53 protein-coding genes are annotated in these 57,550 nt (G+C 73.9%); 24 read left to right on the forward strand and 29 right to left on the reverse strand.

All coding sequences use genetic code 11. The features are described from left to right. The 3 genes from VGP36_11000 to VGP36_11010 all read right to left on the reverse strand — a co-directional run. On the reverse strand, positions 1–637 hold a 637-nt coding region (locus tag VGP36_11000), incomplete at its 3' end, for a hypothetical protein (protein ID HEV7655238.1). A 149-nt stretch (positions 638–786) separates the two neighbouring features. Continuing rightward, positions 787–2,541, reverse strand: coding sequence for a discoidin domain-containing protein (locus VGP36_11005; protein HEV7655239.1), 1,755 nt, complete (start codon positions 2,539–2,541; stop codon positions 787–789). A gap of 113 nt (positions 2,542–2,654) precedes the next feature. After that, positions 2,655–3,146 carry a GNAT family protein gene (locus tag VGP36_11010; GenBank protein HEV7655240.1) on the reverse strand — a complete coding sequence of 164 codons (492 nt, stop codon included), beginning with the start codon at positions 3,144–3,146 and terminating at the stop codon, positions 2,655–2,657. A 125-nt stretch (positions 3,147–3,271) separates the two neighbouring features. Here VGP36_11010 and VGP36_11015 point away from each other — a divergent pair, with 125 nt between their 5' ends. Both VGP36_11015 and VGP36_11020 read left to right on the forward strand, forming a co-directional pair. Beyond that, positions 3,272–3,841 (forward strand): hypothetical protein, encoded by a 570-nt coding sequence (locus tag VGP36_11015; protein HEV7655241.1) that lies wholly within the window; start codon positions 3,272–3,274, stop codon positions 3,839–3,841. A gap of 165 nt (positions 3,842–4,006) precedes the next feature. Then, the gene (locus VGP36_11020) at positions 4,007–4,495 is read left to right on the forward strand and encodes a hypothetical protein (protein ID HEV7655242.1); all 489 of its coding nucleotides are present in this window, start codon (positions 4,007–4,009) and stop codon (positions 4,493–4,495) included. Here the strand turns inward: VGP36_11020 and VGP36_11025 are convergent, their stop codons facing one another. The 5 genes from VGP36_11025 to VGP36_11045 all read right to left on the reverse strand — a co-directional run bounded on the left by VGP36_11025 (position 4,496) and on the right by VGP36_11045 (position 8,669). Then, entirely contained in the window at positions 4,496–5,101 is a 606-nt protein-coding gene (locus VGP36_11025) for a nucleoside/nucleotide kinase family protein (GenBank protein HEV7655243.1), read from the reverse strand. It lies immediately after the preceding gene. Positions 5,102–5,122: 21 nt separating this feature from the next. Then, on the reverse strand, positions 5,123–5,593 hold the full coding sequence (locus tag VGP36_11030) for a DUF1707 domain-containing protein (GenBank protein ID HEV7655244.1): 471 nt from the start codon (positions 5,591–5,593) through the stop codon (positions 5,123–5,125). A gap of 122 nt (positions 5,594–5,715) precedes the next feature. Next, positions 5,716–6,348 (reverse strand): class I SAM-dependent methyltransferase, encoded by a 633-nt coding sequence (locus tag VGP36_11035; protein ID HEV7655245.1) that lies wholly within the window; start codon positions 6,346–6,348, stop codon positions 5,716–5,718. A 43-nt stretch (positions 6,349–6,391) separates the two neighbouring features. Further along, on the reverse strand, positions 6,392–8,329 hold the full coding sequence (locus VGP36_11040) for a S9 family peptidase (GenBank protein ID HEV7655246.1): 1,938 nt from the start codon (positions 8,327–8,329) through the stop codon (positions 6,392–6,394). Positions 8,330–8,366: 37 nt separating this feature from the next. Further along, complete coding sequence (locus VGP36_11045) at positions 8,367–8,669, reverse strand: antibiotic biosynthesis monooxygenase family protein (protein HEV7655247.1); 303 nt, start codon at positions 8,667–8,669, stop codon at positions 8,367–8,369. Between the two features lie 19 nt (positions 8,670–8,688). On the opposite strand from VGP36_11045, the gene VGP36_11050 reads away from it, so the two are divergent. Then, a complete protein-coding gene (locus VGP36_11050; GenBank protein HEV7655248.1) occupies positions 8,689–9,897 on the forward strand; it encodes an amidohydrolase family protein in 1,209 nt (402 codons plus the stop codon). 304 nt (positions 9,898–10,201) lie between these two features. Here the strand turns inward: VGP36_11050 and VGP36_11055 are convergent, their stop codons facing one another. Beyond that, positions 10,202–11,455 carry a TerC family protein gene (locus tag VGP36_11055; protein HEV7655249.1) on the reverse strand — a complete coding sequence of 418 codons (1,254 nt, stop codon included), beginning with the start codon at positions 11,453–11,455 and terminating at the stop codon, positions 10,202–10,204. 231 nt (positions 11,456–11,686) lie between these two features. Between VGP36_11055 and VGP36_11060 the strand changes: the two genes are divergently transcribed. Further along, on the forward strand, positions 11,687–12,112 hold the full coding sequence (locus tag VGP36_11060) for a VOC family protein (protein HEV7655250.1): 426 nt from the start codon (positions 11,687–11,689) through the stop codon (positions 12,110–12,112). Here the strand turns inward: VGP36_11060 and uvrB are convergent, their stop codons facing one another. Together uvrB and VGP36_11070 are read right to left on the reverse strand one after the other, a co-directional pair. Then, positions 12,113–14,239 (reverse strand): excinuclease ABC subunit UvrB, encoded by a 2,127-nt coding sequence (uvrB, locus tag VGP36_11065; GenBank protein ID HEV7655251.1) that lies wholly within the window; start codon positions 14,237–14,239, stop codon positions 12,113–12,115. A gap of 44 nt (positions 14,240–14,283) precedes the next feature. Continuing rightward, on the reverse strand, positions 14,284–14,805 hold the full coding sequence (locus VGP36_11070) for a hypothetical protein (GenBank protein HEV7655252.1): 522 nt from the start codon (positions 14,803–14,805) through the stop codon (positions 14,284–14,286). 68 nt (positions 14,806–14,873) lie between these two features. On the opposite strand from VGP36_11070, the gene VGP36_11075 reads away from it, so the two are divergent. Further along, positions 14,874–15,476, forward strand: a complete 603-nt coding sequence (locus VGP36_11075) for a hypothetical protein (GenBank protein HEV7655253.1) — start codon at positions 14,874–14,876, stop codon at positions 15,474–15,476. A gap of 221 nt (positions 15,477–15,697) precedes the next feature. On the opposite strand, the gene VGP36_11080 is transcribed toward VGP36_11075, so the two are convergent. Genes VGP36_11080 through VGP36_11095 form a run of 4 tightly spaced genes read right to left on the reverse strand, consistent with a single transcriptional unit; the run spans position 15,698 to position 19,172 of the window. Continuing rightward, the gene (locus VGP36_11080) at positions 15,698–16,303 is read right to left on the reverse strand and encodes a response regulator transcription factor (GenBank protein HEV7655254.1); all 606 of its coding nucleotides are present in this window, start codon (positions 16,301–16,303) and stop codon (positions 15,698–15,700) included. Continuing rightward, complete coding sequence (locus VGP36_11085) at positions 16,300–17,526, reverse strand: histidine kinase (protein ID HEV7655255.1); 1,227 nt, start codon at positions 17,524–17,526, stop codon at positions 16,300–16,302. Before VGP36_11085 ends, VGP36_11080 begins: the two co-directional genes overlap by 4 nt. A gap of 9 nt (positions 17,527–17,535) precedes the next feature. Continuing rightward, positions 17,536–18,267 (reverse strand): ABC transporter permease, encoded by a 732-nt coding sequence (locus VGP36_11090; GenBank protein ID HEV7655256.1) that lies wholly within the window; start codon positions 18,265–18,267, stop codon positions 17,536–17,538. Next, positions 18,264–19,172, reverse strand: coding sequence for an ABC transporter ATP-binding protein (locus VGP36_11095; protein ID HEV7655257.1), 909 nt, complete (start codon positions 19,170–19,172; stop codon positions 18,264–18,266). The genes VGP36_11090 and VGP36_11095 overlap by 4 nt, the downstream gene beginning before the upstream one ends. Before the next feature lie 187 nt (positions 19,173–19,359). Here VGP36_11095 and glgX point away from each other — a divergent pair, with 187 nt between their 5' ends. From glgX to VGP36_11115, 4 genes are all read left to right on the forward strand, one after another. Then, entirely contained in the window at positions 19,360–21,468 is a 2,109-nt protein-coding gene (gene glgX, locus VGP36_11100; GenBank protein HEV7655258.1) for a glycogen debranching protein GlgX, read from the forward strand. 1 nt (position 21,469) lies between these two features. Beyond that, entirely contained in the window at positions 21,470–23,731 is a 2,262-nt protein-coding gene (gene treY, locus VGP36_11105) for a malto-oligosyltrehalose synthase (protein HEV7655259.1), read from the forward strand. After that, entirely contained in the window at positions 23,728–24,426 is a 699-nt protein-coding gene (locus tag VGP36_11110) for a DUF6176 family protein (protein ID HEV7655260.1), read from the forward strand. The genes treY and VGP36_11110 overlap by 4 nt, the downstream gene beginning before the upstream one ends. A 219-nt stretch (positions 24,427–24,645) precedes the next feature. Further along, positions 24,646–25,098, forward strand: a complete 453-nt coding sequence (locus tag VGP36_11115; protein ID HEV7655261.1) for a S26 family signal peptidase — start codon at positions 24,646–24,648, stop codon at positions 25,096–25,098. Between the two features lie 3 nt (positions 25,099–25,101). Here VGP36_11115 and VGP36_11120 read toward each other — a convergent pair whose 3' ends face one another. The 7 genes from VGP36_11120 to VGP36_11150 form a co-directional block, all read right to left on the reverse strand. Further along, complete coding sequence (locus VGP36_11120; GenBank protein ID HEV7655262.1) at positions 25,102–25,299, reverse strand: hypothetical protein; 198 nt, start codon at positions 25,297–25,299, stop codon at positions 25,102–25,104. Between the two features lie 36 nt (positions 25,300–25,335). Then, positions 25,336–27,186 (reverse strand): ABC transporter ATP-binding protein, encoded by a 1,851-nt coding sequence (locus tag VGP36_11125; GenBank protein ID HEV7655263.1) that lies wholly within the window; start codon positions 27,184–27,186, stop codon positions 25,336–25,338. Next, entirely contained in the window at positions 27,179–27,727 is a 549-nt protein-coding gene (locus tag VGP36_11130) for a redoxin family protein (GenBank protein ID HEV7655264.1), read from the reverse strand. The genes VGP36_11125 and VGP36_11130 overlap by 8 nt, the downstream gene beginning before the upstream one ends. After that, the gene (locus tag VGP36_11135; protein HEV7655265.1) at positions 27,724–28,248 is read right to left on the reverse strand and encodes a MauE/DoxX family redox-associated membrane protein; all 525 of its coding nucleotides are present in this window, start codon (positions 28,246–28,248) and stop codon (positions 27,724–27,726) included. The genes VGP36_11130 and VGP36_11135 overlap by 4 nt, the downstream gene beginning before the upstream one ends. 97 nt (positions 28,249–28,345) lie before the next feature. Beyond that, positions 28,346–29,731, reverse strand: a complete 1,386-nt coding sequence (locus tag VGP36_11140; protein ID HEV7655266.1) for an APC family permease — start codon at positions 29,729–29,731, stop codon at positions 28,346–28,348. A gap of 61 nt (positions 29,732–29,792) precedes the next feature. Next, positions 29,793–30,686: a nucleoside hydrolase gene (locus VGP36_11145; protein HEV7655267.1), complete on the reverse strand. Its 894-nt coding sequence runs from the start codon at positions 30,684–30,686 to the stop codon at positions 29,793–29,795. After that, complete coding sequence (locus VGP36_11150) at positions 30,686–31,519, reverse strand: PPK2 family polyphosphate kinase (GenBank protein HEV7655268.1); 834 nt, start codon at positions 31,517–31,519, stop codon at positions 30,686–30,688. The genes VGP36_11145 and VGP36_11150 overlap by 1 nt, the downstream gene beginning before the upstream one ends. Positions 31,520–31,624: 105 nt before the next feature. Between VGP36_11150 and treZ the strand changes: the two genes are divergently transcribed. After that, a complete protein-coding gene (gene treZ, locus VGP36_11155; GenBank protein HEV7655269.1) occupies positions 31,625–33,385 on the forward strand; it encodes a malto-oligosyltrehalose trehalohydrolase in 1,761 nt (586 codons plus the stop codon). A gap of 244 nt (positions 33,386–33,629) precedes the next feature. Beyond that, positions 33,630–34,841 (forward strand): S53 family peptidase, encoded by a 1,212-nt coding sequence (locus VGP36_11160; protein HEV7655270.1) that lies wholly within the window; start codon positions 33,630–33,632, stop codon positions 34,839–34,841. A gap of 174 nt (positions 34,842–35,015) precedes the next feature. Here VGP36_11160 and sppA read toward each other — a convergent pair whose 3' ends face one another. Both sppA and VGP36_11170 read right to left on the reverse strand, forming a co-directional pair. Continuing rightward, positions 35,016–36,665, reverse strand: coding sequence for a signal peptide peptidase SppA (sppA, locus tag VGP36_11165; GenBank protein ID HEV7655271.1), 1,650 nt, complete (start codon positions 36,663–36,665; stop codon positions 35,016–35,018). A gap of 24 nt (positions 36,666–36,689) precedes the next feature. Next, positions 36,690–36,977: a helix-turn-helix transcriptional regulator gene (locus tag VGP36_11170; protein HEV7655272.1), complete on the reverse strand. Its 288-nt coding sequence runs from the start codon at positions 36,975–36,977 to the stop codon at positions 36,690–36,692. 150 nt (positions 36,978–37,127) lie between these two features. On the opposite strand from VGP36_11170, the gene VGP36_11175 reads away from it, so the two are divergent. Then, on the forward strand, positions 37,128–37,265 hold the full coding sequence (locus VGP36_11175) for a hypothetical protein (GenBank protein HEV7655273.1): 138 nt from the start codon (positions 37,128–37,130) through the stop codon (positions 37,263–37,265). 115 nt (positions 37,266–37,380) lie between these two features. Here the strand turns inward: VGP36_11175 and VGP36_11180 are convergent, their stop codons facing one another. After that, positions 37,381–38,460, reverse strand: coding sequence for a serpin family protein (locus VGP36_11180; GenBank protein HEV7655274.1), 1,080 nt, complete (start codon positions 38,458–38,460; stop codon positions 37,381–37,383). Between the two features lie 207 nt (positions 38,461–38,667). Here VGP36_11180 and VGP36_11185 point away from each other — a divergent pair, with 207 nt between their 5' ends. From VGP36_11185 to VGP36_11220, 8 genes are all read left to right on the forward strand, one after another. Then, on the forward strand, positions 38,668–39,390 hold the full coding sequence (locus VGP36_11185) for a dihydrofolate reductase family protein (GenBank protein HEV7655275.1): 723 nt from the start codon (positions 38,668–38,670) through the stop codon (positions 39,388–39,390). Positions 39,391–39,394: 4 nt separating this feature from the next. Further along, on the forward strand, positions 39,395–40,471 hold the full coding sequence (locus VGP36_11190) for an ATP-dependent DNA ligase (GenBank protein HEV7655276.1): 1,077 nt from the start codon (positions 39,395–39,397) through the stop codon (positions 40,469–40,471). 9 nt (positions 40,472–40,480) lie between these two features. Beyond that, the gene (locus tag VGP36_11195) at positions 40,481–42,037 is read left to right on the forward strand and encodes an alpha/beta hydrolase (GenBank protein ID HEV7655277.1); all 1,557 of its coding nucleotides are present in this window, start codon (positions 40,481–40,483) and stop codon (positions 42,035–42,037) included. A gap of 215 nt (positions 42,038–42,252) precedes the next feature. Further along, the gene (locus VGP36_11200) at positions 42,253–42,807 is read left to right on the forward strand and encodes a DUF1707 domain-containing protein (protein HEV7655278.1); all 555 of its coding nucleotides are present in this window, start codon (positions 42,253–42,255) and stop codon (positions 42,805–42,807) included. Between the two features lie 122 nt (positions 42,808–42,929). Next, positions 42,930–44,339: an AMP-binding protein gene (locus VGP36_11205; protein ID HEV7655279.1), complete on the forward strand. Its 1,410-nt coding sequence runs from the start codon at positions 42,930–42,932 to the stop codon at positions 44,337–44,339. After that, a complete protein-coding gene (locus VGP36_11210; protein ID HEV7655280.1) occupies positions 44,336–45,478 on the forward strand; it encodes an acyltransferase in 1,143 nt (380 codons plus the stop codon). Before VGP36_11205 ends, VGP36_11210 begins: the two co-directional genes overlap by 4 nt. Position 45,479: 1 nt before the next feature. Then, a complete protein-coding gene (locus tag VGP36_11215; GenBank protein ID HEV7655281.1) occupies positions 45,480–46,814 on the forward strand; it encodes an MFS transporter in 1,335 nt (444 codons plus the stop codon). A gap of 26 nt (positions 46,815–46,840) precedes the next feature. Next, positions 46,841–47,746, forward strand: coding sequence for a PHB depolymerase family esterase (locus tag VGP36_11220; protein ID HEV7655282.1), 906 nt, complete (start codon positions 46,841–46,843; stop codon positions 47,744–47,746). Here the strand turns inward: VGP36_11220 and ligD are convergent. Continuing rightward, positions 47,743–48,756: a non-homologous end-joining DNA ligase gene (ligD, locus tag VGP36_11225; protein ID HEV7655283.1), complete on the reverse strand. Its 1,014-nt coding sequence runs from the start codon at positions 48,754–48,756 to the stop codon at positions 47,743–47,745. The two genes, VGP36_11220 and ligD, sit on opposite strands and share 4 nt — an antisense overlap. 108 nt (positions 48,757–48,864) lie before the next feature. On the opposite strand from ligD, the gene VGP36_11230 reads away from it, so the two are divergent. From VGP36_11230 to msrB, 4 genes are all read left to right on the forward strand, one after another. Then, complete coding sequence (locus VGP36_11230) at positions 48,865–51,261, forward strand: lamin tail domain-containing protein (protein HEV7655284.1); 2,397 nt, start codon at positions 48,865–48,867, stop codon at positions 51,259–51,261. Between the two features lie 218 nt (positions 51,262–51,479). Then, entirely contained in the window at positions 51,480–52,718 is a 1,239-nt protein-coding gene (locus VGP36_11235; protein HEV7655285.1) for a hypothetical protein, read from the forward strand. After that, positions 52,708–53,475 (forward strand): ATP-binding cassette domain-containing protein, encoded by a 768-nt coding sequence (locus tag VGP36_11240; protein ID HEV7655286.1) that lies wholly within the window; start codon positions 52,708–52,710, stop codon positions 53,473–53,475. The genes VGP36_11235 and VGP36_11240 overlap by 11 nt, the downstream gene beginning before the upstream one ends. Before the next feature lie 26 nt (positions 53,476–53,501). Next, a complete protein-coding gene (gene msrB, locus VGP36_11245) occupies positions 53,502–53,927 on the forward strand; it encodes a peptide-methionine (R)-S-oxide reductase MsrB (protein ID HEV7655287.1) in 426 nt (141 codons plus the stop codon). Positions 53,928–53,930: 3 nt separating this feature from the next. On the opposite strand, the gene VGP36_11250 is transcribed toward msrB, so the two are convergent. The 3 genes from VGP36_11250 to hemG all read right to left on the reverse strand — a co-directional run bounded on the left by VGP36_11250 (position 53,931) and on the right by hemG (position 57,533). Beyond that, positions 53,931–55,109, reverse strand: coding sequence for a hypothetical protein (locus VGP36_11250; GenBank protein HEV7655288.1), 1,179 nt, complete (start codon positions 55,107–55,109; stop codon positions 53,931–53,933). Positions 55,110–55,450: 341 nt separating this feature from the next. Next, positions 55,451–56,140 (reverse strand): hydrogen peroxide-dependent heme synthase, encoded by a 690-nt coding sequence (hemQ, locus tag VGP36_11255; protein ID HEV7655289.1) that lies wholly within the window; start codon positions 56,138–56,140, stop codon positions 55,451–55,453. Further along, positions 56,118–57,533, reverse strand: coding sequence for a protoporphyrinogen oxidase (gene hemG / locus VGP36_11260; protein HEV7655290.1), 1,416 nt, complete (start codon positions 57,531–57,533; stop codon positions 56,118–56,120). The genes hemQ and hemG overlap by 23 nt, the downstream gene beginning before the upstream one ends. Between the last annotated feature and the right edge of the window lie 17 nt (positions 57,534–57,550).

Raw genomic sequence — 57,550 nt, forward strand, 5'->3', positions numbered from 1 at the left:
GGCAGCCGGCGCACGCGCGCTCGCCGCTGCCGATGCCGGTCGACTCGTTGCACGGGCCGCCGGGGTTGGTGCCGCAGTGCAGGGTGCCGAAGACCGAGCTCCGGCCGTTGATGTCCTCCAGGATGTCGACCTCGCCGGAGGTCGGCCAGGTGGTGCCGGTGCGCAGGGTGGAGCCCAGCATCCAGAAGGCGGGCCAGTAGCCGGCGCCGTTGGCCGTGCTGACATCGGGCTGCTGGATGGACGACACCATCTCGACCACACCGCCGGCCGGTGCGCCGAAGGTGGCCGCCTGGGTCTCGACCCGGCCCGATGTCCAGCCCGTCTTCGGGTCGGAGCCGTCGTGGTTGGCGCGCAGGACGAGGTGGCCGTTGCCGTCCTGGAAGACGTTCGACGTGGAGTCGGTCATCGTCTCGATCTCACCGGTGCCGAAGCTGCTGCCGGGCCCGGTGTCGTACTTCCAGGTCCCGGTGTTCAGGCCGGTGCCGCTCCCACCCGTGAAGTCATCGCTCCACGTGGTGGTGAAACCGGCGGGCGGGGCCGGCACCGCGGCGGGCCTCGCGACGCCCGCCGAGGCTCCGGTCTGCATGGCCACCGGCGCGATCACGCCGATGGCCAGGACGAGGGCACCGGCTCCCACTCTGAACCGGCGTACCGATGAGGTGCGGACCTGCCTGTCTTGCCGTTCGAACAACACGTGTACTCCTTTACCGGGGTCGTACAGACCCACCCGTACGACCCCGTTGGGTTGGCGAGGGTTACGGTCGTCTTTCTTGGAGCCGTCTCAGGTCACCAGCCGACGGCGACCAGCAGGTACTGCGGGTCACCGTGGGAGATGAACGAGGACTGGCCCGCGACGTCGTCGTAGGGGAAGCCGTAGGCCAGGTGGTTGATCGCGTGGTCGTGCCAGAACTTGGCGTACCAGTTGGCCGGCGAGGCCCCGTAGTAGAGCGACGGGGTGTTCCACTGCGCCTGCGGCAGCTGGATCACGTGCCGGTTCAGCGCCGCGCAGCGGTTCGGGTCCTGGGCCAGGATGCCGGCGCAGCCGAAGATGTCGGAGGTCGGCGCGTTGACGCCGTTCGCCGACGCGTACGAGGTGAAGTAGTTCGCGTTGACCCCGCCGGCCCGGAACGAGGGGTCGTTGCCGGGCGAGGGGATGCGGACCTGGCCGGCGCCCTGGGCCAGCACGTCGAACTCCGGCGGCACCTCGTTGACGAACTGCTGGAACGTCGCGGCCCGGCTCTGCGCGAACGTCGCCTGGTCCTCCCCGACCTGCTGGTCCGAGCCGTCGTGCGAGCGCAGCCGCATCGCCAGCTTCAGGCCGAACCCGTCGACCCGGGTGGTGTTGCCGTTGAACACGTCCGGCCCGACGGTGAACTCGATGAAGTCGGTGAACTGGCTCGTCGCGCTGCCGAGGTGGAAGACCATCCGCCCGGCCGAGTTCGCCGGCATGTCGAGGAAGGGCTGCTCGGCGATCGAGTGGGTCTGCCCGTTGAACGTCCAGAACACCTGGCTGTCGGGGAACGCGCCGTTGGTGCGGTTGAGGACCTTGACCGTCAGCACGTTCGCGGCCGGCGGGATGGTCGTGAGGTCACCCCAGAACGCGTCCGACGGCGGCGGCGGGGGCGGCGGCGGCGGCGTCACCGCCCCGGTCGTCCGGACGGCCATCTCGAACAGCGAGTAGCCGAAGGCGGTCCCGCGCGCGGTGCCGTTCATCCGGACGAACCGGCCGCTGCCGTTGACGGTCAGCGTCTGCGTCCCGCCGGCCCCGGTGGTGGTGGAGAAGATCGTCGTGAACGGACCGGTCGCGGCGGGCGCGACCTGGATCTGGAACGACCGGGCGAACGCGGCCTCCCAGGTGAGCGTCACCCCGCAGACGGTCGCGGTCGCGCCCAGGTCGACCTGCACCCACTGCGGGTCGCCGAACGCGGAGGACCAGCGGGTGGTGCCGTTGCCGTCGAAGGCCGCGCTCGCGGGGAACGTCGCGTTCTCCACGGTCGACGCGGTGGCCGGGTGCCCGAGCGCCGCGTTGGCCGTGCCGCAGGCCGCCGCCGCGGGCGTGCCGAAGACCTGGAACTCCCAGAGCGAGTAGCCGAACGCGGTCCCGCGCGCGGTCCCGTTCATCCGGACGAACCGGCCGGTCCCGCTCACGGCCAGGGTCTGGATGCCGCCGCCCCCGGTGGTGGTGGAGAAGATCGTCGTGAACGGGCCGGTGGCCGACGAGGCGACCTGAATCTGGAACGAGCGCGCGAACGCGGCCTCCCAGTTCAGCGTGACCTGGTCGATCGTCGCGGTCGCGCCCAGGTCGACCTGCACCCACTGCGGGTCGGCGAACGCGCTGGCCCAGCGGGTGCCGGTGTTGCCGTCGACCGCGGCGCTCGCCGGGAACGTCGCGTTCTCGGCGGACGAGGCGGTCGCGGCCTTGCCCTGGGACAGCAGCGCGCCGGCGGCGGCGGACCGCCCCGGGGTCACCGCGAGGTACGCGACCAGCAGCAACAGGGCGGCGAGGATCGCGAGCGGCGTTCGCCGGTGAACGAGCGGCATGGCAGGGTCTCCTGACGCTGCCTGGCGCCGCCGGCCCGCAGTGCGGGCTCACCAGGGACTGGGACGGACTGGGAACGTTCCCAGTCGAGGGTCGGGCACGCGGATGGCCTCCGTCAACCGCCCGTTCGGGTGCCCTCGGGCTGGACCGGGCGGGGGTCGCCGCGAAGGATGGCGTAGCCGAGGGCGTCCATCGGCGGCCCGCCCGGCACCGGCCAGCCCTGCCGGTAGCGGGCCTCCTGGGTGTAGCCGCAGCGGGTCAGCACCCGCTGCATCGCCTCGTTGTCCGCCCGGGTGGTCGCCTCGATGCGGTTCTCCGCCGGCAGCGCGGCGAAGACCCAGTCGGTCAGCCAGCGCACCGCGGCCGTCCCGATCCCCTTCCCCCGGTACGCCGCCCGCAGCCGCAGGTCGAACATCGGCCCGCCGTCGAGGTCGTACAGCCGCAGCACGCCGGTGCGGGCGCCGCCGGCAGTCACCCAGAAGGTCCGGATGCCCGGGCCGGCCCACCGGACGGCGTCCCCGCCGCCCGGGTGGAAGGGCCATTCCTCGTCCCGGACCAGCGCGATCACGGCCTCGACGTCGTCGGCGGGCGGGAAGTCGATGTCCACTACGCGACGCTAGCCAGGGCGGCAACCGGGTTCGCGGAAACCGCGGCCCCCAACTTTTAGGGAGCGCATCGCTGCGGCTCTTCCCGTACTAATGGGGAGCTTCCGACTTGCTGAGGACTCTGACGATGACGCCCCGAACTGCTGCCCTGGTCGCCGTGCTCGCCGCCGCCGGAATCGCCGTCTCCGGGTGCGGAGGCGGTGGCAACCCGAACGCCGCTCCGCAGAGCCCGACGCTGCCGACCGCCTCCTCGCTGAACTCGCCCCGGCCCGCGGTCTCGGTCGCGCCGTCGAACGCCCCGTCCGCGGGCGCCTCCGCCACCTCCGCCGCCGGGGCCACCGGCGACGACAAGGGCGGCGCCAGTGGCGGGAAGGGCTCCGACGACAGCGCGCTGCCGACCCCGAACGGCAACAGCGGCCTCGGCTCGCTGCCGCCCGGCTTCCCGCTGCCGGAGGGCACCACGCTCGGCCGGATCGCGGTCCGCTCCAGCGACATCACCGCTCCGCTGGAGGTTCCGGACGGCGACCGGGCCGCGGCCTTCTGGAAGACGCAGCTGCCGGCCGCGGGCTACAAGTTCCTCGGCTCGACCGTGTCGAAGGCGTTCGGCGAGATCAAGTTCACCGGCAAGGGCTGCATCGCGGGCAGCGACATCACTGTCAGCGGGGAGCACGTCGCCTTCCTCTGCCGCCGCGCCTGATACCTGGGGATAGGGGCCTCGCCGGACCTGTCCTCGTCTCCGATCCGGCCGTCGGGACCGCCGGGACCCCGGCGGTCGCCGGACCTGTCCTCGTCTCCGATCCGGCCGTCCGACGCCGGGACCCCGGCGGTCCCGACGGTCGCCGGACCGGGTTGGATGGACGCCGTGGACTCCCCGCGTCTCGTCCGTCCGGCCGCGCTGGCCGGCCTCGCCGTGGCCGCGGCCCTGCTGGCCGGCTGCGGCGACGGCGGCAGCACGACCGCCGCTCCCCCGCCGGCCGGCCCGACCGCGGCCGTGCCCACCACGGTGGCGCCGACGCGGACGGCGGGCGTGCCCGGCGGCGCGATCACCAGCCCGCCCGCGGCCGGCGCCGGCGAGGCCGGCCTGCTGCCGGCCGGCTTCCCGATCCCGCCCGGCACCAAGGTCGGCCCGGTCTCGCTGGCCGGCGGCTCGACCACCACGACCCTCACCGTCGGCGAGGGCAAGGCCGGCTACGACTACTGGCGGCAGCAGCTGCCCGCGGCCGGGTACGCGATCGCGAAGGCCGAGATGGTCGGCGGGATCGGCGAGATCACCTTCAGCGGCAACGGGTGCGCGTCCGGCAGCCAGCTCGGCATCAGCGACCAGAACGTCACCCTGGAATGCAGGCGCTGATCAGCGCGGGACGATCAGGTCGGCGGCGGCGCGGCCGCGGGTGACCAGGCGGGCGTTCGGCCCGTCCACCGAGTCGATCCAGGCCCGGGCCGCGGCCGGCTCCTTGCCGAAGGCGACGTGCCGGGCCACCAGCCGCTCCAGCCGTACGGGCTCGGCGGTCTCGACGTACCAGACCTCGGTCAGCGCCTGTCGGACCTGCGTCCACGGCTCCTCGTCGACCAGCAGGTAGTTGCCCTCGGTGACGATCAGCCGGACGGCCGGGTCGACCGCGAGGGCGCCGGCGATCGGCTGCTCCAGATCCCGCTCGAAGTCCGGCGCGTAGACCGGGTGCCCGGTCTCGGCGGCGAGCCGCCGCAGCAGCGCGAGGTAGCCCCAGCCGTCGAACGTCTCCGGCGCCCCCTTGCGCGACCGGAGCCCGAGCCGGTCCAGCGCCGCGTCGGCGAGGTGGAACCCGTCCATCGGCACCCAGGCCGCGGCCGGCCCGACCGCGGCGACGAGCTCGGCCGCGAGCGTCGACTTCCCGGCCCCGGGCGCCCCGGCGATCCCGAGCAGGGCCCGCCCGGACCGGGACAACGCGAGCGCCCGCTCGACCAGCCCGCCGTCCATGCGGCCACCGTAGAGCGGTGGTCAGCGCCAGTCGCGCGGCCCCCGGCGCGGACCGTGCCCCCACGCCCGCCGGCCCAGCCCGAACCAGAACAGCAGCACGAACGGGAAGATCGGGAAGCGCAGCAGCGCGCTGGCCACGATCGCCACCACGATGACCAGCAGGAAGACCGGCGCCATGCCGACGCCGGAGCGCCGCGGCCGTTCCCGCGCCACCCGCCCGTCGTACCAGCCCGAGGGCAGATGGGGCTGGGCCAGGCTCGGCCGGAACGGGGCCGGCTCCGGCAGGTCGCCGAACAGGCCGTGCAGGTCGACCCGGGTCCGGGACGCGTACGCCGCCTGCACGCGGGTGTCGTACTCGTCCTGGTCGAGCCGGCCGGCGGCGAAGTGCTCGCCCAACGCGCCGACGGCCGTCTGGCGCTCGGCGTCGCCGACCCGCAGCAGGTGGGCGGGCAGGGGTTGCTCCGGTACGGGTTCCGGGAGTGCGTCGCTCATCGGGGCTCCGGCTGTAACGAGGTAATCCGTCACCAGGTCCAACGACCCGATCATGCGCCCTGTGCCCGTTCCCGCCTACCACATCGGCGGTATCCGCCCTCAGCACCTGAACGTAGGGAGGACTACGGCGCGGAGCAGTAGAGGAAGACCTGGCGTTCGGCGGGGAGTTCGGCGGAGGCGGGTTCGAACTCCTCGACGTCGACCTCGAGCACGTGCAGCCCCTCGGCCCGGACCGCCCCCTCCAGGTCCGCCTGCGGGTACGCGGTGACCGACAGCTCCTGCCCCAGGAACGGCAGCGGCGCGTAGTCGAAGTCGCCCTCGACCATCCCGATCGCGACCACGCCGCCGGGCTGCAGCACCGACCGGACCCGGCGCAGCACCCGCGGGATGCCCTCCCGCCGCAGCATGAGCAGCGAGAAGAACGCGCAGACCGCGTCGAACCGGCCGAGCGAGTCGTCCAGGTCGAGCACGTCCATGGCCACGAACCGGCCGGTCGGCACGTTGCGCCGGGCCAGCGCCAGCATCTCGGTGGAGACGTCGACGCCGACCACCTCCAGGCCGGTCTCGGCCAGCATGCCCGCGGTCGGGACGCCGGTACCGCAGCCGAGGTCGAGCACCCGGGCCCCGGGCCTGAGCCGGTCGATCACCCACTGGGTGGCGATGATCTGCCCCGACTTGTGCGGGAAGACGTCGTCGTACCGCTCCCCGATGGCGTCGAAGGCCGCTGCCTGGCGGCGCGTCTCGGCGGAGAACACGTCGTCCCTCCCTCAGCCCGGCCTGCACGTCGAGTTGATCATGTCAGGACAGGTACCGGGACCACCAGTCGAGCACGGCGTCGAAGCGGGCCAGCCGATGACTGGGCAGCCCGGACCGGCTCAGCTCGTGCCCCTCCCCCGGGAACAACAGCAGCTCGGCCGGGACTCCGCGCATCCGCAGCGCCACGTACAGTCGCTGGCCCTGCTCGACCGGGCACCGCCAGTCGTGCTCGGAGTGGATGATCAGCACCGGCATGTCGATCTTGTCCGCGTACGTCAGCGGGCTCTGCTCGGCGATCGCGGCCGGGTCGGTCCCGACGTACTCGGGGGCGAAGGTGAAGCCGATGTCGCTGGAGCCCAGGAACGAGTCCCAGGCGGTGACGGCCCGCTCCACGATCGCGGCCCTGAACCGCTCGCCGACGTGGCCGATCAGCCAGCTGGTCATGAACCCGCCGTACGACCCGCCCATGACGCCGACCTTGGACGGGTCCGCGGCCTCGTCGGTGAGCGCCGCGTCCAGCAGCGCGAGCAGGTCGTCGGCGTCGACGGTGCCCATCCGGTGCCGGATCGCGCGGGCGTGGTCCTCGCCGTAGCCGGCCGCGCCGCGGGGGTTGCCGAGCACGACCAGGTAGCCGGCGTCCGCGTAGACCTGGGCCTCGTCGAAGAGCGTGTAGCCGTACTGCGCGTGCGGGCCGCCGTGGATGGCCAGCAGCACCGGGCGCCGGCCCGGGTACCGCTCGGGGTCGGGGTGCACCAGCCAGCCGTGCACGGGGTAGTCGTCCGGCGCGGTGGTGGTCAGCTCCCGCAGCGGGCGCAGGTTCGCGGCGGCGGTGAGCTCGGCCCCGAATGCGGTCAGCGGCTCGTCCCGGCCGACCTTGTGGAGCTCGCCGGCGCTGGTCGCCTCGGCCGCGGTGACCACGATCGTCCCGCCGGCGATCGCGGCGGCCGTGCCGGTGACGGCGCCGCCGAAGACGACCTCCGGCTCGCCACCGGCCAGTGGGACCCGGACCAGCTCCTGAGCCCCGCGGTTGCGGGTCAGCGCGAGCAGGGAGTCGCCGTCGCGCAGCAGCTGGTCGCCGCCGCCGCTCGGCTGGAGGTCGGTCTCCGGGCCGGTGAGCCGGGTCGGCGCGGCCGAGCCGTCGGCCGGGACCGACCAGACCGCGCCGTGGCGGCCGATGAAGTCGCTGCCGGTCGGGCCGAGGTCGGTGGTGGCCAGGAAGTAGACGGTGCCGCCGTCGGCGGAGGCGACCGGGCAGCCGGCGTCCTGGCCGCCGCGGGTCAGCTTGCGCAGGCCGGAGCCGTCGGCTGCACAGCCGTACACATCCCAGTGCAGGTTGGTGTCCACGGGTGTGTCGCGGTCGCTGGAGAACAGCAGGCCGCCGTCCGGCGCCCAGCCGACGTGCGTGTCCTCGCACTCGCCGTCGGTCACCTGCACCGGCGCCGGTTCGTCCGCGAACGGGTCGAGCACGAACACGTGCGGCTGCCGGTCCAGCAGCCAGCCGATGCCGTCCTCCTTCGCCCGCAGCCGGGTGATGCGGCGCGGCGGCTCCTTCTCGGGGCCGCGGTCCTTGTCGGTCCCGTACCGACCCTGCTCCGGGACGCGGGCCGAGTACGCCAGCCGGGTCGAGTCCGGGCTCCACCGCGGCGCGCCGGCGCCGAGCGGGTGGTGCTCGTCGGTGGTGACCGGGCGGGCGTCGCCGAGCTCGGCCGGCAGCAGGTGCAGCTGCGGCTTGCCCTCCTCGCCGGCCCGCAGGAACGCGATCCAGCGGCCGTCCGGCGACCAGACCGGGGAGCTGTCCTTCGGGCCCTCGGTCAGCCGCCGCGGCGGGGTCGCGCCGGTCGTGTCGACCAGCCAGAGCTGGGATCGGTAGTCGTCGGCGTCGAGGTCGGCCCGGGTCACGGCGAGCACAGCCCGCGTCCCGTCCGGGGAGAGGGTCGGCGCGCCGGGCAGCCGGAGCAGGGCGAGGTCGGCAGGCTTCACGATCCGACCGTACAACCGCGGGCGAACGGCCTTCCCGTCAGCCGATGTCGCTGTAGTGCTCCACCGCGGGCGGCTGGGCGAAGTGCGGCCCGATGCCGGCCCGCCAGCGCGGGAACCGCTCGGAGGCGCGGAAGTTCTGCTCGTGCGCCTCGACCGACTCCCACTCCACCATCAGCGTGAACCGGCTCGGCGACTCGATCCCGCGCACCAGCCGCATGCTCAGGCACCCGGGCGTGTCCGCCACCTCGTGCTTCACCGACGCGTACGCCTGCTCGAAGGCATCCTCCGAGCCGGGCGTGATCTCCAGAACCGCGATCTCCAGCACCACAGGCAGATCCAATCATGGTGAGATGCCTGCCGTGCGCACCCTCTTCGCCCACGGTCAGGTCTTCGACGGCACCGGGTCGCCGCCCGCCGGTGCGGACGTCGTGGTGGAGGACGGCCGGATCGTCGACGTCGGGCCCGGGCTCGACGGCGACGAGCTGGTCGACTGCACCGGCACGACGCTGCTGCCCGGCCTGGTCGACTGCCACGTGCATCTGCTCTTCAGCGGGGCCCATCCGATGAAGACGCTGCAGACACCGTTCTCGTACCCGTATTTCGAGGCGGTCCGGAACCTGCGGGCCACGCTCGACCTCGGCATCACCACCGTCCGCGACGCCGGCGGGGCCGACCTCGGGGTCAAGGAGGCGGTCGCGGCCGGGCTCGTGCCCGGGCCGCGGGTGCTCATCGCGGTGAGCATGCTCAGCCAGACCGGCGGGCACGGTGACGGCTGGTACCCCTCGGGCTGCTCGGTGCCGCTGGTCCAGCCGCACCCGGGCCGGCCGAACACGGTCGTCGACGGGCCGGAAGAGATCCGCAGATGCGTCCGGGCCCTGGTCCGGGCCGGGGCGGACGTGATCAAGGTCGCCACCAGCGGCGGCGTGCTCTCGGCCCGGGACGACCCGCGGCACGGCCACTTCCGGGACGAGGAGGTGGCGATGATGGTGCACGAGGCCGAGGCCGCCGGGATCACGGTCATGGCGCACGCGCAGGCGACCGAGGGGATCAAGACCGCCGTACGCAACGGGGTCCGGTCGATCGAGCACGGGATCTACCTCGACGACGAGGCGATCGAGATGATGCTCGACTGGGGTACCTGGCTGGTGCCGACGCTGGCGGCGCCGCGGGCGGTGCTGGACATGGCCGCGTCCGGGGTGCAGTACCCGGACGCCGTGCTGGCCAAGGCGCGGATGGTGCTGGAGGAGCACACGACGTCCGTACGGCGGGCGATCGCGGCCGGGGTGACGGTGGCGATGGGGACCGACTCCGGGGTCGGGCCGCACGGTCACAACCTCACCGAGCTGCAGCTGCTGGTCGACTGCGGGATGACGCCGGCGCAGGCGCTGCACGCGGCGACCCAGTCCGCGACCGAGCTGCTGGACGTGGCCGACGACCGGGGCACGATCGCGCCCGGGCAGCGGGCCGACCTGGTCGTGGTCGACGGCGACGCGCTCGAGGTCGGCACGCTCGGCGACCGGATCCGCGCCGTCTACCAGGACGGCACCCTCGTCTCCGGAACACCATGACCGGCCCGCCGGACCGCGGGCGTCCGGCCTGCCGGCCGCGGGCGTCCGGCCGCGGACGTCTGGCCTGCCGGCCGCGGGCGTCCGGCCGCGGGCTTCCGGCCTGCCGGGCCGCGGGCGTCCGGGCCGCCGACCGCGGGCGTCCGGCCCGCCGGGCCGCGGGCGTCCGGCCCGCCGACCGCGGGCGTCCTGCGAATCCCTGCGCGCAGGCGTCCGGCCGAGCTGCGGACGCAGGTCCCGGCCGCGGACGTGATCCGCCGAGCGGCGGGAGAGCGCGGCGCGGACTCGGCCCGCGCGCCGCGGGCGGCTAGCTGGGGCCTTCGGCGGGGAGGTCGCCGCGGGTGGCGCCGGCGGTGCGGTGCGGGCGGGCGGCGCCGGGGCGCGGCAGCAGGTCGGGCCGGGTGGTGCGGAGGTTCGGGTCCGAGCGGGGCGGGTCCGGGCGGGGCGGGTCCGAGCGGGGCGGGGACCGCCGGGCCGGCGGACGCGCGGCCGGGGTGGATCCGGCCGGGGTGGAGGAGGACGACTCCTCGGGCGCGGAGTCGTTCCCGGAGTCCGCCGCGTCCGGCGCCTCGGGCGCCCGGGATGGCGCCGCCTTCGGCATGTGCAGCGCGGCGGACGGATCCCGCCGGACCTTGAGCAGGCTGAGCGCGGTGGTGATGCCGAGCACCAGCACGATCACCACCAGCGAGAGGACGATGCCGATCTCCGGCGCCCACGAGACGCCCTGCCCGTGCGCGGCCTCGGAGATCAGCTTGAGCCCGATGAAGCCGAGGATCACCGCGAGCCCGGTGTCCAGGTAGACCAGCCGGTTGAGCAGGCCGCCGAGCAGGAAGTAGAGCTGGCGCAACCCCATCAGCGCGAACGCGTTGGACGAGAAGACCAGGAACGGTTCCTTGGTCAGCCCGAAGATCGCCGGGATCGAGTCGAGCGCGAACAGCAGGTCGGTGGTGCCGATCGCGAGCATCACCACCAGCATCGGGGTGACGAACCGCTTCCCGCCGATCCGGGTGAGCACCGCGGACCCGTGGTACTCCGCGCTGACCGGCAGGAACCGCCGCAGCACCCGCAGCGCCACGTTCTCCTTGTACTCCTCCTCCTCGTCGCTCTCCCGCCGGAACGCCAGCCGGTAGCCGGTGTAGAGCAGGAACGCGCCGAAGAGGAAGAACACCCACTCGAACCGCTCGATCACCGCGGCCCCGGCGGCGATGAACAGGCCCCGCAGGACCAGCGCGGCGAGGATCCCGAACAGCAGCACCTTGTGCTGGTGGATCGCGGGTACGCCGAAGGTCGTCATGATGATGACGAACACGAACAGGTTGTCGACGGACAGGCTGTACTCGGTGATGTAGCCGGCGAAGTACTCCCCCGCGTACGTCCCGCCGGAGAAGATCAGGATCCCGATGCCGAAGAGGATCGCGCAGGTGACGTAGAAGACCACCCACTTCGCGGCCTCGGCGACCCGAATCGTGTGCGGGTTGTGGTCGACGATGAACAGGTCGGCCGCCAGCAGCACGAGGATCCCGGCGATCGTGGCGAACCAGAGCCACAGGGGTACGTTCACGGGCCTCCTCCGGACGGACGACAAGGGTCCAGCCCGGAGGTCTCTCCCGCCGCTTGTGGCGACCGGCGGCACCGGGTCTTTCGGACCGTGATGACGGCGCCGCCGCGCAGGGATACTCCCCTCCGACTCTCCCCACTATCCCGCATGTATGCGCAGGTGGGCCAGTCGGGTAGGGGGAAACCACCCGACTGCCGCGAGGGATTTGTCACACCTCGTGTTTACGGTGCTGATATGCGTACGAAGATCCAGATCACTGCAGACTGCGCGGACGTGCCGACGGCGCTGGCGTTCTGGGAGCAGGCGCTCGGGTACGTCCAGGAGCCGCCGCCGCCCGGTCACGAGTCCTGGGCGGCGTACGCGGAGGCGTACGCGATTCCGCGCTCGCAGTGGCACGGGGCGCTGGTCGACCCGGCGGGCATCGGCCCGCGGCTGTTCTTCCAGACCGTGCCGGAGCCGAAGACGGTCAAGAACCGGTGGCACCTCGACGTCGAGGTCACCGACCGCTCGACGCCGGCCGGCGAGCGGGAGGCGACCATCGCCGCCAAGGTCGCCGAGCTGGTCGCCCTCGGTGCCACCGAGGTCGAGACGATCCACGAGGGCGGCGGCGTCTTCACCGTCATGCTCGACCCCGAGCAGAACGAGTTCTGCGTGCAGTGATCAGCGCACCCCGGCGGCGTCCATCCCGCGGAGTTCCTTCTTCAGCTCGCCGATCTCGTCGCGGAGGCGGGCGGCGAGCTCGAACTGCAGCTCCCGGGCCGCGGCCAGCATCTGGTCGTTGAGCTGCTGGATGAGGTCGGCCAGCTCGGCCCGCGGCATCCCGGCCAGGTCCTTCGCGTGCGCCCCGGCCCCGCTCTTCTTCGTCGCCCGCGACGAGAGCCCCGGCACCGGCGCCTTGCCCCGGGACTGCTGCCGGCCGGACCCGCCGACCAGCTCCTGCTCGGTCTCCTCGGCGTCGCGGTAGATCCCGTCGAGGATGTCGACGATCCTCTTCCGCAGCGGCTGCGGGTCCACCCCGCGCTCGACGTTGTACGCGATCTGCTTCACGCGGCGCCGGTTGGTCTCGTCGATCGCCTTCGCCATCGACGGCGTGATCTTGTCCGCGTACATGTGGACCTGGCCGGAGACGTTGCGGGCGGCCCGGCCGATGGTCTGGATCAGCGAGGTGCCGGAGCGCAGGAAGCCCTCCTTGTCCGCGTCCAGGATCGAGACCAGCGAGACCTCGGGGAGGTCGAGACCCTCGCGCAGCAGGTTGATGCCGACCAGCACGTCGAACTCGCCCTGCCGCAGCTCCCGCAGCAGCTCCACCCGGCGCAGCGTGTCCACCTCGGAGTGCAGGTAGCGCACCCGGATGCCCAGCTCGAGCAGGTAGTCGGTGAGGTCCTCGGACATCTTCTTGGTCAGCGTGGTGACGAGGACCCGCTCGTCCTTCTCCGCGCGCGTCCGGATCTCGTGCACCAGGTCGTCGATCTGGCCCTTGGTCGGCTTGACCACGACCTCGGGGTCGACCAGGCCGGTCGGCCGGATGACCTGCTCGACGTAGTCGTTGTCGGTGCGACCCAGCTCGTACGGACCCGGGGTGGCGGAGAGGTAGACCGTCTGCCCGATCCGCTCGACGAACTCCTCCCACTTCAGCGGGCGGTTGTCCATGGCCGAGGGCAGCCGGAAGCCGTGGTCGACGAGCATCCGCTTGCGCGAGGCGTCCCCCTCGTACATCCCGCCGATCTGCGGGACGGTGGTGTGGGACTCGTCGATGACCATGAGGAAGTCGTCGGGGAAGTAGTCGAGCAGGGTGAAGGACGGCTCACCCTGGGACCGGCCGTCGATGTGCCGCGAGTAGTTCTCGATGCCGGAGCAGAAGCCGACCTGGCGCATCATCTCGATGTCGTACGTCGTGCGCATGCGCAGCCGCTGGGCCTCCAGCAGCTTGTTCTGCTTGTCCAGCTCGGCCAGCCGCTCGGTCAGCTCGTTCTCGATACGGGTGATCGCCCGCTCCATGCGCTCCGGGCCGGCCACGTAGTGCGAGGCGGGGAAGACGAAGACCTCCTCGACCTCGCGGATGACCTCGCCGGTCAGCGGGTGCAGGTAATAGAGCCGCTCGATGTCGTCGCCGAACATCTCGACCCGGACGGCGAGCTCCTCGTAGACCGGGAAGATCTCGACGGTGTCGCCGCGGACCCGGAACGTGCCGCGGGTGAAGGACAGGTCGTTGCGCGTGTACTGCTCGGTCACGAGCTGGCGCAGGATCGTGTCCCGCTCGATGGTCTGGCCGACGGACAGCCGGACGCACCGGTCCACGTACTCCTGCGGGGTGCCGAGGCCGTAGATGCAGGAGACGGTCGCGACCACGACCACGTCCCGGCGGGTGAGCAGGGACATCGTCGCCGAGTGCCGCAGCCGCTCTACCTCGTCGTTGACCGACGAGTCCTTCTCGATGTACGTGTCCGTCTGGGGCACGTACGCCTCGGGCTGGTAGTAGTCGTAGTAGGAGACGAAATACTCCACCGCGTTGTTCGGCAGCAGCTCGCGGAACTCGTTGGCCAGCTGCGCGGCGAGCGTCTTGTTCGGCGCCATCACCAGGGTCGGCCGTTGCAGTCGCTCGATCAGCCAGGCCGTCGTCGCGGACTTGCCGGTGCCGGTCGCGCCGAGCAGCACCGTGTCGCGCTCGCCGGCCCGGACCCGCTTCTCCAGCGAGTCGATGGCCGCCGGCTGGTCGCCCGAGGGCTCGAAGTCGCTGACGACCTTGAAGACGCCCTGGGTCGGGACGATGTCGGTGGTGGCGCGCATAGCCGAACCATAAGCACGGGGTCCGACAGTTTCTTCCCGGACGGTCAGGCGACCCCGGCTCCCGGACCGGCCGGCCGCGGGCCGGCCGCGGCGAAGCCGAGCAGGACGAACCCGGCGGCCACCGCGGTCCACCGTCCCGCGGCCGCGTCCGCGGCCAGCGTCAGGGCGCCGCCGACCACGGCCAGCCCGATGAGGGTCCAGGCCAGCAGGCCGAACACCGGCAGCCCGAACGCCCGCGCGAACGGCAGAAAGTGCACCCCGACCACGAACACGACCCAGACCACGACCAGCTCGGAGGGCCCGCCCAGGCTCCGGACCACCAGCGCGCCGACCGGGATCGCGACGACCTCGCCGACCACGCAGAGCCCGTACGTCCGCAGGGCGGCGCGGCCGGGACGCGGCGGCGCGGCGACGGGCCGGCGCAGCAGCAGGACGAGCACGAGCACGAGGGCCACCAGGCCGGCGACCCGGATCACCGCGGCGGCGGGCAGGCCGCCGGCGTTCGCGAGCACGAAGACCAGACCCGCGACCGACCCGATCGACGACCCGATCGGGAGACGCCGCATGCGCACGGTCTGCCCGGAAGATCACCGGCCCACGCGTACCCCCGGCGTCGGTGGGGCAGGTCGTCGACATGAAGCTGTACGCGGACACGACCGGGCGGTTCTCGCGTCAGGTGGTCGGGGACCTGCTCGTGCTGGGGTGGGTGGCGCTCTGGATCTGGCTCGCGGTGCAGCTGCACGACCGGCTGCTCGAGCTGGCCGCGCCCGGGGTGACGCTGGAGAAGGCCGGCACCTCGTTCTCCGGGTCGCTGAACGACGCCGGGGACAAGGTCGGCGGGCTGCCGGTGGTCGGCGACGACGTGGCCGGGGCGCTGCGGCGGGCCGGCGGCGCGGGCGACTCGCTCGCCGACGCGGGGCGCAACCAGCAGGACGCGGTGCACCAGCTGGCGTTCTTCGTACCGGCCCTGATCCTGCTGCTGGCGGCCGGGATCGTGGTCGCGCTCTGGCTGCCGGGCCGGGTGCGCTGGTCCCGGGAGGCCGGCGCGGCCCGGCGGCTGCTGTCCGGGCCGGACGCGCTGGAGGTCTTCGCGACCCGGGCCGTCGTACGGCGGCACACCCGGGAGCTGGCCGCGCTGCCCGAGGCGACCATCACCCGCTGGCGGGCCGGCGACGAGGACGCCGCCACCGCCCTCGCCGAACTCGAACTCCGAGCCCTCGGCCTCCGCCCCCGCTGATCCTGGGGTGTACGACCTGTGCGTCCCGACCAGTAGGCCGGGGAAGTGAGCCGCGGGAGAGCCCGCGGCCGGCTCCGGACGCCGGCCACGTCCGAAGGCGGGACCAGCTCGCCACCAGGAGGTACGAGCTCCGATGCGACTCGTCCACGAAGCGGCACGGCCGTCGGCCGTCCGATATGTCACGGATGATGCCATGGTACGGAGAGCGGCTCTTGCCCGGGTCAGAGCCAGCCGTTGGATTCGGCGGTGCGGAGGGCTTCTACCCGGTTGCGGGTGCCGGTCTTGGTGATGGCGGCGGACAGGTAGTTGCGGACGGTGCCCTCGGAGAGGAACAGGCGGCCGGCGATGTCGGCGACGGTGGCGCCGTCGCGGGCCGCGACCAGGACGTCGCGTTCGCGGCCGGTGAGCGGGCTGGCGCCGCCGGCCAGGGTGGCGGCGGCCAGCGCCGGGTCGACGACGCGCAGGCCCGCGGCGACCCGCCGGATCGCGTCGGCCAGCTCGTCGGCGGGGGCGTCCTTGACCACGAACCCGAGCACGCCGGCCTCCATCGCCCGGCGCAGGTAGCCGGGCCGGCCGAACGTGGTGAGGATCGCGACCCGGACCGCGGGGACCTCGGCGCGCAGCGCGGCCGCGGCGGCGATGCCGTCCAGGCCGGGCATCTCCACGTCCAGCAGCGCGACCTCGGCCGCGCTGGACCGGGCCGCCGCGACGACCTCGTCGCCCCGGCCGACCTCGGCGACGACCTCCAGGTCCGGCTCCAGCGAGAGCAGCGCGGCCAGCGCGCCGCGGACCATGCTCTGGTCGTCCGCCAGCAACACCTTGATCATCCCGCCTCCCAGCCGACCGGGGTGGCAGGGGTGGCGGCCGGGGTGGGTGATGGAGGCGGATCGGCCGGTACGGCGAGGCGGAGCCGGAACCCGCCGCCCGGCAAGGGACCGGACTCGACCGTCCCGCCGGCTGCCGCGGCCCGCTCGGCCAGCCCGGCCAGCCCGCTGCCGGCGGGCGGCCCGGCCGCGCGGACCCCGCGGCCGTCGTCGACCACCTCGACGTCCGTCGCCGTCACCCGGATCCGGACCCGGGAAGCCTCCGAGTGCCGGACCGCGTTGGTGATGCCTTCCCGTACGGCCCAGCCGAACAGCTCCCGCAGCGACCCCGGCACCTCGTCGACCGCGCCGGGCAGGTCGGCGGCGATGCCGGCCGCGGACAGCACCTCGCGGGCGGTGGCCAGCTCGACGGCCAGCGAGACCTCGCGGTACCCGGCCACGGCGGCCCGGACGTCGGCCAGCACCTGCCGGGTCAGCCGCTCGACGTCGCGGATCTCCGCCGCGGCCCGCGCATCGTCCCGCCCGACCAGCCGCCCGGCCAGCTGCGCCTTGACCGAGGCGGCGGTGAGCGAGTGGCCGAGCAGGTCGTGCAGGTCCCGGGCGATCCGCATCCGCTCCCGGTCGGCGGCCAGCCGGGAGACCTCCTGCTGGGCCGCCCGCAGCTCCCAGGTCCGCCGGATCAGGGCCTGGAACCCGAACGCCGCCAGCGAGCCGAGCGCGACCGATCCGGCCACCGCCCAGGTGTCGGTGCCGTCCCAGGACGGCACGAGCCGGGCGGAGAGCCCGACCAGCAGGGTGCCGGCGATCGCGATCGGGAGCCCGAGCCGGAACGGGTAGAGCACCACGACGGTGACCGCGACGTACACGACCGCGCCCAGCGCGTCCGGGCCGACCAGGGCGGCCAGGGCCAGCGCGAGCAGCGCGAGCAGGGTCGGCGCCGCCCACCGCAGCCAGGCCGGCCGCATGGTCAGGGCCCGGGCGACCAGGTCGATGTAGACGTAGCAGAACGCCAGCAGCAGGATCAGCCGCAGCGCGCGATCCACCCCGGTGTGCTCGGTCCAGGCGCTCTGGAACCCGGGCAGCAGGTAGAGCAGCCAGACGCCGGAGAAGACCCGCCAGCGGCCCCGCCCGTTCAGCCGCGCGCCGATCGGGCCGAGCGCGATGCCGGCACCCGGCCGGAAGCCGAAGCCCCAGCCGGGTCCCGGACCCGCCGCTCCCGAAGCCACCGCAAGACCCTAGTTCCGGGCCGTGTCGCGCCGGTAGGCACGCGCCGCGAGCAGCGCGAACACCGCGGTCCAGACGGCCAGGATGGCGACCCCGTGCCAGCCGATCCAGCTGCCGGCCAGCGGCTCCCGGCCCGCCTGCGCCAGCCAGTACGAGGGCAGCGCCCTGGCGAAGGACTGCAGCGCCGAGGGCAGCTGGTCGATCGGGAACCAGATCCCGCCGAGGATGCCGAGCACGGTGAACAGTGCCCCGGACAGCGGGCCGAGCACGTCGATGGTCAGCCGGTGCCCGAGCCAGATGCCCAGCGCCACGAACGGCGCCAGCGCGAGCAGCGACCACCCGGCGGCCTCGGCCCACATCCGGGCCGGCAGCCGGACCCCCTCGGTCAGCGCGCCGACGCCGTAGACCAGGGCCAGCGCCGGGATCGCGACGAGCAGCGCGGTGACCGCCTTGGAGGCCACGTACGCCCAGCCCGGCATCGGGCTCAGCCGCAGCTGCCGGGTCCAGCCGGTCTGCCGCTCGCCGGCGATCCGGCCCCCGATGGAGACCGCGGCGCCCATCGCGCCGAACACGGACATGCTCGCCATCAGCCAGGCCTTGCCGCTGATGCCGTCCTGGGTGCCGGTCCCGTACAGGGAGGCGAAGAGCAGGAACAGGCCGACCGGCATGCCGATGACGAAGACGAAGTAGCGGGGGGCGCGCAGCGTGCGGCGCACCTCGGTACGCAGGTAGACGGTGTTCATGCGGAGGCTCCGGTCGAGGTGAGGGCGACGAAGGCGTCCTCGAGGTCGGCGCCGCCGACCTCGACGTCGCGGGCGGCGGGTTCGGAGGACAGCAGCGCGCGCAGCGCGGCGTCGGAGTCGGAGCAGGCCAGCCGGGCGATGTCGCCGTGCAGCTCGACCGCGGTGACGCCGGGCAGCGTCTCCAGCGTGGCGGCGCAGGCGCCGGGCAGCGTGACCCGGATGGTGCGGCCGCCGACCACGGCCTTGATCGCGGTGGCCGGCCCGTCGGCGACGACCTTGCCCGCGGCCATCAGCACGACCCGGTCGGCGTACTGGTCGGCTTCCTCCAGGTAGTGGGTGGCGAACAGGACCGTGCGGCCGGCCGCGGTGAGCTCCCGCATCGAGGCCCAGAACCGGCGCCGGCTCTCCACGTCCATCGCGGCGGTCGGCTCGTCCAGGACCAGCAGCTCCGGGTTCGGCACCAGCGCGAGCGCGAACCGCACCCGCTGCGTCTGCCCGCCGGACAGCTTGGTCGTCCGCCGGTCGGCCAGCTCGGTGAGGTCGGCCCGGTCGAGCACCTCGGCCACCGGCATCGGCTGCGGGTAGAGCGAGGCGGCCAGCGTCAGCAGCTCGCGCACGCTGATCTCGGAGATCAGCCCGCCGCTCTGCAGCATCGCGCCGACCAGCCCGGCCTTGACCGCCAGCTCCGGGCTGCGGCCGAACACGCTGACCTCGCCGGTGTCCGGGCGGGTCAGGCCGAGCAGCATGTCGATCGTGGTCGACTTGCCGGCCCCGTTCGGGCCGAGCAGCGCGACCGTCTCCCCCGCGACGATGTCGAGGTCGACGCCGGCGACGGCCGGCACCGGGCCGTAGGACTTGGTGAGGCCGCGGATCCGCAGTCCGGCGGTGAGGCTCGTCTCAGGCATGGACAGAGCGTCGCGCCCGCGGCCCGATCCCGGCAGTTCCGTCCGTACGGACTCGGCCATGACACCTGTCAGGTGACCGGCGCCACACCGGCTCGGCCGGCGCGAAACGCTCGACAGGCGGCCCGGCGGCCGTGCATTAGGTTCGAGCTTCCCGGGAAGGACTCCGGGGTCGGATCGGAGGAGCGTAATGCAGGTGTGGCCCGGGTCGTCGTACCCGCTGGGCGCGACGTACGACGGGATGGGCACCAACTTCTCGCTCTTCTCCGAGGTCGCGCAGAAGGTCGAGCTGTGCCTGTTCGACGACGCCGGCCGGGAGACCAAGCTCTCCCTGCCCGAGGTCGACGGGTTCGTCTGGCACGGCTACCTGCCCAACGTCGGCCCCGGCCAGCGGTACGGCTACCGCGTGCACGGCCCGTACGACCCGAATGCCGGCCTGCGCTGCAACCCGCGCAAGCTGCTGCTGGATCCGTACGCGAAGGCCATCGACGGCAAGGTCGACTGGCACCCGTCGCTGTTCGCCTACGACTTCGAGTTCCAGGACAAGCACAACGACGAGGACTCGGCGCCGTTCCTGCCGAAGGCGGTCGTGGTCAACCCGTACTTCAACTGGGGCACCGACCGGCCGCCGAACCGGCCGTACAACGAGACGGTGATCTACGAGGCCCACGTCAAGGGCCTGACGTTCCTGAACAAGAACGTGCCGCTGGAGATGCGCGGGACGTACGCGGGGGTGTCCCACCCCTCGATGATCGAGCACCTGCAGGAGCTCGGCGTGACCGCGATCGAGCTGATGCCGGTGCACCAGTTCATCCACGACCACTCGCTGCGCCAGCGCGGGCTGCGCAACTACTGGGGCTACAACACGATCGGCTTCTTCGCCCCGGACGCCGCCTACTCCTCCTCCGGCACGGCCGGGCAGCAGGTCATGGAGTTCAAGGGCATGGTCCGGGACCTGCACGAGGCCGGCATCGAGGTCATCCTCGACGTGGTCTACAACCACACCGCGGAGGGCAACCACTTCGGCCCGACGCTGTCCATGCGCGGCATCGACAACGGCGCGTACTACCGGCTGGTCGACGGCCAGCCCGAGTACTACATGGACTACACCGGCACCGGGAACACGCTCAACGTCCGGCACCCGCACACGCTGCAGCTGATCATGGACTCGCTGCGCTACTGGGTGCTGGAGATGCACGTCGACGGCTTCCGCTTCGACCTGGCCTCCACGCTGGCCCGCGAGTTCTACGACGTGGACCGGCTGTCCGCGTTCTTCGACCTGGTCCAGCAGGACCCGACGGTCTCCCAGGTCAAGCTCATCGCCGAGCCCTGGGACGTCGGCCCCGGCGGCTACCAGGTCGGCAACTTCCCGCCCCAGTGGACCGAGTGGAACGGCAAGTACCGGGACACCGTCCGGGACTTCTGGCGGGGTGAGCCGGCCACCCTGGGCGAGTTCGCCGGCCGCATCACCGGCTCCCCCGACCTGTACGAGCACTCCAGCCGGCGCCCGGTCGCGAGCATCAACTTCGTCACCGCGCACGACGGCTTCACGCTGCGCGACCTGGTCTCGTACAACGAGAAGCACAACGAGGCCAACGGCGAGGGCAACCGGGACGGCGAGTCCCACAACCGGTCCTGGAACTGCGGGGTCGAGGGCGACACCGACGACCTGGAGATCCTGGAGCTGCGGGCCCAGCAGCGGCGCAACTTCCTGGCCACCGTGTTCCTGTCCCAGGGCGTTCCGATGCTGCTGCACGGCGACGAGACCGGCCGGACCCAGCGCGGCAACAACAACGGCTACTGCCAGGACAACGACATCACCTGGCTGGACTGGTCCCAGGTCGACGACGGGCTGGTGCAGTTCACCACCCAGGTCGCGCAGCTGCGGCACGACCACCCGGTCTTCCGCCGCCGCCGGTTCTTCAACGGCCGCCCGGTCCGGCGCGGGGCCGGCGCGCCGCTGCCGGACATCGCCTGGTTCACCCCCGACTCCCGGGAGATGACCGAGGAGGACTGGGAGGCCGGCTTCGGCAAGTCGGTCGCGGTCTTCCTCAACGGCGACGGCATCTCCGACCGCAACCAGCGCGGCGAGCGGGTCACCGACGACTCGTTCATCATGATCTTCAACGCGCACGACGGGTCGATCGACTTCACCCTGCCGCCCTCGGAGTACGGCTCGAAGTGGGAGCTGGTGCTGGACACCGCGACCCCGCAGCTGGCCGAGCCGGCGCCGGCCGCCGCGCAGAGCGTGCTGACGGTGGAGGCGCGGTCGCTGGCCGTGCTGCGGCGGGTGACCTGACGTGCCGCCGGTCCCGGTCTCGACGTACCGGGTCCAGGTGTCGCCAGACTTCGACCTGCACGCGACCGCCGGCCTGGCCGGCTACCTGGCCCGCCTCGGCGTCACCCATCTGTACGCGTCGCCGCTGCTGACCGCGACCACCGGCTCGATGCACGGCTACGACGTCACCGACCACCGCACCGCCGACCCGCAGCGCGGCGGCGAGGAGGGCCGGCTCGTGCTGGCCGAGGCGCTGCGCGAGCACGGGCTGTCGCTGGTGCTGGACCTGGTGCCCAACCACATGGGCGTCGCGGTGCCGGCCGAGAACGCGGCCTGGTGGGACGTGCTCCGGCTCGGCCCGCAGTCCGCGTACGGCCGGTGGTTCGACATCGACTGGTCGCGGGGCCGGCTGCTGCTGCCGGTGCTCGGCGACGGGCCGGACGAGCTCGCGGCGCTGCGGGTCACCGCCGGCGAGCTGCGCTACTACGACAAGCGCTTCCCGCTCGCGCCCGGCACCGAGGCCCTGGACGACCCGGTCAAGGTGCACGACCACCAGCACTACGAGCTGGTGTCCTGGCGCCGGGCCGCGACCGAGCAGAACTACCGGCGGTTCTTCGCGATCAGCGACCTGGCCGGGCTGCGGGTGGAGGATCCGGCGGTCTTCGACGCCACCCACGCCGAGATCCTGCGCTGGGTCGCCTTCGGCGACGTCACGGGCCTGCGGATCGACCACCCGGACGGGCTAGCCGACCCGGCCGGCTACCTGGAGCGGCTCTGGCAGACCTCGAACGGGCTCTGGACCGTGGTCGAGAAGATCCTCGAGCCCGGCGAGGAGCTGCCGGACTGGCCCGTCGCCGGGACCAGCGGGTACGACCCGATGGCCGAGGTCGACGGCGTGCTGGTGGACCCGGCCGGCACGGCCGCGTTCACCGCGCTGGACACCCGGCTGACCGGAACCGCCACGTCCTGGCCGGAGCTGGTGCACGACTGCAAGCTGGACGTGGCCACCGGGATGCTGCGGGCCGAGGTCCGCCGGCTGGCCACGCTGGTCCCCGAGGTGCCGTACGCCCAGGAGGCGCTGGCCGAGCTGCTGGCCTGCTTCCCGGTCTACCGCTCGTACCTGCCGGTGGGGATCTCACAGCTGGTTGTCGCCGTCGAGGCCGCCCAGGCCCGGCGGCCCGATCTGGACCTCGGCGTCCTCGCGGCCCGGCTCGGGGTGGCCGAGGACCCGCTGGCGATCCGGTTCCAGCAGACCTCGGGCGCGGTGATGGCCAAGGGGGTCGAGGACACCGCGTACTACCGGTGGACCCGGTTCCTGGCCCTGAACGAGGTCGGCGGCGACCCGGACCGGTTCGGGCTGCCGCTGCCGGCCTTCCACGCGGCGCTGGCCCACCGGCAGGACCGGCACCCGGCCGGGATGACCGCGCTGTCCACCCACGACACCAAGCGTTCGGGCGACCTGCGGGCCCGGCTCGCGGTGCTCGCGGAGCTGCCGGAGGACTGGGCCGCGGCCGTGGACCGGTGGTCGTCGCTCGCGCCCACACCGGACGGCGCGCTCGGCCACCTGCTCTGGCAGTCGCTGGTCGGGGCCTGGCCGATCGAGGGCGACCGGCTGCACGGCTACCTGGAGAAGGCGATGCGGGAGGCGCGGACCCGCACCAGCTGGGACGACCCGGCGCCGGCGTTCGAGCAGGCGATGCACGCGGCCGCGGACGCCGCGCTGCGACCGGGCGAGCTGCACGACGACGTGGCCGCGTTCGTGGATCGGATCGCCGGGCCGGGCTGGTCGAACGCGCTGACCGCGACGCTGCTGCAGCTGACCATGCCGGGGGTGCCGGACACGTACCAGGGCTGCGAGCTCTGGGACCTGTCGCTGGTCGACCCGGACAACCGGCGGCCGGTCGACTTCGAGCTGCGGTCGGCCCTGCTGGCCCGGCTCGACGACGGCTGGCGGCCGGCCTGGGACGACGCCGCCGGCGCGGCCAAGCTGCTCGTGGTCTCCCGGGCGCTGCGGCTCAAGCGGGACCGGCCGGGGCTGTTCACCGCCTACTCCCCCGTCACCGCGACCGGCCCGGCCGCCGAGCACGCGGTCGCCTACGACCGGGGCGGCGCGATCACCGTCGGCACCCGGCTGCCGGTCGGCCTGGCCGCCGCCGGCGGCTGGCGGGACACCACGCTGACGCTGCCCGCGGTCACCGACCTGTTGACCGGCCGGTCGTACGAGGGCGCGGTCCGGCTGGCCGACCTGCTGGCCGACCACCCGGCCGCCCTGCTCGCGCCGTGACCCGGCCGGCCAGCATCCCGGACGGGCTCGTGCTGGAGCTGTCCCGGGGCACGGTGCTGCCCGGGGCGTCGGCCGAGGCCGACCGGTGGATGGCGATGCTCAACGACCGCCAGGACGAGTGCGTCGCCACCCTGGACCGGGAGCGGATGGCGGTCGAGCTGGTGTTCCGGCTGCGCGAGGACGGCCGCGACCACCTCTACTGGGTGGCGATCAAGGGCGCCGGTGGGGCCGGCCCGGACCTGGCCGACCCGATCGACCGCGACCACGACGCCCAGGCCCGGCGGACCAAGGAGCCGGGCTGGGTCGAGGCCGAGCCGCAGCTGCTGTTGCTCCCGGACCCGGTTCGGCGGGCGGTGCTGGCCTGGGCGCTGCGGGACGGCGAGCGGGTGCCGCATCCGGTCACCGCGACCGTCCGGCTGGCCAGCGCCGGCCTGCACGTCATCGACCGCTGGACCGACGCCCTGGTGGACGCGCTGCTGGACGCCGGGGCGGGCGAGCCACAGGTCGGCGGCAGCCTCACCGGCGGCCGGATCGAGGTCCGGATGACGGTCGACGCCGCGGACGTGGCCGGCGCGACGGCGGCGGCCGGCGACGTGCTGGCCGACGCGCTGGCCGCGGCCGAGACCCACGGCGTGCGGGTGCTGGGGATCTCGACCGAGGTCACGGCAGCTGACTCGGACAGCGGTACGGCCTGACGGTGGACCGGGTCACCCCGCCGCGTCCACCGGGCGCGGCCGTGGTGACCGCCCCGGGCTCGGCCACGGCGAGCGCGGCCGGCACGAGCCGTGGGCGCAGGGCGGGCGTGTCACTGTTCCGGCCCCGGTCCAGATGGTTAGCTGGCCGGGAACGCCGAGGCGGAACGGCACGCTGGTGCACATGTCGACGTGCGTAACGCGAACCCGGGCCGGAGGACGATGTCTGCGACGAGGTCGGCCGCGTGGTGCGCGGCCGCGGTCGCGGCGCTGGTGTGGGCGCGGCGGCGAGTGCTGATCATCCGGGTCAACGGCGTCAGCATGGAGCCGACCTATCACGACGGCGACCGCGTCCTCGCCGTCCGGCCGCACCGGCGCAGCCGGTTGCGCGCCGGGGACGTCGTCGTGTTCGACCGGACCCAGCCGCGGGTCAAGCGGATCACCGCCCTCGCCGGCGCGGTCATCGACCGTGTGGAGATCCCCGCCGGCCACGTGTACGTGCGGGGTGACCGGGGCCGCTCCTACGACTCGGCGGTGCACGGCCCGATCGCCGAGAGTCTGGTCTTCGGCCGCGCGGTCCGCCGGTTCGCCCGGCCGAACGCGAATCCGGCGATGACGACACCGATGCGGCCGGGACCGGCGCCTGTCGCCGGCCCCGGCCACATCGGTGGCTGAGCGTCAGCCGCACTCGGGGCGGGCGTTCAGGCAGCTACCCACCATTTGGTTGCCGCAGGTGTCCTCCGAGACCGCCTTGTGCTGGAAGGGCGCCGCGCAGCACCGGTAGAAGAGGAACCGGAACCTCCCACAGTTCGCGGAGGCGTCCGTCGTCGGCACGACCGCGGAGACGAGGCGGTCAGCCAGCTTGGTGATCGACATGATGATTCACCTCCCTCCTTCGGATAGATGAGCGGGCTACCCGGCCTGAGCCGGCACCGCGGCGGCGCCCTCGAGGGCGTCGTCGTCGGGGTCGGCGTAGCCGGCGGCTTGAAGGGAGAACAGCTCGGCGTAGCGGCCGCCCGGACTGTTCATCAGCTCCCGGTGCGAGCCGGACTCGGCGACGCGGCCACCGGCCAGCACGTAGATGCGCTGGGCGTGCCGCACGGTGGAGAGCCGGTGCGAGATGAGCACGCGGGCGCCGCCGATCATCGTGTCGGCGACCGCTCGGTGCAGGTCGTGCTCGGCCTTGGCGTCGAGCCCGGAACTCGGCTCGTCGAGGAGGAGCAGGTCGCAGTCCGCGCGCATCAACATGCGCGCCAGCGCGACGCGCTGCCACTGCCCGCCGGACAGGACGAGCGGGGTGTCGGCGTCGTCGACCTCTTCGGGGTCACGGAAGAAGAGCCGGCTGAGCATGGTGTCGAGGCCGCGGGGCAGGGCGGCCAGCTCGCGCTCGATGTGCGCGCGACGGATCGCGTCGAGGATCCGCGGGCGATCGTCGAGATGGTCCAGCCGCCCGACACCGACGTTCTGCGCCGCGGTGAGGTCGTAGGTGGCGAAGTCCTGGAAGACGGCGCCGATCCGGTCCCGCAGCGACACCGGGTCGAGCGCCGGCAGGTCGACGCCGTCCCAGGTGATGCGGCCGCGGGTCGGTTCGTAGAGCCGGCACAGCAGCTTGACCAGCGTGGACTTCCCTGCCCCGTTCAGCCCGACGAGCGCGACCGATCCGCCGGCCGGAATCGTGAGGCTGATGCCCTGCAGGATCCACGGCAGGTCCGGGCGATAGCGGAACCAGACGTCCTCCAGTCGGACCGCCTGTCGCAGCGGCGCGGCCGGTCGGGCCGGCGTCTCGACGACGGCAGCAGGCGCGCAGATCCCGTCGACGGCGCCGACGAGCTGCTGGCCGGACCGCAGCTGACCCAGCGCCTGCACGGCACCGGTCAGCGCCGCGGTCAGCCCGCCGAAGGCGGTCACCACCGCGACCACCTGACCGGCGCTGGTCCCGCCGGCCGCGGCCCCGCGCGCGACGACGCCGACCGCGGCGACGACCATCGCGCCGACCACCCCGGCGGCGATCAGCTGCATCCGCAGCGTCGTGCGCTCCAGATCGCGCTCGTGCCGGTTCGCGAGGTCGAGATCGGCCAGCATCCGGTGCCGGAAGAAGTCGCCCAGCCCGAACAGTCGCAGCTCCTTGCCGGCCACCGGGTTGCAGATCAGGCTGCGGTACGCCTCGCGCCGCCGCCGGATGGGGGCGAGCCGGCCCAGCATGGAGACGTTCAGCCGGGCCAGCCGGAACTCGATCGCCATCACCGGGATCGCCCCGGCCAGCGCCAGGACCGCCAGCGGCCACGCCACGCCGAGCAGCACCACCGTGAGCGAACCGGCGGTCACCGCCGCGGTCGCGAGGCCGAGCGCGCCGCGCAGCAGCAGCTGTGGCGCCATGGCGGCAGCGTCCCCGGCCAGCGTGAGCCGATCCTGGTATCCGGGATCCTCCAGGCGGTCGACGCCGGTCTCCTGACCGACCCGCTCATACAGCCGCCCGACGATCTGCGCGCCGGCGATCCGTCCGATCTGGCCCTGGAGGTACCGGTCCACCTCCGGTGCGCCCGCCCCGAGCAGGGTGGCCGCGACGATCGCCGCGGCATAGCCGCCGACGGCCAGGCCCGATCCGGACCCGACGATCGCGTCCACCAACCGCTGCAGGGCGACGGCCGAGACCGCGGTGACGAGGCCGCCCACCAGGGCCAGCGCCGTCAGGGCGAGCAGCCGGCCGGGCGAGGCCCGGAGGATCAGCCGCGAGGCCGGGCTCGTGCGCGGCCGGTCACGCACGCGCACCCCACGGGACGCGGTCGACGGTGAAGGCGCTGCCCGCGAGCGCATCGTGGTCGAAGACCAGATAGCTCGGGAACGACGTGATACCGAACTCACCGGACAGCGGCCCGAGCGGGCGGTCCCGGACCACCGTGGCGATGCCGGCGAACGGCTCCTCGAGCGTCGGGTCGCCGTGCTCGGTCAGCACGACGATCACCACCGCGGCCCCGTCGGCCGCCGCCCGCGCGGCGAGGTCACGAACCTTCGGCAGCTCCAGGTGGCAGCTGCCGCAGCCCTGGGAGAGGAACGCCAGGAACACGCGGTGGTCGGCCAGCGTACGGAGCCGGAACGGGGCGCCGTCGGTGCCGGGGAGCTCGACGTCCGGCAACGGGCTGCCGGCCGGCAGGACCAGTGGTTCGGCGGCGGCCAGCCCGAACGGGTCTGCGGGTCGGTGCGGCGCGACCGAGGTCCGCAGCCGGCGCACGACACCGAGCAACAGCAGCAGGTTGATCAGGGTGACCACGGTCAGCACGGCGACGGCTGCGGCGAGCACGCTCATCGGGCCCGCTCCGCGGTGCCGGGCGTCCGGACCAGCGCGGTCAGGTCGTCGAGATGCACCACGAGCGCGACGAGCACGAACGCGACCGTCGCCGCGACGAGCAGCGGGCCGATGCGCACTGCCGGTCCGGACGTCGCCGCCGCCAGCAGGGCCACACCGGCCAGACCGCCATTGCGCACCGCGTGGGGCCGGCCCAAGGGTGCCCCCGACACACCGAAACACCGGCAGGCGGCGGGCGCCGGGCCGCGCGCGGCCCGCAGCGCGACGCCGGCCAGACCGAGGAGGGCCAGCGTGGCGAGCACCAGGCCGGCCACCCGCGTCGCCGGCCAGAGGCAGAGCACGACCAGAGCGGTCTCACCGGCGATCACCGCGTTGGCCACGGGCCGGGCGACCACCGGCCGGACGAGCCGCAGCGCCACCAGCGACCCGGCGAACTCGTCGCGATGCCGCGCCTTCGCCACCGCGGCGACGGCGAACGTTCCGGCCGTCACCAGCAGCGCGACCAGGTTCACACTCCCCACTGCGCCTCCTTCGCCGACTCCCTCGAGACCCTGGCGAACGGCGCTAAGCCGGCGCTAAGTCCGCGCTAACCGCGCGGCATCAGCGGGTCGACGGCCGTCAGGCGCCGGCTCCGATCGTGAGGTCGCGGCTGCGGCCGGTGAGCAGGAAGTACAGGAAGACGCCGGCGCCGACGGCCAGCCAGACGATGCCGCCGACCTTCGCGTTCGTGTCGGCGTGGACGAGCACGTAGCCGATGATCACGAACCCGATCACCGGGACGACGAGGTGCAGCAGCCAGTTCCGGCTGTGCTTGCGGATCACGTAGTGGTTGACCACCGCGATGTGCAGCAGGCAGAAGCCGAACAGCGCGCCGAAGTTCACCAGCGAGCTGATCAGGTCGAGCTTGCCGACGAAGAACAGCACCAGCACCAGCGTCAGCCCGGAGACGACGAGCAGCGCGTTCTGCGGGATCTGGCGGCGGTTCACCACCCGCAGGAAGGCCGGCAGCTGCCCGTCCCGGGACATGCTGAACAGCAGCCGGGAGGTCGCCGCCTGGGCCGCGATCGCGTTGGCGATGCCGACCGCGAGCGCGTTGACGGCCAGGAACGCCTTGGCCCAGCCGGCCGTGGACGCGCTGCCGACCAGGTCGAAGAACGCGTTGCCGACGTGCGCGTCGTCGAAGCTGCTGGTCCCGGCGGCCAGCGCCGCGGCCAGCCAGGTCTCGCCGACGAACAGCACCGCGACGATGAGCAGCGCGCTGACCATCGCCGTACCCGCGGCCTTGCGGCCGCCGGTGGCCTCCTCCGACAGCGTCGAGATGCCGTCGAAGCCGAGGAAGCTCAGCACCGCGATGCTCAGCGCGCTCGCGATCAGCGCCGGGGTGACCTTGTCGGAGTCCCAGAGCTGCTCGAGGCCGAAGTGGGCGCCGGCGATCGTGCCGCGGGCCAGCGCGGTGATCGCGATGATCACGAAGATCACCAGGAAGACCAGCTCGATCGCGAGGAAGACCCGGTTGAACCGGGCCAGCGACCTGATCCCGATCAGGTTGACGATCGTGTTGACCACGACGAACGCGATCGCCCACATCCAGCGCTCGGTGCCCGGGAAGATGCCGACCATCGACTCCGCCCCGAAGACGTAGAGCAGGGTCGGGACGAGCAGGTAGTCCAGCAGGATCGACCAGCCGGCGAAGAAGCCGAGCACCTTGTGCAGCCCGCGGCCCACGTACGCGTAGACCGAGCCGGCCAGCGGGAACTCCTTGGCCATCTGCGCGTACGCCAGCGCGGTGAAGATCATCGCGACCAGGCCGACCACGTAGACCAGCGGGACCATGCCCTCGGCGGCGTTGTAGACGGTGCCGAAGATCGCCCAGGGCGCGATCGGCACCATGAAGATCAGGCCGTAGATGATCAGATCGACGGTGGAGACGGAGCGGCGCAGCTCCTGCTGGTAGCCGAACTCACGCAGGCCGTCCTCGGGCGTGGCGGCGGACTCGGTGGGCATACGGCTAGTTACTCACCCGATGGGGCCGTTACGCCAGATGTCCGGATCACCGATCCGCCGATCAGCCCCGGCCGACTGCCTCGACCGTCTCGATCCAGTGCGCCGCGAAGGCCGGGCCGTCGACGGCCGTGACGACCTTGACCGGCAGCCCGGCCGGGTCCCGGACCAGCGCGCCGTCCGCACCCAGCCGGACCCGGGTCACCTCGGCGGTCACGCCGTCCCAGCCGAGGGCGACGGCGCAGGCGGCCGGGTCGTACTGGAAGTTGAGCAGGTCGGCCGGCAGCGCGGGGTGGGCGGCGGCCAGGTCGGCCATGTCGTGGCGGGCGCCGTGCGCGGCGACCTGGTGGGCCAGCAGCGTGCCGACGGGCCCGGCGGACCGCAGCCGGGGCAGGTCGGCCTCCCGGATCCAGGTCGCCAGCGTGGCCGGCAGCGTGACCAGCGTCGGCCCGGTCCGCAGCAGCAGCTCGAACGCGCGCCGGTCCCACTGGTTGTTGAAGTCCATGTCCGGGCCCCAGGGCGGCAGCCCGTCCGCCGGCGGATCGAGCCAGCCCGCCATGAGCACGGGGTTGCGCAGCCGGCCGGGCCGGGTCAGCTCGTACAGGGCCAGGGTGGTGCAGGGGCCGATGCCGATCACGGTGGCCCCGGCGGCGATGCTGCGGTCGAGCAGGTCCAGCGCGGCGCCCGGCTTCCCCGGCCGCCGGCGGTGCAGCGGCCAGTCGCCGTACTCGGGGTCGGCCCGCCGGCCCGTCGTCATCGACAGCGCCGCGCCCGCCGCGACCGGGACGTGCCGGCCGGCCAGGGACAGCAGGTGCCGGACGTACGCGGCCCGCATCCCGTCCCGGTCGGCGACCGTGGTCACCCCGGTCAGCTCCACGTCCGCCCGCCCCAGCAGGTACGCCAGGGCGCAGGCGTCGTCGGTGTCGCCGCCGAAGTCGGTGTCGAGGTGGACGCGCATCAGTTCGGCGGCGCCAGCGCCTTGGTCAGCGCCGGGACGTCCAGCTCCGGCTGCGGGTACTGCGGGTCCAGGTCCCGGACGGTCTCCAGCAGCAGCCGGCCGACGGCCCAGTTCCGGTACCACTTGCGGTCCGCGGGCACCGCGTACCAGGGCGCCTGCGGGGTGGAGCAGCGCTCCAGCGCGATCCGGTACGCCTGCTGGTAGTCGGTCCAGCGGGCCCGCTCGGCCAGGTCGCCCGGGTTGAACTTCCAGTTCTTCGTCGGGTCGGTGAGCCGGGACAGCAGCCGCTCCCGCTGCTCGTCGTAGGAGACGTTGAGGAAGCACTTGACCAGCGCGTACCCGTTCTCGACCAGGCCGGCCTCGAACTTGTTGATCTCGTCGTACCGCTTCTCGACGATCTCCGGGGCGGCCAGCGCGTGCACCCGGCCGACCAGCACGTCCTCGTAGTGGGACCGGTCGAAGATGCCGATCATCCCGGGGTCGGGCAGCGCCCGGCGGACCCGCCAGAGGAAGTGGTGCCGCAGCTCGTCCGGGGTCGGTTTCTTGAACGAGTGGATGTGCACGCCCTGCGGGTTGACCAGGCCGATGACGTGCTCGATCACGCCGCCCTTGCCCGAGGTGTCCATGCCCTGCAGGACGAGCAGGATCCGTCGGGCGGACGCCGCGTACAGCGCCTCCTGCAGGCCGGCCAGCCGGTCGCCCTCCGCCGCCATCCCGGCCGCGGTCTTCTTCTTGCCGCCGGGTGCGTGCGGGGTGGCCCGCGCGTCCAGCTCGTCCAGGTCCACCGGAGCGCCCGGAGTCACCCGCAGCAGATCCCGAAGCGACGTGGCCACGTGTACCCCCCGCTGTCCGACGATGCGGCGATCACCCGGGACACTAGCGGTGCGACCGGGTAGTGCTGGTCCGGTAGGTCCATTCGGACCAGCGGAAGGGACACGATGACGACGTTCGAGGTCTGGGCGCCGAACCACGACCAGGTACGGCTGCGCACCCTGGGCAACGACCACGAGATGGCCGCGGCCGGGGACGGCCTGTGGCGGGTCACCGTGCCCGAGGCCGGACCCGGCGACGACTACGGGTTCCTGCTCGGCGACGACGACACCCCGCTGCCGGACCCGCGCTCGCGCTGGCAGCCGGAGGGCGTGCACGGCCTGAGCCGGCTGCACGACCCCCAGGCCTACGAGTGGGACGACGGCGAGTGGACGGGCCGGCAGCTGGCCGGCGCGGTCGTCTACGAACTGCACGTCGGCACGTTCACCCCCGAGGGCACCTTCGCCGCGGCCACCGAGAAGCTCGACCACCTGGCCGAGCTGGGCGTGGACCTGGTCGAGGTGCTGCCGGTCAACGCGGTCAACGGCACCCACAACTGGGGCTACGACGGCGTCGGGTGGTACGCGGTGCACGACCCGTACGGCGGGCCGGACGCGTTCAAGGCGTTCGTCGACGCCTGCCACCGGCGCGGGATCGGCGTGGTGCTGGACGTGGTCTACAACCACCTCGGGCCCTCCGGTGCGTACCTGCCGCGGTTCGCGCCGTTCTTCAAGCCGGGCAAGTCGACCTGGGGCGACCTGGTCAACCTGGACGGGCCCGGCTCGGAGCCGGTGCGGCGCTACATCCTGGACAACGCGCAGATGTGGCTGCACGAGTTCCACGTCGACGGGCTCCGGCTGGACGCCGTGCACGCGCTGGTCGACCTGGGCGCGATCCACATCCTGGAGGAGATGGCGGTCGAGGTGGACGCGCTGTCCGCACACCTGCGCCGGCCGCTCACGCTCATCGCCGAGTCCGACCTCAACGACCCCCGGCTGATCCGGTCCCGGGACGCCGGCGGGTACGGGCTGACCGCGCAGTGGGACGACGACGTGCACCACGCGCTGCACGCGCTGCTCACCGGCGAGCAGCAGGGCTACTACTCCGACTTCGGCTCGCTCGGGACGCTGGCCAAGGCGTTCACCGGCGCGTTCGTGCACGACGGGTCGTACTCGTCGTTCCGGGGGCGGCTGCACGGGCGGCGGGTGAACCGGGACGACACGCCGGCGTACCGGTTCGTGGCCTTCCTGCAGGACCACGACCAGGTCGGCAACCGCGCGCTGGGCGACCGGCTGTCCGGCGAGCCCGGGTCGCTGTCCCCGCAGCTGCTCAAGGTCGGCGCCGCGCTGCTGCTGACCTCGCCGTTCACGCCGATGCTCTGGATGGGCGAGGAGTGGGGCGCGACCACGCCCTGGCAGTTCTTCACCTCGCACCCGGAGCCGGAGCTGGCCGCCGCGGTCGCCCACGGCCGCCGGGAGGAGTTCGCCGCGCACGGCTGGGACACCGAGGACGTGCCCGATCCGCAGGACCCGGCCACCTTCCAGCACTCCAAGCTGGACTGGGCCGAGCTGACCGACGAGAAGCATGCCGACGTGCTCGACTTCTACCGGCGGCTGACCCAGCTGCGCCGGGCCCGGCCGGAGCTGTCCGACCCGCGGCTGGACCGGGTCGACGTCACGTTCGACGAGGACGCGCGCTGGCTGGTCGTGCACCGGGGCGGGCTGCGGGTCGCGGTGAACCTCGCCGCCGAGCGGCAGGAGGTGCCGCTGGACGGCACGCCGATCAGCGTGCTGCTCTCCTCCGTGCCCGGGTTCGTCTACCGGGACGGGGCGGTCGAGCTGGAACCGGGCTCGACGGCCGTGGTCGAGCTGGCCGTCCGTACGGGCTGACCTGCGCCGGCTCGCCGTGGGCGGCGATGCCGCTGCTGGCGGCCGGGGCTCATCGCCTCGCCGCGCCCACGCCGGTGACGACGGTGGCGGCGGCGCGGATCAGTCGGCCGTTCGGACGAGGGCTGCTGATCTTCTTAGTGCCCGCTTGGGTAGATCTGGGGTCTTCCGGGGGCGACTGACTGATGCGATCGGAGTAACAATCCGCGGCAGGTGCGCCGCGTGGCGCCCCCATCAGGAGGTCCTAGTGCGACTCCGTCCAGTCCTGGCCGCCGTGGCGGCGGCCGCCATCGCCTCGATCGCCTGGGCCGGCACCGTGGCCCCGGCCGCCGGCGCCGCCCCCGCGGCCCAGCCCGCCAAGCACGTGTCCCGGGTCTGCGCCCAGGCCGCGCCCGGCCACGCCGCCTGCAACGCGCTGCGGGTCGACCCGGCCGCCGCGGTCGCCGGCAGCGTGACGCCGGCCGCGACCACGCCGTCCGGGATCTTCCCGGCCGACATCCAGTCCGCGTACAAGCTGCCGGGCGCGACCGCCGGCGCCGGCCGGACCGTCGCGATCGTCGACGCGTTCGACGACCCGACCGCCGCGGCCGACCTCAACACGTACCGCAGCCAGTTCGGGCTGCCGGCCTGCACGACCGCGAACGGCTGCTTCCGCAAGGTCAACCAGAACGGCGCGACCTCGCCGCCGCCGGCCGTGGACACCGGCTGGGCCCAGGAGATCTCGCTCGATGTCGACATGGTCTCGGCCACCTGCCCGAACTGCCACATCCTGCTGGTCGAGGCCAACAGCTCCTCGTTCGCGAACCTCGGCGCCGCGGTGAACAGGGCGGCCACGCTCGGCGCGACCGCGATCAGCAACAGCTACGGCGGCGCGGACTCCTCCGACACCACCAACGGCCACTTCTACAACCACCCCGGCATCGCGGTGACCGCGTCCTCCGGTGACGGCGGCTTCGGCGTGGAGTACCCGGCGTCCTCGCAGTTCGTGGTCGCGGTCGGCGGCACCTCGCTACGGCGGGCCACCACCACCGCCCGCGGCTGGACCGAGTCGGCCTGGTCCGGGGCCGGCTCCGGCTGCTCCCGGTTCAACACCGCGATCCCGAGCGCGTCCACCTTCAACACCGGGTGCGCGCGGCGCGCGGTCGCCGACGTGTCCGCGGTCGCCGACCCGGCCACCGGCGTCGCCGTGTTCGACAGCACGCCGGCCGCCGGCGCGTCCGGCTGGCTCGTCTTCGGCGGGACCAGCGCGTCCTCGCCGATCATCGCCTCCGTCTTCGGCCTGGCCGGCAACGCGGCGACGATCGACGCGAACGACTTCCCGTACCAGCACTCGACATCGCTGTTCGACGTGACGACCGGGTCCAACGGGACCTGCACACCGACCCAGCTCTGCCGGGCGCGGGCGGGTTGGGACGGCCCGACCGGCCTCGGTACCCCGAACGGAACCGGCGGCTTCTGATCCTCTGAGCCCCGGACCGGGGTCGCCTCCTCACGGGGGCGGCCCCGGTTCCCGTCCCACCGACCCCGGTTCCCGGCCCACCGGGCCCGGTTCCCGTCCCACCGGCCCCGGTTCCCGTCCCACCGGCGCGGGGCGCGCCAGTCCTGCCGGACGGCTGACGAGCCGCTGGACCCGTCAGCCGAGGGTGAGCGGCGGCATGGTGAGGGGACCGTCGGGGGCGAGGCCGAGGTGGGCCGCCGCACCGGAGAGCGAGCCCCAGCCCGCCCACCAGTCCGTCGCCCGCATCGCCGCCGCGGCCCGGTCCTCGCTGGAGCGCGGCGGCGAGAACCGGTCCAGCGGGCTGGTCGGCGGCCAGCGCCGCAGCTCGGCGTCCGCGGGCAGCCCGGCCCGCTCCCGGACCATCGCCGCCGCCGTCCGGAGCCCGCCGAGGGAGTCGACCAGCCCCCGCTCGTACGCGTCGGCGCCGGTCCAGACCCGCCCCCGCGCCACCTCGTGCACCTGCTCCGGCGTCATCCCGCGGGCCTGCCCGACCTTGCCGACGAAGTCGGCGTAGACCCGGTCCAGCCACTCGTCGAGCCGGCGCCACTGGTCCTCGTCGAACCCGGTCCGGGCCGAGAACATCCGCGCGTTGCGGCCCTCGGCGATCGCGCCGGTGCCGATGCCGAGCCGGTCCAGCAGCTCGGACGTGACGACCTTCCCGCTGAACACGCCGATCGAGCCGGTCAGCGTGCCGGGCTGGGCCACGATCGCGTCCGCCGCCATCGCCACGAAGTACCCACCGGAGCCGGCCACGTCGCCCATCGAGGCGACCACCGGGATCCCCCGCGCCCGCAACCGGCCGACCTCGCGCCAGATCACGTCCGAGGCCACGTACGAGCCGCCGGGGCTGTCGACCCGCAGCAGCACCGCCGTCACGTCGTCGGCCCGCCCGGCCGAGCGCAGCGCGGCCGCGACCGTGTCCGAGCCGGACCCCGCGTTCGGCGAGAGCAGGCTGCGGCGGCTGCGGCCCTGCTGGATCGCGCCGGCCACGGTGACGACCGCGACCACCGGGGCGTTGCGGTTCTTGAGCCGGGCCGCGATCCTGCGCGGGGTGGCGGCCCGGGCGTGCCGGGACAGGAACAGCAGCTCGGCGTCCTTCTGGTGGGCGGCGTACACCTCGTCGCGGTAGCCGACGTGGTCGACCAGCCCGGCCTCCGCGGCCTGCTGCGCCGACAGCGGCGCCTGCTCGACCAGCTCCCGGACCCGCTCCGGGCTCAGCCCGCGGGCGGCCGCGATCCCGTCCACCACCTGCTCGTACGCGGAGGCGACGAGCCGGGAGGACGCCTCCCGGAACGCGTCGGTGTAGCCGTGCCGGACGATCCGGTCGACCGCGTTCTTGTACTCGTGCCGCTGCGAGAACTGCGGCTGCAGCCCGGCCTTGTCCAGCAGCCCGCGCAGGAACGTGGTCTCGGCCGCGATCCCGGTCAGGCCGAGGTCACCGGAGGGCTGCAGCCAGATCTCGGTGAAGCCGGTGGCGAGGTAGTAGGCGACCGTGCCGGGGTCGCCCTCGCCGAACGTCTCCGCGTACGCGACCGCGGGCTTGGTCCGGGCGAACTCGCGGACCGCGTCGCGCAGCTCCTGGGCCCGGGCCAGCGGCAGGCTGCCGCCGACGCGGGCGATCAGCCCGGCGACGTCCGGGTCCTCGGCCGCCGCGTGCAGCGCCTCGACCACCGCTCGCAGGCTCGGCCGCCGCCGGCCCCGCACCATCGCCAGCGGATCGCTCGGCACCACCTCCGGCGGTGCCTCGGTCAGATCCAGCTCCACCACAACCCGAGTCCGCCCCATCCGTCAACCCTAGGCGCGCCCCCCTCACGGCTCCCCGTCGAGCAACTCCGACACCCGCACTCCGAAGGCTCGCGCCAGCCTCCGGTACGCCAGGACGCTGGCCGGGTGATCGCCCCGCTCGATGGACCCGACCGTCACGCGCGACACCCCGGATTCCGTGCCGAGCTCCTCCTGGGACAGTCCCCTCCTCCTGGACGGCGCCGACTTCCTGCACTTCTCGAAGGAGGACGGTGCTCGCCGCGAGCGCCTGGCCAAGGCGGTCGGTGCGCTCGGCCTCGATCTGACGACGGTGGTCCGCCAGAGCACGGACACCCTGTCCCGCGCACGGGCGGTGGGACTGACGACGATCTCCTGGATCAGCCGCGAGCAACTGGATCTCCTGGTGCTCGAGTCCCGTGGAGCCAAGCCGGATCGCCAGGACGCCGCTCTGCTGGCGAGGGTCCGTCCGGCGCGGGTGTCTCGGTGCGCTTCCTCGGGAAGCGTGACGATCCCCTGCTCTGGGCGGCCGACATCGTGGCCAGCGCGACCTTCCAAGCGCTGGTCCGCGGCGTACCCGCCGACCTGGAGTCGTTGGGGCAGGTCGAGAGGGTCGACTACTGACCCCGGATGCGCGAAGGCCCCGCGCTCACCGTCCGGAGAGCCGGGGCCTCACTTCTGCGGGCTTGTGATCTCCGCAGCGTCAAGATCGTCTCACGGCGGCGGCGGGAGGTGCAACTCAGCGGGGGTCGGTTACCTGGGCGAGGAAGTAGAGGGCGTTGGTGGGGCGGTGGCGGATCTGGAGAAGGAAGGGGCGGTCGACGCGGACCGCGACCGGCCGGGGCGGGGCGGTGATCGCGGCCAGGCGGGTCATCATCAGGGCGGTCGCGGCCGCGCCCTCCAGGCCGGCCTCGTCCAGGGTCAGGACGGCCTTGTGCAGCGCGGCGTCGACCTTGAGGCCCTCCTTGCCGCCGGTCACCCCGGTCAGGTCGGCCTGGTCGCCGAACAGCCGCTGGATGCCCAGCCCGGCCAGCGGCTCGGCCAGCGAGGCCTGGCCCCGAACCGTCACCCGCGGCAGCTCCAGCGCCACCTCCCGCGGTGTCGCCGCCGCCAGCAGGTCCGTCAGCGTGGCCGCATCGAGGGGAGCCAGGTCGCCGTCGGGCAGCAGCACGTCGGCCAGCACCCCGCCGCCGGCCGGGACCGAGACCAGCGTCCAGCCGGACCGGGCCGCGTACGGCAAGGAGCGGGTGGTCCGCATCGTGGGCACCGAGACCTCGCCGCCCGGGGTCCGGAACGGCTGCGGCCGGGTCTGCCCCTTCTCGAACGGCTTGGTCCAGGACGCCCGCAGGTAGAGCGCGTTGACGATCACCGCGCGGGTCTCGCGGTCCAGCAGCCCGGCCGGGAGCAGGTCCTTGATCAGGTCGCGGGTACTCCGCGACACGTCGGCGTTGATCTCCTGCCGGACGCCCTCGGCGTCGCCGCGGAAGTCGGCCCCGCGGGCGGTGCCTCCCGGCCACGACTTCACCGCGGCCAGGTACTCGGGCGCGACCGGCAGGGTCAGGTCGGCCCAGAGCGTGTTGGCGACCCCGATCGTCACCGCGTCGTCCTTCAGCGCCGCGCCCGCGCTCAGCCCGGCGGCGAGCGCGTCCAGGTCGCCGACGACCTCGGCCAGCTCGTCGCGGGTACGGCCGCGGGCACCGGCGGCGACGACGCCGAGCGCGGAGGCCACCGAGTACGGCGACCAGGCGAAGCCGCGCGCCGGGTCGGTTGCGAGCAGCCGATGCAGCGCGAGCGTGAACGAGAGCTCCGGGGCGGTCACGGCCCCCATGCTGCCAGCCCGCCGCCGCCGGACCGCTGTTCCCGCATCGTGACCAACGTTGATCTCCAGAGAAAGACAACGTTCCGGCCGAAGGCATCTTGCTGTCCCGTGACGGCGACGACGCGGTACGGGCCGCCGGCCCCGAGCCCGGGACCCCGGCCGGGGTTCCCGTTCCCCGTCGCGGGGATCGATGGTGGGATGACGGGCGTGCGCCAGCTGCTGCCGTCCCCGGCCGAGGACCTGTCCGACGACGACCTGCTCGCCGCCTACGCGACGCCGCCGGAGCACCTCCGGGTGAACTTCGTCTCCAGCGCCGACGGCGCGGTGACGCTGAAGGGCGTGTCCGGCGGCCTGTCCGGACCGGCCGACAAGCGGGTCTTCCAGCTGCAGCGCGACCTGGCCGACGTCGTGCTGGTCGCCGCCGGCACGATCCGCAACGAGCGCTACGGCTACCCGCACGTCAGCGCGGAGCGGCGGTCCCGCCGGCGGGATGCCGGGCGGGCCGAGCTGCCGACCTTCGCGATCGTCTCCCGCAGCCTGAACCTCGACCTCAGCTCCAGCCTTTTCACCGACCCGCCGGTCCGTACGGTCGTGTTCGCGGCCGCGGGCGCCGCGGCCGACCGGCGGGCCGCCCTGGAGAGGGTCGCCGACGTCGTCACCACCGACGGGCTGGCCGGCACCGTGGCCGCGCTGCGGCAGCGCGGGCTGGGCCGGATCCTCTGCGAGGGCGGCCCGAGCCTCTTCGCCGGGCTGGCCGGCGCGGGGCTGCTGGACGAGCTCTGCCTGACCCTCTCGCCGCTGCTGGCCGGCCCCGGCCCGGGCCGGATCGAGGCCGGCCCCGAGCACGGTCCGGTCCCGCTCCGGCTGACCGCGCTGCTGGAGGAGGACGGCGCGCTGTTCCACCGGTTCGCCGTGGTTCGGGGAGACTGAGCCGATGGACCTGCCCGTGATGCCGCCGGTCGCCCCGATGCTGGCCAAGTCGGTGAAGACGGTGCCGGACGAACCCGGCTACCTGTACGAGCCCAAGTGGGACGGCTTCCGCTGCATCGTCTTCCGCGACGGTGACGAGGTCGAGCTCGGCAGCCGCAACGAGCGGCCGATGACCCGCTACTTTCCCGAGATCGTCGAGGCGGTGAAGAAGCAGCTGCCGGAGCGCTGCGTGGTCGACGGCGAGATCATCATCGCCACCGGCGACAAGCTCGACTTCGAGGCGCTGCTGCAGCGCATCCACCCGGCCAGGTCCCGGGTCGAGCTGCTGGCCAAGGAGACCCCCGCCAGCCTGGTGGTCTTCGACCTGCTCGCGCTCGGCGACGAGTCGCTGCTGGAGGTGCCGCTGGGCGAGCGGCGCAAGAGACTGGACAAGGCGCTGGCGAAGGCCACGGCGCCGGTGTACCGGACCAGCGTGACCGACGATCCCGCGGTGGCCCAGGAGTGGTTCGGCACGTTCGAGGGCGCCGGGCTGGACGGGATCGTGGCCAAGCCGGTCGAGGGCACGTACGAGCCGGACAAGCGGGCCATGCTCAAGATCAAGCACGAGCGGACCGCGGACTGCGTGGTGGCCGGCTTCCGCTGGCACAAGAAGAGCACCCCCGAGGAGCCGCTGCTGGGCTCGCTGCTGCTCGGCCTCTTCAACGGCGAGGGCGTCCTGCAGCACGTCGGCGTGGTCGCGAGCTTCCCGATGGCGCGCCGGGCCGAGCTGGTCGAGGAGCTGGCGCCCTGGCGGAAGAACGCGGTCAAGGACCATCCCTGGCAGGACTGGGCCGAGGCCCAGGCGCAGGCCGACGGCCGGCTGCCGGGCGCGCAGTCCCGCTGGAACGCCAAGAAGGACCTGTCCTGGGAGCCGCTGCGGGCCGAGCGGGTCGTCGAGGTGAAGTACGACCACATGGAGGGGACCCGGTTCCGGCACACCACCCAGTTCGTCCGCTGGCGGGACGACCGGAAGCCGCGCTCCTGCACGTACGAACAGCTCGAGGTCCCGGTCTCCTACGACCTGGCCAGTTTGTTGTCCTAGGGTTGGGAAATGCGCCGGCTGCTGGTCCTTCTGGTGGTCGCCCTCGCGGCGGCCGGGTGCACGTCGATCGACGGCAACGGCCGGTACGGCGGGGACCCGATCCCGGGCGCCCCGGCCCCGACCACCGCGGCGCCGGCCGCCCCGACGATCTCCCCGGTGAACTTCACCGACTGCACGTCGGTGATCGCGCCGCAGGTCAAGGACGCGCCCGGCGGTGACCGGCCGCTGTCCTTCGGCTGCGGCAAGCTGCGGGTGCCGCTGGACTACCGGGACCCGTCGCGCAAGGCGATCGACCTGTTCCTGATCCGGGTCCGGCTGGCCGGACAGCAGAAGCGGATCGGCTCGCTGGTGGTCAACCCCGGCGGTCCCGGCGGATCCGGGCTGGACGCCGCGGTCGGGCTCGGGCTGAGCCTGCCCACCGACGTGCTGAAGCGCTTCGACCTGGTCGGCTTCGACCCGCGCGGGGTCGGCCTGTCCGCGCCGGTCTCCTGCATCTCCGACCAGCTCAAGGACCAGCAGACCGCGCTGGACCCGGACGCGAAGACCGAGGCCGCGTACCAGGCCCAGGTGGCGCTGGCCAAGCAGGTCTCGCAGTCCTGCCTGTCCAAGTACGGCGACGACCTGCAGCACTACAACACCGAGGAGACCGCGCGGGACCTGGACCTGGTCCGGCAGGGCGTCGGCGACGCCGAGCTGACCTACCTGGGCTACTCGTACGGGACCCGGCTCGGCTCGGTCTACGCGCAGCTGTTCCCGAAGAACGTGCGGGCGCTGGTGCTGGACGGGGCGGTCGACCCGAAGCAGGGCGAGGTGGCGGCGTCGCAGACCCAGGCGGCCGGGTTCGAGCAGGCGTTCAACCAGTTCGCGGCCGACTGCAAGGCCCGCAACGCAGCCTGCCTGATCGGCCCGGACCCGCGCGCGACCGTGACCGCGCTGCTGGCCAAGGCCCGGCAGACGCCGATCCCGGGCGGCAGCGGCGGCCGGAAGGCGACCGCCGGGCACGTCCTGCTCGGGGTGATCAGCGCGCTCTACGACCGGGGCGACTGGGCCGAGCTGGAGTCCGCGATCGCCGACGCCCGCAACGGCAGCTCCAGCGGGATCTTCACGCTGGCCGACCGCTACAACGAGCGCGACGCCAAGGGCGACTACACCAACCTGGCCGACGCCAACATCGCGATCAACTGCGCCGACAGCGCGGAGAAGGTGCCGGACGCGACGGTGCGCAAGGAGCTCGCGGCCTGGCGGACGAAGTACCCGCTGTTCGGCACCTCGCTCGCGCTCGGCCTGCTGACCTGCGGGCAGTGGGCGGCGCCGCGGGAGCCGCTGCCGGCGGTCCGGGCCGCGGGCGCTCCCCCGCTGCTGGTGATCGGCACCGTCCACGACCCGGCCACGCCGTACGCGTCGGCGCAGGTGCTGGCGAGGACGCTGGCCACCGGGCACCTGTTGACCTGGCAGGGCGAGGGGCACACGGCGTACCCGAAGACGGCCTGCGTGACCGCGGCCGTGGACGCCTACCTGATCTCCCTCAAGGTCCCCGCCCGCAACGCCACCTGCGCCGCGTCGTAGTCGTCGGGGCGGCCCCCGTAACCCCCGGGCGGGGCTCGTGCGCGGTGCCGGACCCGGCCCGACCGCTTCACCGAACCCCGCCGGAGGCGGAGGACCCATCGCGACTACGACCCGCCGGTGCCGGTCACCGGCTGATGACGCACCGGACCCGCGCCGCGGTTCAGCCCAGGCGGGGGTGCCCGGAATGCCCGGGCGGGGACGGTACGGTGCGGTCCATGAGCGAGACTCCGGCGGACGACGTCCGTGCCTCCGATGCCGAGCGTGAGCAGGTCGCCGAGCTGCTCGGCCGGGCCGTCGGCGAGGGCCGGCTGACGCTGGCGGAGTTCAGCGACCGGGTCGGGCAGGCGCACGGCGCCCGGACCCGGGCCGAGCTGGTGCCGCTCACCGCCGACCTGCCCGCGACCCCCACCAGCATCGCGCCCGCGACCCCGGTCCGGACGTCCTGGCAGATCTCGCCGATCGGCGGGGTGAGCCGCAAGGGCTCCTGGCGGGTCCCGGTCCGGACGGTCGGGATCAGCATCATCGGCGGCGCCGACCTCGACCTCACCGACGCCGAGTTCGCCGCGTCCGAGGTCGAGTTCACCCGGGTCTCGATCGTCGGCGGGATGGACGTCAAGGTGCCGCCGGGCGTCCGGGTCGAGGTCGAGGGGTTCACCCTGCTCGGCGGGCACTCGGTGCGGCTGCCCGAGCCCGCCCCGGGTGCCCCGGTGCTGCGGCTGCGCCTCTTCTCCCTCATCGGCGGCGTCTCGGTCAAGCCCCGGAAGCCCTGACCCGAGGGTCGGTGTGACCCGGGTCTCGTCCCCCGGGCACGGGCATTCGTCGCGTTCACAACGGGCATACAGCGAGTACCCGGCCGCCACACGAGTTGCGCGGCCACTCTCGAGGGATGCCAGTGGACGAGCTCAGTCAGATCGCCCGGTGGATCGACCGGGCGGCAGCCGAGCGGGGGGACGCCACCTGCCTGGCCGCGGCGTCCGGGCCACGCCGGATCGCCTACGCCGACCTGCCGGCCGCGGTCGCCCGCTGGGACCGGCACCTGACCGACGCGGGCGTCCCGCCCGGCGCGACCGTCGCCACGGCGGTCGCCGACCCGCTGGACGCGGCCCTGGCGCTGCTCGGCCTGCTCGCCACCGGCCGGGTCGCGGCCCCGGTCGACCCGGCCGCGCCGCGGGCCCTGGACAAGCGACTCGACCAGCCGGACACGATCGCGGTCATCCGCGACGACCAGCTGGAGCGGCTGGACCGGGAGCCGACCGAGCGCCCCGGCGGCGTGCTGCTGTCGAGCTCCGGCAGCACCGGCGAGCCCAAGCAGGTCCTGCTGCCGGACGCCCAGCTCGCCCACGTCGCCGCCGCGGTGGCCCGCTCGCACGGGCTCGGCCCGGCCGACGTCGGCTACTGCCCACTGCCGCTCCACCACGTGAACGCCGAGGTCGTCGGCCTGCTGGCGACGCTGCGGGCGCAGGGCACGCTGGTGCTGGCCCGGCGGTTCTCCCGCAGCGGCTTCTGGACCACGGTCGACGAGCACCGCGCCACCTGGGTCAACGCGGTGCCCGCGATCCTCGCGCTGCTGTCGGAGGACCCGGCGACCACCGCGGACCCGGACCGGATCCGGTTCGTCCGCAGCGCGTCGGCCCCGCTGCCGGTGCCGGTGCTGGAACGGTTCGAGCAGGCCCACCGCATCCGGGTGCTGGAGTCGTACGGGATGACCGAGGCGGCCAGCCAGATCACGGTCAACCCGCTGGACGGCGTCCGGAAGCCCGGCTCGGTCGGGCTCCCGGTGGACGGCGAGCTGCAGGTCGTCGGCGCGGACGGCCGGCCGCTGCCGGCGGGCGGGTCCGGCACCGTGCAGATCCGCGGCGCCGGCGTCATCCGCTCGTACGCGACCGGGGTCGGGGCGGACCGCTTCGACGCCGAGGGCTGGCTCGACACCGGCGACCTCGGCAACGTCGACGCCGACGGCTACCTCTGGCTGGTCGGCCGCGCCAGCGAGCTGATCAACCGCAGCGGCGAGAAGATCCTGCCGCGCGAGATCGAGGACGTGCTGCGGGAGGACCCGGGCGTCCGGGACGCGGTCGTGGTCGGCCGCCCGGACCCGGTCCTCGGCGAGGTCCCGGTCGCGTACGTGGTCGGCGCCGGCGACGATCCCGGGCTGGCCGACCGGCTGGCCGAGCGGTGCCGCGCGGCGCTGGCCCGCGACCGGCAGCCGGCCGAGCTGACCGTGGTCGAGCAGCTGCCCACCACCGGCACCGGCAAGGTCCTGCGGGCCGAGGTCGCCGAGATGGCCCGGGACGGCGGCTCGTGACGGCGACCACCGAGGCGAAGCCCGCGAAGAGGACCAGCAGCCGGGTTCCCGAGGTCGACCTGGTCCGGGTCATCACGTTCGGCGCGGTCGTGGCCGTGCACGCGGTCACCTCGTCGGTGGCCGCGCTCGACGTCGGCGGGCACGCGACGCTGATGCTGCTGCACTACACCCGCTCGGCGTTCTTCATCTTCATGGCGATCGTGCTGGTCCGCTCGGCCGAACGGTCCGGCCGGACCGGCTCGCTGCGGCGGCGGCTGACCCTGGTCGGCGTGCCGTACCTGACCTGGTCGGTGCTCTTCCTGGTGCTGTCCTGGGCGACCGGTGGCCGGGACACGCCCTGGGACGGGGCCGGTAAGGCCCTGCTGACCGGGACGGCCTGGTACCACCTCTACTTCCTGCTGGTCACCATGCAGTTCTACGTGGTGCTGCCGGCCTTCCTCCGGCTGCTGCGGGCCACCCGCCGGCAACCGTGGGCGCTGCTGCTGGGCAGCCTGGTCCTCGGCATGGTGATCACCACCTGGCTGCACTACACGCACTGGGGCCCGGGACCGCTCGCCCAGTACAAGGGCTACGCGGCCCAGCTGCTGCCGACGTACTGGCTGCTGTTCGCGGTCGGCGGGGTGGCGGCGCTGCACCTGGACGCGGTGCTCGGCTGGCTGCGGGCGCACCGGCGCGCGGTCCTGCTGGGCACGCTGGCCGGCGCGCTGGCGATGGAGGCCCTCTTCTTCGGCTCGCTCGCCGCCGGGGTCCGCGCCGACACGGCCTCCGACGCGGTCCAGCCGGCCCTGCAGCTGTGGGCGGTGCTGCTCACCGCGGGGCTGTTCGCGTCCGCGACCCGGTGGACCGACGACGGCGCCCCGCACGTGCGCTGGGTCGACCGGGCCTCCGACCTCTCCTTCGGCGTCTACCTCGTGCACCCGGCGATCCTGGTCGGGCTGCTGCTCCTGCCCGGGGCGTACGGGCCGCCGGCAGCGATCACCGCCGGCGTCGCCACCGTGCTCGCGCTGGCCGGCTCGCTGCTGGTCGCCGAGCTGGCCCGGCGTACGCCCGCCAGCCTCCCCCTGACCGGCCGGCCCCGCCGGCGCCCGCGGCCGTCCCCGGCCCGGACGGCCGAGCCCGCACTCGCCCGGAAGGCGTGACGTGACCCTCCTCGCCGAAAGACCGGCCGACGCCCCGGCCCGTTCCCCGCTGCGGCACCGCGTCCGGGGGCGGGTGCTGTTCCTGCTCTGCCTGCTCTACGCGGTCTCGTACGTGGACCGGACCGCGATCTCCTCGGCCGGCCCGGCGCTGCGGGCCGACCTGCACCTGAGCGAGACGCAGTTCGGGCTGGCGCTGGCGGCGTACTCGCTGCCGTACGCGTTGCTGCAGGTCTTCGGGGGCTGGATCGGCGACCGGTTCGGGCCGCGCAAGGTGCTCGGCGTGCTGGCCGTGCTCTGGGGGATCTCGACGCTCTGGACCGGGCTGGCCACCGGGCTGCTCGCGCTCGGCGCGGCCCGGCTGCTGCTGGGGCTGTCGGAGGGGGCGGCGTTCCCGACCGCGACCCGGGCGATGGCGACCTGGCTGCCCGGCGACCGCCGCGGCTACGGCCAGGGCGTCGTCCACTCCGCCGCCCGGGTCGGCGCCGCGGTGGCCCCGCTGGTGATGGCCGGGCTGATCGCCACGGTCGGCTGGCGCTGGGGCTTCATCGCGCTCGGCGTGCTCAGCGCGCTGTGGTCGATCGTCTGGCTGCGCCGGTTCAAGGACCGCCCGCAGGACGACGAGCGGGTCACCGACATCGAGCTGGACGAGCTGGACGTGTCGCACGCGGACGCGGCGCCCGGAACGGCCAGCGTCGCGCCGAGTCGCCAGGTACCGTGGCGGAGACTGGTGGCCCGGTTGGCCCCCGTCACCCTCGTCGACTTCTGCTACGGGTGGATGCTGTGGGTCTACCTCACCTGGCTGCCGTCCTTCTTCCAGGACGAGTACGGCTTGGCGCTGGCCGGCTTCGCGCTCTTCACGTCCCTGGTGCTCTCGGCCGGCGTGGTCTCCGACACCCTGGGCGGGATGCTCTCGGACAAGCTGCTGGACCGGACCCGCTCGCTGCGGACGGCCCGGCGGGCCAACCTGATCATCGGGCTGGCCGGCTCGATGCTGGCGCTGATCCCGTCGCTGCTGGTGCACGACCTGGTGCTGGTGACGATCAGCCTGACGGTCTCGTTCTTCTTCCTGGAGCTGACCAACTCGGTGCTCTGGACCATCCCCATGGACATCGCGCCGCAGCACGCCGGGGTGGCCAGCGGGCTGATGAACACCGGCTTCGGAGTGGCGGGCATCGTGTCCCCGATCGTCTTCGGGTTCCTCATCGACCGGACCGGGAACTGGCAGCTGCCGTTCGCGCTGTCGGTGGTCCTGCTGGCGGTGGGGACGCTGCTCTCGCTGCGGGTGGACCCGCGGCCGCTGGAGATCGAGGAACCGGCGGTGGCCGCGGCCGCCTGACGAAGCGGCTCGTCGCCGGGGCCGCGGTGCTGGCGCTGGCCGCCGCGATCCCGGCCTCGCTGCCGGCCGGCGACGGCCCGGACGTCGGCGTGGCCGCGGCCGTGACCGTCCCGGTCTGGGGCCCGGCGATCGTGCCGCCGGCCGCGGTGCCGGCGATGGCCGGCGCGCACACCGCGACCGTCCGGCTGAGCTCCGGCGGGCGGCTGCGGACCGCGATCGTGCTGACCCCCACGACGGGGCTGCGGGTGCCGCTGGTGATCGTGCTGCACGGCCGGGACAGCACCCCGGCCCAGGAGCTGGTCCGGACCGGGTTCGCCGACCTGGCCGCGCAGGGCCAGGCCGTGCTGGCGTACCCGGCCGGGATCGGGAGGTCCTGGAACGCCCGGACCGGCTGCTGCGCGCCCGCGGCCACGCTGCACGTCGACGACGTGGGCTTCCTGCGCCAGCTCGTCGGCGCGGTCGAGGCGCACTCGCTGATCGATTCGAGCCGGGTCTACCTGGTCGGCTACAGCAACGGCGGCCGGCTGGCGCTGACCGCGGCCTGCGCGCTGCCGGGCCGCTTCGCCGGCGTCGCCACGTACGGGACGGCCCAGCCGGCGCACTGCCCGGCCGGTCGCCCGCCGCTGCCGGTCTTCATCGGCTACGGCGGCGCCGACCCGCACGCCGCCCCCGGGTACGTCCCGGCCGGCGGCACCACCGGCCCACAGACCGCGGCCGACTGGCGCGCTGTGGACAGCTGCACCGGCCCGCCGACCGTCACCACCACGGGTCCGGAGACCAGCGAGGAGTGGACCTCCTGCCGCGGCGGCGGCCGGGTCGCGCTGGTCCGCTGGGACGGGCTCACGCACCGCTGGCCCGGCTCCGGCTGGGTCCCGGCGGACACCGCCGGCCGCGTCCTCATGTGGCGCTTCCTCACCGGCCGCGAGGTCTAGTCCTTGTTCCGCGCGCGGCTCGGCTGCACGCGCATCGGCTCGCCCTCCATCTTGGGGAAGTTGGGCGGGTAGGGGGCGTCGGCCAGGCCGCGGTCCTGCTCGTCCCGGTCGGCCCGCTCCAGCAGCGGCTCGATCGACCAGGGCTCGTCGTCGATGCCGGCGTGCACGTCGCCGAGCTCGGCGAACCGGGCCGGCACGGTGTCGATGGTGAAGTCCTGGGGGTTCGCGTACGGCACCTCGTCCCAGGTCAGCGGCGTCGAGACCGGCGCCGTCGGGTCCCCGCGCAGCGAGTAGGCGCTGCGGATCGTGCGGTCCCGGGCGTTCTGGTTGTAGTCCAGGAAGACCTGCTCGCCGCGCTCCTCCTTCCACCAGGCGGTCGTGGTGAGCTCGGGGATGCGCCGCTCGACCTCGCGGGCGAAGGCGAGCGCGGCCCGGCGGACCACGGTGAAGCCGTGCTCGGGCCGGATCCGCACGTAGATGTGCATGCCGCGGTTGCCGGAGGTCTTCGGCCAGCCGACCGCGCCGAGGTCGTCGAGCACCTCGCGGACGGTGGCGGCGACGACCTGGGCCTCCGCGTACCCGGTGCCGGGCTGGGGGTCGAGGTCGATGCGCAGCTCGTCCGGGCGCTCGGTGTCGGCCCGCCGGGAGTGCCAGGGGTGGAACTCCACCGTCGACATCTGCACGGCCCAGACCACGTCGGCCAGCTCGACCACGCACAGCTCGTCCGCGGTCCGCCCGGACGGGAACTTCACCTCGACCGTCTCCAGCCACTCGGGCGCGCCCTTGGGCACCCGCTTCTGGTAGACCTTGTCGCCGTCGGTGCCGGTCGGGTAGCGGTGCAGCATGCACGGCCGCTCGTACAGGGCCCGGACGATGCCCTCGCCCACGGCGATGTAGTAGTTGGCCACGTCGAGCTTGGTGCGGCCGAGCGCGGAGAAGTAGACCCGGTCGGGGTTCGTGACCCGCACGGTCCGATCCCCCACCTGCAGGTCCACGTGCGGGGACGCCATGCGCAGACGCTACCCGGTGATCCACCGCTGCCGGTGAGCACGCAGCGCTCACCGGTTGTTCACCGTTGGTCGATGACGGAACGGGCGGGAGGTGTTAAGAACAAGCCCGTGCGTCCACCGATGCCGCGCGCTGCCGCGCTCACGACCGCCGTCCTGCTCGCCGTAGGGGTCACCGCCCTGACCGGCCAGCCCGCCTCAGCCGCGTCCCAGGACGTGGCCATCAGCCAGGTGTACGGCGGGGGCGGCAACGCCGGCGCCACGTTCACCAACGACTTCATCGAGCTGCGCAACACCTCCGCCGCCGCCGTCGACCTGACCGGCTGGTCGGTGCAGTACGGCGCCGCCGGCGGCACCACCTACCAGGTCACCACGCTGGCCGGGACCATCCCGGCCAACGGGCACTACCTCGTCCAGGAGTCGGCCGGCGCCGGCGGCACGACCCCGCTGCCGATGCCCGACGCCACCGGCTCGATCGCGATGTCCGGCACCGCCGGCAAGGTCGCCCTGGTCGTCGACGCGACCCCGCTGCCCTGCGCGGCCGACTGCGACACCGCGGCCGGGGTCAAGGACTTCGTCGGCTACGGCACCGCGAACGACTTCGAGACCGCGGCCGCCCCGGGGCTGTCCAACACCACCGCGGACGCCCGGGCCGACGCGGCCCCGGACACCGACGACAACGCGGCCGACTTCACCGCCGGCCCGCCGAACCCGCGCAACGCCGGCGGCGGCGGCACCACCCCGCCGACCGACCCGGGCGTACCGGGACTGAAGATCCACGACATCCAGGGCGCGGCCCAGGTCTCGCCGCAGAACGGGGTCAAGGTCGCCGACGTCCCGGGCGTCGTCACCACGGTGTCGGCCAACGGCTTCTGGTTCCAGGACCCGAACCCGGACGCCGACCCGGCGACCAGCGAGGGCCTGTTCGTGTTCACCCGGACCGCGCCGACCGTGGCGGTCGGGGACGCGGTGACCGTCACCGGCACCGTGTCGGAGTTCCGTCCCGGCGGCGCCGCGACCAACCTCAGCACCACCGAGCTGGCCACGCCGACGGTCACCGTGACCGCGCCCGGGCAGCCGCTGCCGGCCGCCGTCGTGGTCGGCGCCGGCGGCCGGGTGCCGCCCTCGACGGTCATCGAGAACGACGCCAGCGGCGACGTGGAGAAGACCGAGACCGCCTTCGACCCGGCCAACGACGGGCTGGACTTCTGGGAGTCGCTCGAGGGTGAGCGGATCTCGATCACCGACGCGCAGGTCGTCGGCCCGACCAACCAGTTCGGCGAGACCGAGGTCGTCCCGCCGGGCTCGACCGTCCGGACCACCCGCGGCGGCATCGTGATGCGGGCCAACGACCCGAACCCGGAGCGGGTCGTGGTCGCCGAGACGCTGGTCGACGTCCCCCGGGCCAACGTCGGCGACTCGTACGCGGGCGCCACCGTCGGCGTCGTCGACTACAACTTCGGCAACTTCGAGCTGCTGCCGAGCGTCGCGCCGACCCTGGTCAGCGGCAACCTGCAGCGGGAGAGCACCAGGAAGCCCAACCTGCTGCAGCTCTCGGTGGCCACCTTCAACGTGGAGAACCTGGCCCCGACCGACCCGCAGACGAAGTTCGACCAGCTCGCGCAGCTGGCCGTGCACAACCTGCAGGCGCCGGACGTGCTGGCGCTGGAGGAGATCCAGGACAACACCGGCGCGGTCGACGACGGCGTGGTCGCCGCGGACGTGACGATCGGCAAGCTGACCGCGGCGATCACCGCGGCCGGCGGCCCGGCGTACCAGTCCCGCTCGATCGACCCGGTGAACGACCAGGACGGCGGCCAGCCGGGCGGCAACATCCGGGTGGTGTTCCTGTTCCGGACCGACCGCGGGCTGCAGTTCGTGGACCGGCCGGGCGGCACGTCGACCGTGGGCACCACGGTCACCCGGGACGCGGCCGGCAAGCCGCACCTGTCCTTCTCGCCGGGCCGGATCGACCCGGCGAGCGCGGCCTGGGAGGACAGCCGCAAGCCGCTGGCGGGCGAGTTCCGGTGGCGCGGGCAGACGCTGTTCGTGATCGCCAACCACTTCGTCTCCAAGGGCGGCGATGACCCGCTGTTCGGGCGGTTCCAGCCGATCCAGCAGCCCTCGCAGGTCCAGCGGGTGCAGCAGGCGACCGAGGTACGGGACTTCGTCGGGCAGCTCACCGCGGCGGACCGGCGGGCGAAGGTCGTGGTCCTGGGTGACCTCAACGACTTCGACTTCTCCGCGCCGATCAACACGATCACCTCGACCGGCCAGCTGGTCGACCTGCCGCGGACGCTGCCCCCGGCCGAGCGCTACACGTACGTGTTCGAGGGCAACTCCGAGGTGCTCGACCACATCCTGCTGTCGAAGGCGCTGGCGTACACGGTCCCGACCCTCAACCTCCTGCCGCTGTTCGACTACGACGTGGTGCACGTGAACTCCGAGTTCAACGACCAGATCAGCGACCACGAACCGCAGGTCGTGCGGTTGCTCGTGATTCCCTGACCCTGGTAGGCGTGACCGCGGGCCCGGCATCCTGGTGATGCCGGGCCCGCGGCGTGCTCGCACACCGTTGACGTGCGGTCGTGACTGTCTTCACACTGTTGACATACGCAGCGTGTCCACCCTAGAGTCGCGCGTGCCGGTTAAGTGGTTTTTGTCGGTCCTCAAGCCGGTGAGGATCAGGTCCGCCTCGTGCGCGGCAAGAAGGTCAAGGGTGACGCATGCCCACTGCTGTGCGGCTGCTGCTGGTCGAGATGACCCGCGGCGCCGGTCTGGTCGGCGGTCTGCTGCTGCTCGCCGCCGCGCTGGTGGCCGGCGTCGGCATGGTGCCGCCGGAGGCCGGGCCGAGCTGGTCGACCGCGTTCAACCTGGCCCTGACCGGCCAGCTCTACGCGGCGCCGCTGCTGGCCGGCGCGGTGACCTGGCTGATCCAGGACCACCGCCGGCGCGGCCTCGGGGCGCTGGCCGCGACCAGCAACCGCGGCCGCGTGGCCGGGGCGCTCCCCCGGGTCGGCGCCGCCTGCGCCTGGGCCGGGCTGGCGTACCTGGTCCTGCTGGTGGTCTTCGCGGCCCGGACGGCGCACCGGGGGCTGCCGAGCGGGGCGACCCTGCTGCTGGCGCTGCTGGCCGGCTGCTTCCTGGGCACCTGCGCCGCGCTGGGCTGGGCGATCGGCACGCTGTCCCGGGTCCGGGCGGCCGGCCCGCTGCTCACGGTCGCGGTGTTCGCGCTGGTCTGCGTCGGGGCCGGGGCCGACGGCTGGGCCCGGCCGCTGGCGCCGGTGGACGCGGTCTCGACGTACCGGCCGTTCCTGCAGCCGCACGTCCGGCTGATCTGGGTGCAGGTCGCGGTGCTGCTGGCGATCACCGTGCTGGCGCTGAGCGCGCTGGCCGGCCGGCGCGGCAGCCGGCAGCTCACCGGGCTGACCGGCGCGGTCATGCTGGCCGGCGCGGTGTTCACGATGTCGCGGACGAACCCGGCCCCGACCGAGATCCGCGGCGCCCCCGCCCACCCGGCCTGCACGCAGGGTGAGCCGGTGACCGTCTGCCTGCGCTCGGAGGACGCCGACGAGCTGGCCGGCTCGGCCCGGGCGCTGGCGACCGCGTCGGCCGCGCTCGCGCCGTACCTGGCGGTGCCGTCGCGGTTCAGCGAGCCCGGGATCGACCGGCGGATCGCGAGCGGGCCCGGGATCTACGTCCCGCCGCCCCAGCGGCACGACCCGCTGGCGTTCCAGGCCGCCGCGCTGACCGCGATCGTGCCGCCGCCGTGCCCGCCCCGGGTCGGCGACGCCAAGGCCGTGATCTCGTACGCCGACCTGCTGACCTGGGCCGAGGCCGTGGTCAGCGGCGAGCGGGGCGTCCCGTCGTACGCGCTGGTCCGGGTCATGCCGGTGCTGGCGATGGACCAGGAGGGGCAGCGGAGCTGGGTCCGCCACCACCTGGCGGCGACCTGTGCCGGCTGATCGCCCGACCCCGCCGGTGCTGGTGGCCGGCCATGTCGCCCATCGGTACGGGCGGCGGCGGGCGGGGCTGGTCGACGCCGACTTCGCACTGCGCGGACCGGTCGTCGGCGTGCTCGGCCCGGCCGGGGCGGGCAAGTCGACGCTGCTGTCGCTGCTCACCGCGGCCCGGCCGCCGACCGGCGGGACGCTGTCGGTCTGCGGGCTGGACCCGTCCGACCCGGTCCAGCGCCGCATCCTGCGCAACCGCATCGGCGTGGTCCCGCAGGCGCTGTCGGCGTTCCCCCGGCACACGGTCGGCCAGTTCCTGACGTACGTCGGCTGGCTGCGCGGGATCTCGGCGGCCGCGCTGCCGGCCGCGATCGAGGACTGCCTGTTCGCCACCGACCTCACCGAGCTCCGTGACCGGCCGGTGCGCACGCTCGGCACCGGCACCCGGCAGCGCACGCTGCTGGCCCAGGCGTTGATCAACCGGCCCGCGCTGCTGGTGCTGGACTCGCCGACGGTGGCGCTGGACCCGGACCAGCGGGCCCAGTTCCTGGCCCGGCTGACCGCGCTGCGCGGCCGGTGCGCGGTGGTGCTGGCGACCCCGCTGGTGGAGAACGTGGCCGCGGTCTGCGACGAGGTCGTCGTGCTGGCCGCGGGCCGGACCGTGTTCAGCGGCCGGACCGGCGAGCTGGCCGGCGGCGAGGTCACCCCGGCCACCGTCGCCGCGGGCTACGTCCGAGTGCTCGAGGAGGCCCGCACGGCCCGTCGGTGACACCGCGTACGGCGTACGATAGCGGGGTGACGAAGCCCCAGATTCCCGCTCCCGCCGTGGAGAAGACCGACGAGGAGTGGCGCGCCGAGCTGTCCCCGGCGGCGTACGAGGTGCTGCGCAAGGCCGGCACCGAGCGCCCGTGGACCGGCGAGTACATCGAGAACCACCGCACCGGCGTCTACCGCTGCCGCGCCTGCGGCACCGAGCTGTTCCGGTCCGACACCAAGTTCGACTCGCACTGCGGCTGGCCGAGCTTCTGGTCCCCGCTGGCCGGCGACAAGGTCATCCTGCGCGAGGATCGCGACCTGGGCATGGCCCGGGTCGAGGTGCTCTGCTCGAACTGCCACTCCCACCTCGGCCACGTCTTCTCCGGCGAGGGGTACGGCACGCCGACCGACGACCGCTACTGCATCAACTCGATCTCGCTGACTTTCGAGGACGAGCCCGCGTAGCGCTCACTTCGCCAGCGTGGAGCCGCTGATCGCCGGCGGCTTCGCGCCGAGGAAGAACCACCCCGGCAGCCCCGCGGTCTCGAAGCCCGCGCTCGGGTTGCCGGTCATCGTCGAGCCCTGCACGGTCGCGGTGCCGGTCCGGTCGTTGCTGACGAAGAACACCGCTCCGCCACCCTCGGCGGCCGAGTTGCCGGTGATCCGCACCCCCGACAGGCGCAGCGTGAACGTGTTGCCGTCGAGGTAGATCGCGCCTCCGCTGCCGCCGCCCGGCGTACCGGAGCGGGCCGGGTTCGCGCCGCTGCCGATGGCGCGGTTGCCGGACATCACCGTGTTCGTGATGTCCCAGGACACCCCGATGCTGGAGATCGCGCCGCCGTTGGAGCAGACGCCGCCGGAGAAGCTGCTGCCCGAGATCCGGACCGGCAGGCCCTGGGACTGGCTGAGCACCCGCAGCGCGGCGCCGCCCAGGTCCGGGCCGGAGGAGTCGCAGCGGTTGCCGGTGAAGGTCGAGTCCACCACCGCGAACCGGCCGCCGCGGACGAAGATCGCGCCGCCCCCGCCGCCCTCGGTCATGTCCCCGGCGGAGTTGCCGCCGGCGAAGCCGAGCCGCTGCACGGTCAGCTGCGGGCTGTCCTGGTCCTGGCAGTGCGAGGTCGTGTAGCCCTGCTGGGCGTCGCAGGTGTTCTGGTAGAGGATCCGGCGCTGCCCGCCGCCGGAGAGCGTGACCTTGCCGCCGCCGTCGAGGACCAGCTTCGGGTGCGCGTTGACGACCTTGGCCGTCCGGGTCAGCGTGATCGTCACCGGCGCCGGGCCGCAGTCGAACGTGACCACGCCGCCGGCGGCGACCGCGGCGACCACGGCCGCGGACGTGCAGCCGGCGGCGGTGCCGGTGCCGATCACCCGGTCCGGGTGCGAGGTGTCGACCAGCGCGCCGCCGCCGGGGGCGGCCGGACCGGCCGGCGCCTGGGTCCTCGGCGTCGGCTTCGGGGTGGGCCTGGGCGTCTTCTTCGCCGCGACGACCTTGCCGGCCGAGGGCAGCGGCGGGGCCGGGCGGGCGGTGTGCGCGGGCGTCGTCACCGCCGGGGCGACCGGGGCCGCCTCGAGCACCGGCCGGGCCGGCGACCCGCAGGCCGCGAGCGACGCCGTACCGAGCAGGACGAGACAAGCCCACCGCAACCGCACCGCGGGACGCTAGCACGCCGCGGGCCCGCCCTCCGGCCCCGAGACGGCCCCGGCCGTGCCGGCGCGCGCAGCCGGCCCCCGCGGCAAGCCGACCCCCGCGCAAGCCGGCCCCGTGCAGCCGGCCCCGCGCAGCCGGCCCCGCACAGCCGACCCCGCACAGCCGACCCCGCGCAGCCGGCCCCGCGCAGCCGGCCCCGTGCAGCCGGCCCCGTGCAGCCGGCCCCGTGCAGCCGGCCCCGTGCAGCCGGCCCCGTGCAGCCGGCCCCCGCCGCCCGGCGGGGGCCGGATCCGGCACGGCGGCCGAGACGAGGGCCGCGCTCGTTGCCGACCCGCGCTGAGGGCTACGGCAGCGTGGCGACCAGGTCGGCGACCGAGCGCTTCCGGCCGGTGTAGAAGGGGATCTCCTCCCGGACGTGCCGGCGGGTCACCGAGCTGCGCAGGTGCCGCATCAGGTCGACGATCCGGTGCAGCTCGTCCGCCTCGAACGCGAGGATCCACTCGTAGTCGCCGAGCGCGAACGAGGCGACCGTGTTGGCCCGCACGTCCGGGTAGTCGCGGGCCAGCTTGCCGTGCTCGGCCAGCATCGCCCGCCGCTCCTCGTCCGGCAGCAGATACCACTCGTACGACCGGACGAAGGGGTAGACGCAGACGTAGTCGCGGGCCTGCTCGTCGGCCAGGAACGCCGGGACGTGGCTCTTGTTGAACTCGGCCGGCCGGTGCAGGGCCAGCTGGGACCACATCGGGGTGAGCGCCCGGCCGAACGCGGTCCGCCGGAACCGCCCGTACGCCTCCTGCAGGTCGTCGGCGGACGCCGCGTGCCACCAGATCAGCACATCGGCGTCGGCCCGCAGCGCGGACACGTCGTACGTGCCCCGGATGACGATGTCCTTGCTGGCCAGCTGCTCGAACAGCTCCTCGGCCTCGGTCGCGGCCGCGACCCGGTCGGCCGGCATCGGGGCGGTCGCCCGGAACACCGACCAGCCCGTGTACCGGATCACCGCGTTGAGCTCACGCGCCTTCTTCCCATCCACTGCCACGCGTCGATTCTCGCAGGTGCTCGACGATCTGCCCGGCGGCGGCGTACCCGGACCGGATGCAGGCCGGGATGCCGACCCCGTCGAACGCCGCCCCGCAGACGGCCAGCCCCGGGACCCGGCCGACGTCGGCCCGGATCCGGCGGACCCGCTCCAGATGTCCCGGCGCGTACTGCGGGAGGGCGCCGCCCCAGCGGGTCACCCGGTGCGCGACCGGCGCGGACCGGATGCCGGCCAGCGCGGTCAGCTGCCCCAGCACGAGCCGGACCAGCTCGGTGTCGTCGCGGTGCAGCACCCGGGCCTCGCGGTGCCGACCGACCGAGGCCCGCACGATCGCGAGGTCGTGCCCGTCGAGGTGCTTCCACTTGTTCGAGGAGTACGTCACGGCCTTGACCGCGCCGCCGCCCTCGACCCCCGGCACCAGCAGCCCGGAGCCGGACAGGCCGGACAGCGCCGCGGCCGGGAAGGCCAGCGTGACGATGCCGACGCTCGCGTACTCCATCGCGGCCAGCTCGTGCGCGGCCCAGGGCGCCAGGCCCTCCAGCAGCCCGGCCGCCTTGCCGGCCGGCGCGGCCACCACGACCGCGTCCGCGACCAGCGCGACCGGGTCCGGCACCGGACCGCCGACCAGCCGGAAACCGCCGGTGGTGCGCTCGATGCGGCGGATCGGCAGCCGCAGCCGGACGTCGGCGCCGGCGGACCGGGCCACCGCCTCGGGCAGCACGCCCATCCCGCCGTCCAGCGCGGCGAACGCGGGCCCGGCGTCGGGCGCGGCCGCGTCGACCACCGAGCGGGCCGCCGCGACCAGCTTGCCGCCGTCCCGGTCCAGCGCGGCCGCCAGCGCCGGCATCGTCGCCCGCAGCGACAGCCCGTCGGCGCGGCCCGCGTACACCCCGCCCAGCAGCGGGTCGACCAGCCGGTCGACGACCTCGCGGCCGAGCCGGCGGCCTACGTACTGACCGACGGAGGGGTCGCCGAGCGGGGCCGGCTCGGCCCGGTCGGCGCCGACCGCGGCGAGCCCCTCCTCGGTGAGCAGCCCGCTGCGGCGCAGCGCCGCCCGGTCCGAGGGCACGCCGAGCACCGTCCGCGGCGGCAGCTTGTGGCAGACCCCGTCGATCGCGACCGCGGCCTCGTTGGTGACCGGGTGCACGATCTCGCCGCCGAGGCCGACCGAGCGGACCAGCTCCACGCCCTCGCGCTGCCGGGCGATGAACGTCTCCGCGCCCTCGTCCACCGGCAGGCCGCCGACCGGGGACACCCGCAGCTTGCCGCCGACCTTGGACGCGCCGTCGACGATCGTGATGCGGGTCCCGGGCGGCGCCTCGCGGGAGACGGCCAGCGCCGCGGCCAACCCCGCGATGCCGGCTCCGATCACCACGACGCGCGCCACGCCATCTATCTTGCTCG

The sequence above is a fragment of the Mycobacteriales bacterium genome (genome assembly GCA_035995165.1).
Lineage (GTDB): Bacteria > Actinomycetota > Actinomycetes > Mycobacteriales > CADCTP01 > CADCTP01.

What these genes read in the sequence shown, in the direction of transcription:
- VGP36_11075 (HEV7655253.1), top strand. Translation starts at nt 14,874, where the DNA reads ATGAAGCTGTACGCGGACACGACCGGGCGGTTCTCGCGTCAGGTGGTC.
- treZ (HEV7655269.1), top strand. Translation starts at nt 31,625, where the DNA reads ATGACGACGTTCGAGGTCTGGGCGCCGAACCACGACCAGGTACGGCTG.
- VGP36_11015 (HEV7655241.1), top strand. Translation starts at nt 3,272, where the DNA reads ATGACGCCCCGAACTGCTGCCCTGGTCGCCGTGCTCGCCGCCGCCGGA.
- glgX (HEV7655258.1), top strand. Translation starts at nt 19,360, where the DNA reads ATGCAGGTGTGGCCCGGGTCGTCGTACCCGCTGGGCGCGACGTACGAC.
- VGP36_11080 (HEV7655254.1), bottom strand. Translation starts at nt 16,303, where the DNA reads ATGATCAAGGTGTTGCTGGCGGACGACCAGAGCATGGTCCGCGGCGCG.
- VGP36_11115 (HEV7655261.1), top strand. Translation starts at nt 24,646, where the DNA reads ATGTCTGCGACGAGGTCGGCCGCGTGGTGCGCGGCCGCGGTCGCGGCG.
- VGP36_11190 (HEV7655276.1), top strand. Translation starts at nt 39,395, where the DNA reads ATGGACCTGCCCGTGATGCCGCCGGTCGCCCCGATGCTGGCCAAGTCG.
- VGP36_11090 (HEV7655256.1), bottom strand. Translation starts at nt 18,267, where the DNA reads ATGAACACCGTCTACCTGCGTACCGAGGTGCGCCGCACGCTGCGCGCC.
- VGP36_11030 (HEV7655244.1), bottom strand. Translation starts at nt 5,593, where the DNA reads ATGAGCGACGCACTCCCGGAACCCGTACCGGAGCAACCCCTGCCCGCC.
- VGP36_11195 (HEV7655277.1), top strand. Translation starts at nt 40,481, where the DNA reads ATGCGCCGGCTGCTGGTCCTTCTGGTGGTCGCCCTCGCGGCGGCCGGG.
- VGP36_11005 (HEV7655239.1), bottom strand. Translation starts at nt 2,541, where the DNA reads ATGCCGCTCGTTCACCGGCGAACGCCGCTCGCGATCCTCGCCGCCCTG.
- VGP36_11235 (HEV7655285.1), top strand. Translation starts at nt 51,480, where the DNA reads ATGCCCACTGCTGTGCGGCTGCTGCTGGTCGAGATGACCCGCGGCGCC.
- VGP36_11200 (HEV7655278.1), top strand. Translation starts at nt 42,253, where the DNA reads ATGAGCGAGACTCCGGCGGACGACGTCCGTGCCTCCGATGCCGAGCGT.
- VGP36_11095 (HEV7655257.1), bottom strand. Translation starts at nt 19,172, where the DNA reads ATGCCTGAGACGAGCCTCACCGCCGGACTGCGGATCCGCGGCCTCACC.
- VGP36_11145 (HEV7655267.1), bottom strand. Translation starts at nt 30,686, where the DNA reads ATGCGCGTCCACCTCGACACCGACTTCGGCGGCGACACCGACGACGCC.
- VGP36_11025 (HEV7655243.1), bottom strand. Translation starts at nt 5,101, where the DNA reads ATGGACGGCGGGCTGGTCGAGCGGGCGCTCGCGTTGTCCCGGTCCGGG.
- sppA (HEV7655271.1), bottom strand. Translation starts at nt 36,665, where the DNA reads ATGGGGCGGACTCGGGTTGTGGTGGAGCTGGATCTGACCGAGGCACCG.
- ligD (HEV7655283.1), bottom strand. Translation starts at nt 48,756, where the DNA reads ATGGCGTCCCCGCACGTGGACCTGCAGGTGGGGGATCGGACCGTGCGG.
- VGP36_11130 (HEV7655264.1), bottom strand. Translation starts at nt 27,727, where the DNA reads ATGAGCGTGCTCGCCGCAGCCGTCGCCGTGCTGACCGTGGTCACCCTG.
- uvrB (HEV7655251.1), bottom strand. Translation starts at nt 14,239, where the DNA reads ATGCGCGCCACCACCGACATCGTCCCGACCCAGGGCGTCTTCAAGGTC.
- VGP36_11140 (HEV7655266.1), bottom strand. Translation starts at nt 29,731, where the DNA reads ATGCCCACCGAGTCCGCCGCCACGCCCGAGGACGGCCTGCGTGAGTTC.
- VGP36_11070 (HEV7655252.1), bottom strand. Translation starts at nt 14,805, where the DNA reads ATGCGGCGTCTCCCGATCGGGTCGTCGATCGGGTCGGTCGCGGGTCTG.
- VGP36_11120 (HEV7655262.1), bottom strand. Translation starts at nt 25,299, where the DNA reads ATGTCGATCACCAAGCTGGCTGACCGCCTCGTCTCCGCGGTCGTGCCG.
- VGP36_11060 (HEV7655250.1), top strand. Translation starts at nt 11,687, where the DNA reads ATGCGTACGAAGATCCAGATCACTGCAGACTGCGCGGACGTGCCGACG.